The 57,671-nt window shown below is 52.9% G+C and carries 50 protein-coding genes (1 of these 50 running past the window's edge); 33 read left to right on the top strand and 17 right to left on the bottom strand.

Going from position 1 to position 57,671, the window contains the following annotated elements; all coding sequences use genetic code 11:
* Nucleotides 1–768, bottom strand: partial view of a glyceraldehyde-3-phosphate dehydrogenase gene (gene gapA, locus GE278_11275; protein QLK61311.1) — the 5' portion only. The gene continues 240 nt to the left of window position 1, outside the view; 768 of the gene's 1,008 nt are visible here — the first part of the coding sequence; it begins with the start codon at nucleotides 766–768; its stop codon lies beyond the left edge, outside the window.
* Nucleotides 769–1,108: 340 nt separating this feature from the next.
* Between gapA and msrB the strand changes: the two genes are divergently transcribed.
* Both msrB and GE278_11265 read left to right on the top strand, forming a co-directional pair.
* On the top strand, nucleotides 1,109–1,522 hold the full coding sequence (gene msrB, locus GE278_11270) for a peptide-methionine (R)-S-oxide reductase MsrB (protein ID QLK61310.1): 414 nt from the start codon (nucleotides 1,109–1,111) through the stop codon (nucleotides 1,520–1,522).
* A 95-nt stretch (nucleotides 1,523–1,617) separates the two neighbouring features.
* On the top strand, nucleotides 1,618–1,890 hold the full coding sequence (locus GE278_11265) for a DUF1315 family protein (protein QLK61309.1): 273 nt from the start codon (nucleotides 1,618–1,620) through the stop codon (nucleotides 1,888–1,890).
* 156 nt (nucleotides 1,891–2,046) lie between these two features.
* On the opposite strand, the gene GE278_11260 is transcribed toward GE278_11265, so the two are convergent.
* From GE278_11260 to sppA, 4 genes are all read right to left on the bottom strand, one after another.
* The gene (locus GE278_11260) at nucleotides 2,047–2,334 is read right to left on the bottom strand and encodes an antibiotic biosynthesis monooxygenase (protein QLK61308.1); all 288 of its coding nucleotides are present in this window, start codon (nucleotides 2,332–2,334) and stop codon (nucleotides 2,047–2,049) included.
* A 45-nt stretch (nucleotides 2,335–2,379) separates the two neighbouring features.
* The gene (pncA, locus tag GE278_11255; protein ID QLK61307.1) at nucleotides 2,380–3,009 is read right to left on the bottom strand and encodes a bifunctional nicotinamidase/pyrazinamidase; all 630 of its coding nucleotides are present in this window, start codon (nucleotides 3,007–3,009) and stop codon (nucleotides 2,380–2,382) included.
* Nucleotides 3,010–3,017: 8 nt separating this feature from the next.
* Nucleotides 3,018–4,031 carry an asparaginase gene (ansA, locus tag GE278_11250; GenBank protein QLK61306.1) on the bottom strand — a complete coding sequence of 338 codons (1,014 nt, stop codon included), beginning with the start codon at nucleotides 4,029–4,031 and terminating at the stop codon, nucleotides 3,018–3,020.
* Nucleotides 4,032–4,165: 134 nt separating this feature from the next.
* Nucleotides 4,166–6,019: a signal peptide peptidase SppA gene (gene sppA / locus GE278_11245; GenBank protein QLK61305.1), complete on the bottom strand. Its 1,854-nt coding sequence runs from the start codon at nucleotides 6,017–6,019 to the stop codon at nucleotides 4,166–4,168.
* Nucleotides 6,020–6,209: 190 nt separating this feature from the next.
* Between sppA and GE278_11240 the strand changes: the two genes are divergently transcribed.
* The 3 genes from GE278_11240 to GE278_11230 all read left to right on the top strand — a co-directional run bounded on the left by GE278_11240 (nucleotide 6,210) and on the right by GE278_11230 (nucleotide 9,250).
* Nucleotides 6,210–6,761, top strand: coding sequence for an NAD(P)H nitroreductase (locus GE278_11240; GenBank protein QLK61304.1), 552 nt, complete (start codon nucleotides 6,210–6,212; stop codon nucleotides 6,759–6,761).
* Nucleotides 6,762–6,999: 238 nt separating this feature from the next.
* Nucleotides 7,000–8,949: a DNA topoisomerase III gene (topB, locus tag GE278_11235; protein QLK61303.1), complete on the top strand. Its 1,950-nt coding sequence runs from the start codon at nucleotides 7,000–7,002 to the stop codon at nucleotides 8,947–8,949.
* Nucleotides 8,942–9,250 (top strand): DUF1496 domain-containing protein, encoded by a 309-nt coding sequence (locus GE278_11230; protein QLK61302.1) that lies wholly within the window; start codon nucleotides 8,942–8,944, stop codon nucleotides 9,248–9,250. Before topB ends, GE278_11230 begins: the two co-directional genes overlap by 8 nt.
* 70 nt (nucleotides 9,251–9,320) lie before the next feature.
* Here GE278_11230 and GE278_11225 read toward each other — a convergent pair whose 3' ends face one another.
* Entirely contained in the window at nucleotides 9,321–9,716 is a 396-nt protein-coding gene (locus GE278_11225; GenBank protein ID QLK61301.1) for a pyrimidine (deoxy)nucleoside triphosphate diphosphatase, read from the bottom strand.
* Nucleotides 9,717–9,721: 5 nt separating this feature from the next.
* Nucleotides 9,722–10,531: an exodeoxyribonuclease III gene (xthA, locus tag GE278_11220; GenBank protein QLK61300.1), complete on the bottom strand. Its 810-nt coding sequence runs from the start codon at nucleotides 10,529–10,531 to the stop codon at nucleotides 9,722–9,724.
* A gap of 258 nt (nucleotides 10,532–10,789) precedes the next feature.
* Between xthA and tyrR the strand changes: the two genes are divergently transcribed.
* Nucleotides 10,790–12,364, top strand: a complete 1,575-nt coding sequence (gene tyrR, locus GE278_11215) for a transcriptional regulator TyrR (protein QLK61299.1) — start codon at nucleotides 10,790–10,792, stop codon at nucleotides 12,362–12,364.
* A gap of 83 nt (nucleotides 12,365–12,447) precedes the next feature.
* Here the strand turns inward: tyrR and GE278_11210 are convergent, their stop codons facing one another.
* Nucleotides 12,448–12,951, bottom strand: coding sequence for a thiol peroxidase (locus tag GE278_11210; GenBank protein QLK61298.1), 504 nt, complete (start codon nucleotides 12,949–12,951; stop codon nucleotides 12,448–12,450).
* 137 nt (nucleotides 12,952–13,088) lie between these two features.
* Here GE278_11210 and GE278_11205 point away from each other — a divergent pair, with 137 nt between their 5' ends.
* Together GE278_11205 and GE278_11200 are read left to right on the top strand one after the other, a co-directional pair.
* On the top strand, nucleotides 13,089–14,066 hold the full coding sequence (locus tag GE278_11205; protein QLK61297.1) for an L-Ala-D/L-Glu epimerase: 978 nt from the start codon (nucleotides 13,089–13,091) through the stop codon (nucleotides 14,064–14,066).
* A 127-nt stretch (nucleotides 14,067–14,193) separates the two neighbouring features.
* Nucleotides 14,194–15,828: an oligopeptide ABC transporter substrate-binding protein OppA gene (locus tag GE278_11200; GenBank protein QLK61296.1), complete on the top strand. Its 1,635-nt coding sequence runs from the start codon at nucleotides 14,194–14,196 to the stop codon at nucleotides 15,826–15,828.
* 63 nt (nucleotides 15,829–15,891) lie between these two features.
* On the opposite strand, the gene GE278_11195 is transcribed toward GE278_11200, so the two are convergent.
* Nucleotides 15,892–17,097 (bottom strand): MFS transporter, encoded by a 1,206-nt coding sequence (locus GE278_11195; protein ID QLK61295.1) that lies wholly within the window; start codon nucleotides 17,095–17,097, stop codon nucleotides 15,892–15,894.
* Between the two features lie 101 nt (nucleotides 17,098–17,198).
* Here GE278_11195 and GE278_11190 point away from each other — a divergent pair, with 101 nt between their 5' ends.
* The 3 genes from GE278_11190 to GE278_11180 all read left to right on the top strand — a co-directional run bounded on the left by GE278_11190 (nucleotide 17,199) and on the right by GE278_11180 (nucleotide 20,224).
* Complete coding sequence (locus GE278_11190; GenBank protein QLK61294.1) at nucleotides 17,199–18,137, top strand: LysR family transcriptional regulator; 939 nt, start codon at nucleotides 17,199–17,201, stop codon at nucleotides 18,135–18,137.
* A 142-nt stretch (nucleotides 18,138–18,279) separates the two neighbouring features.
* Nucleotides 18,280–19,263, top strand: coding sequence for a zinc transporter ZntB (zntB, locus tag GE278_11185; protein ID QLK61293.1), 984 nt, complete (start codon nucleotides 18,280–18,282; stop codon nucleotides 19,261–19,263).
* A 283-nt stretch (nucleotides 19,264–19,546) separates the two neighbouring features.
* Entirely contained in the window at nucleotides 19,547–20,224 is a 678-nt protein-coding gene (locus GE278_11180) for a hypothetical protein (GenBank protein ID QLK63272.1), read from the top strand.
* 58 nt (nucleotides 20,225–20,282) lie between these two features.
* Here the strand turns inward: GE278_11180 and ttcA are convergent, their stop codons facing one another.
* Nucleotides 20,283–21,209, bottom strand: coding sequence for a tRNA 2-thiocytidine(32) synthetase TtcA (gene ttcA / locus GE278_11175; protein QLK61292.1), 927 nt, complete (start codon nucleotides 21,207–21,209; stop codon nucleotides 20,283–20,285).
* 229 nt (nucleotides 21,210–21,438) lie between these two features.
* Here ttcA and GE278_11170 point away from each other — a divergent pair, with 229 nt between their 5' ends.
* Together GE278_11170 and GE278_11165 are read left to right on the top strand one after the other, a co-directional pair.
* On the top strand, nucleotides 21,439–21,672 hold the full coding sequence (locus tag GE278_11170) for a YgdI/YgdR family lipoprotein (GenBank protein QLK61291.1): 234 nt from the start codon (nucleotides 21,439–21,441) through the stop codon (nucleotides 21,670–21,672).
* A 32-nt stretch (nucleotides 21,673–21,704) separates the two neighbouring features.
* Nucleotides 21,705–21,932, top strand: coding sequence for a YgdI/YgdR family lipoprotein (locus GE278_11165; GenBank protein ID QLK61290.1), 228 nt, complete (start codon nucleotides 21,705–21,707; stop codon nucleotides 21,930–21,932).
* 78 nt (nucleotides 21,933–22,010) lie between these two features.
* Here the strand turns inward: GE278_11165 and GE278_11160 are convergent, their stop codons facing one another.
* Nucleotides 22,011–22,592, bottom strand: a complete 582-nt coding sequence (locus tag GE278_11160) for a hypothetical protein (GenBank protein QLK61289.1) — start codon at nucleotides 22,590–22,592, stop codon at nucleotides 22,011–22,013.
* Nucleotides 22,593–22,803: 211 nt separating this feature from the next.
* Complete coding sequence (locus GE278_11155; GenBank protein QLK61288.1) at nucleotides 22,804–24,612, bottom strand: transporter; 1,809 nt, start codon at nucleotides 24,610–24,612, stop codon at nucleotides 22,804–22,806.
* 242 nt (nucleotides 24,613–24,854) lie between these two features.
* Here GE278_11155 and GE278_11150 point away from each other — a divergent pair, with 242 nt between their 5' ends.
* From GE278_11150 to GE278_11135, 4 genes are all read left to right on the top strand, one after another.
* Complete coding sequence (locus GE278_11150; protein ID QLK61287.1) at nucleotides 24,855–26,198, top strand: alginate lyase; 1,344 nt, start codon at nucleotides 24,855–24,857, stop codon at nucleotides 26,196–26,198.
* Nucleotides 26,195–28,327: a chondroitin lyase gene (locus GE278_11145; GenBank protein QLK61286.1), complete on the top strand. Its 2,133-nt coding sequence runs from the start codon at nucleotides 26,195–26,197 to the stop codon at nucleotides 28,325–28,327. Before GE278_11150 ends, GE278_11145 begins: the two co-directional genes overlap by 4 nt.
* Nucleotides 28,328–28,337: 10 nt before the next feature.
* Nucleotides 28,338–29,114, top strand: a complete 777-nt coding sequence (locus GE278_11140; protein QLK61285.1) for an SDR family oxidoreductase — start codon at nucleotides 28,338–28,340, stop codon at nucleotides 29,112–29,114.
* A 93-nt stretch (nucleotides 29,115–29,207) separates the two neighbouring features.
* Entirely contained in the window at nucleotides 29,208–29,921 is a 714-nt protein-coding gene (locus GE278_11135; GenBank protein QLK61284.1) for a GntR family transcriptional regulator, read from the top strand.
* A gap of 596 nt (nucleotides 29,922–30,517) precedes the next feature.
* On the opposite strand, the gene nifJ is transcribed toward GE278_11135, so the two are convergent.
* Nucleotides 30,518–34,039 (bottom strand): pyruvate:ferredoxin (flavodoxin) oxidoreductase, encoded by a 3,522-nt coding sequence (gene nifJ / locus GE278_11130; protein QLK61283.1) that lies wholly within the window; start codon nucleotides 34,037–34,039, stop codon nucleotides 30,518–30,520.
* Nucleotides 34,040–34,348: 309 nt separating this feature from the next.
* Between nifJ and GE278_11125 the strand changes: the two genes are divergently transcribed.
* Complete coding sequence (locus tag GE278_11125; GenBank protein ID QLK61282.1) at nucleotides 34,349–34,633, top strand: DUF333 domain-containing protein; 285 nt, start codon at nucleotides 34,349–34,351, stop codon at nucleotides 34,631–34,633.
* A gap of 42 nt (nucleotides 34,634–34,675) precedes the next feature.
* Here the strand turns inward: GE278_11125 and hslJ are convergent, their stop codons facing one another.
* The gene (gene hslJ / locus GE278_11120; GenBank protein ID QLK61281.1) at nucleotides 34,676–35,098 is read right to left on the bottom strand and encodes a heat shock protein HslJ; all 423 of its coding nucleotides are present in this window, start codon (nucleotides 35,096–35,098) and stop codon (nucleotides 34,676–34,678) included.
* 352 nt (nucleotides 35,099–35,450) lie between these two features.
* Between hslJ and GE278_11115 the strand changes: the two genes are divergently transcribed.
* From GE278_11115 to GE278_11080, 8 genes are all read left to right on the top strand, one after another.
* On the top strand, nucleotides 35,451–36,305 hold the full coding sequence (locus GE278_11115) for a helix-turn-helix domain-containing protein (protein ID QLK61280.1): 855 nt from the start codon (nucleotides 35,451–35,453) through the stop codon (nucleotides 36,303–36,305).
* Between the two features lie 83 nt (nucleotides 36,306–36,388).
* Nucleotides 36,389–37,687, top strand: a complete 1,299-nt coding sequence (locus GE278_11110; protein ID QLK61279.1) for an MFS transporter — start codon at nucleotides 36,389–36,391, stop codon at nucleotides 37,685–37,687.
* Between the two features lie 53 nt (nucleotides 37,688–37,740).
* Entirely contained in the window at nucleotides 37,741–40,410 is a 2,670-nt protein-coding gene (locus tag GE278_11105; protein QLK61278.1) for a Bacterial alpha-L-rhamnosidase, read from the top strand.
* A 155-nt stretch (nucleotides 40,411–40,565) separates the two neighbouring features.
* Nucleotides 40,566–41,669: an ATP-binding cassette domain-containing protein gene (locus GE278_11100; protein QLK61277.1), complete on the top strand. Its 1,104-nt coding sequence runs from the start codon at nucleotides 40,566–40,568 to the stop codon at nucleotides 41,667–41,669.
* Nucleotides 41,670–41,732: 63 nt separating this feature from the next.
* Nucleotides 41,733–43,013, top strand: coding sequence for an extracellular solute-binding protein (locus GE278_11095; protein QLK61276.1), 1,281 nt, complete (start codon nucleotides 41,733–41,735; stop codon nucleotides 43,011–43,013).
* 8 nt (nucleotides 43,014–43,021) lie between these two features.
* Complete coding sequence (locus GE278_11090; protein ID QLK61275.1) at nucleotides 43,022–43,933, top strand: ABC transporter permease subunit; 912 nt, start codon at nucleotides 43,022–43,024, stop codon at nucleotides 43,931–43,933.
* Nucleotides 43,930–44,745, top strand: coding sequence for an ABC transporter permease subunit (locus GE278_11085; protein QLK61274.1), 816 nt, complete (start codon nucleotides 43,930–43,932; stop codon nucleotides 44,743–44,745). The genes GE278_11090 and GE278_11085 overlap by 4 nt, the downstream gene beginning before the upstream one ends.
* A gap of 21 nt (nucleotides 44,746–44,766) precedes the next feature.
* Nucleotides 44,767–45,696, top strand: coding sequence for a hypothetical protein (locus tag GE278_11080; GenBank protein ID QLK61273.1), 930 nt, complete (start codon nucleotides 44,767–44,769; stop codon nucleotides 45,694–45,696).
* Nucleotides 45,697–45,751: 55 nt separating this feature from the next.
* On the opposite strand, the gene GE278_11075 is transcribed toward GE278_11080, so the two are convergent.
* Nucleotides 45,752–46,744, bottom strand: a complete 993-nt coding sequence (locus GE278_11075) for a 2-hydroxyacid dehydrogenase (protein QLK61272.1) — start codon at nucleotides 46,742–46,744, stop codon at nucleotides 45,752–45,754.
* Nucleotides 46,745–46,985: 241 nt separating this feature from the next.
* Between GE278_11075 and GE278_11070 the strand changes: the two genes are divergently transcribed.
* The 6 genes from GE278_11070 to GE278_11045 all read left to right on the top strand — a co-directional run bounded on the left by GE278_11070 (nucleotide 46,986) and on the right by GE278_11045 (nucleotide 51,766).
* A complete protein-coding gene (locus tag GE278_11070; GenBank protein ID QLK61271.1) occupies nucleotides 46,986–49,715 on the top strand; it encodes a YdbH family protein in 2,730 nt (909 codons plus the stop codon).
* A complete protein-coding gene (locus GE278_11065; protein ID QLK61270.1) occupies nucleotides 49,712–49,906 on the top strand; it encodes a YnbE family lipoprotein in 195 nt (64 codons plus the stop codon). Before GE278_11070 ends, GE278_11065 begins: the two co-directional genes overlap by 4 nt.
* A 23-nt stretch (nucleotides 49,907–49,929) precedes the next feature.
* The gene (locus GE278_11060; protein ID QLK61269.1) at nucleotides 49,930–50,253 is read left to right on the top strand and encodes a DUF1318 domain-containing protein; all 324 of its coding nucleotides are present in this window, start codon (nucleotides 49,930–49,932) and stop codon (nucleotides 50,251–50,253) included.
* Nucleotides 50,254–50,413: 160 nt separating this feature from the next.
* The gene (locus GE278_11055) at nucleotides 50,414–50,890 is read left to right on the top strand and encodes a type IV secretion protein Rhs (protein QLK61268.1); all 477 of its coding nucleotides are present in this window, start codon (nucleotides 50,414–50,416) and stop codon (nucleotides 50,888–50,890) included.
* An 11-nt stretch (nucleotides 50,891–50,901) separates the two neighbouring features.
* Entirely contained in the window at nucleotides 50,902–51,318 is a 417-nt protein-coding gene (locus GE278_11050; protein QLK61267.1) for a hypothetical protein, read from the top strand.
* A 31-nt stretch (nucleotides 51,319–51,349) separates the two neighbouring features.
* Nucleotides 51,350–51,766, top strand: coding sequence for a hypothetical protein (locus tag GE278_11045; protein QLK61266.1), 417 nt, complete (start codon nucleotides 51,350–51,352; stop codon nucleotides 51,764–51,766).
* A 101-nt stretch (nucleotides 51,767–51,867) separates the two neighbouring features.
* Here the strand turns inward: GE278_11045 and GE278_11040 are convergent, their stop codons facing one another.
* The gene (locus GE278_11040; GenBank protein ID QLK61265.1) at nucleotides 51,868–52,485 is read right to left on the bottom strand and encodes an FMN-dependent NADH-azoreductase; all 618 of its coding nucleotides are present in this window, start codon (nucleotides 52,483–52,485) and stop codon (nucleotides 51,868–51,870) included.
* A gap of 301 nt (nucleotides 52,486–52,786) precedes the next feature.
* Here GE278_11040 and hrpA point away from each other — a divergent pair, with 301 nt between their 5' ends.
* On the top strand, nucleotides 52,787–56,662 hold the full coding sequence (hrpA, locus tag GE278_11035) for an ATP-dependent RNA helicase HrpA (GenBank protein ID QLK61264.1): 3,876 nt from the start codon (nucleotides 52,787–52,789) through the stop codon (nucleotides 56,660–56,662).
* A gap of 116 nt (nucleotides 56,663–56,778) precedes the next feature.
* Here hrpA and GE278_11030 read toward each other — a convergent pair whose 3' ends face one another.
* Nucleotides 56,779–57,660: a trypsin-like serine protease gene (locus tag GE278_11030; protein QLK61263.1), complete on the bottom strand. Its 882-nt coding sequence runs from the start codon at nucleotides 57,658–57,660 to the stop codon at nucleotides 56,779–56,781.
* Between the last annotated feature and the right edge of the window lie 11 nt (nucleotides 57,661–57,671).

The raw sequence follows: 57,671 nt of genomic DNA, 5'->3' as shown, positions 1-57,671 counted from the left end.
GTAGGTTGCTGGTTTTTCCAGACGTGCAGTCAGGTCAACAACGGAAACGTTAGGGGTAGGAACGCGGAACGCCATACCAGTCAGTTTACCGTTCAGAGCTGGGATTACTTTACCTACTGCTTTAGCAGCACCGGTAGAAGAAGGGATGATGTTCTGGGATGCGCCGCGGCCGCCGCGCCAGTCTTTGTGAGACGGGCCATCGACAGTTTTCTGAGTAGCGGTAGTTGCATGAACAGTGGTCATCAGCGCTTCAACGATACCGAAGTTGTCGTTGATCACTTTAGCCAGTGGTGCCAGGCAGTTAGTGGTGCAAGAAGCGTTAGAAACGATTTCCTGGCCAGCGTATTCTTTATGGTTTACGCCCATAACGAACATAGGGGTGTCATCTTTAGATGGACCAGTCAGAACAACTTTCTTAGCGCCAGCAGTGATGTGCTTACGGGCAGTCGCGTCGTCCAGGAACAGGCCAGTTGCTTCAGCAACAACATCAACGTTAACTTCATTCCATTTCAGGTTAGCTGGATCACGCTCAGCGGTAACACGGATGGTTTTGCCGTTAACAACCAGGTGACCGTCTTTCACTTCTACGGTACCGTTGAAACGACCATGAGTTGAGTCGTACTTCAGCATGTATGCCATGTATTCTGCGTCTAACAGATCGTTGATTGCTACGATCTCGATGTCAGAACGTTCCTGAGCAGCACGGAAAACAATGCGACCGATACGGCCAAAACCGTTGATACCTACTTTGATAGTCATATATTCCACCAGCTATTTTTTTAGTGAATAAAAGGTTGGTTGTAAAATTACAAAAACCTTGCTGAGCGTCAAGCGGAATCGTGTCAATTATTGCTGTAAGTCAAAGCGAGGACCTACTTTTGCTCGCTAATTGCACGTTCCGTTTTTTTAATCGGCTCACAACCAGATGGGGGCGAAAAACAGAATATAAAGTGTCGGAACATCAGGAGTGTGATCGCCATCACAAGTTGGAGCTGGCTAACGCTGATGCCCTACAGTTTAGGACAAAACACGCAGACCTGTTGTTAATTTTTTGTTATTATAAACTGTTATTTTAGTTGATTTTTCTATTCGTCAGAGAACGATTATTATGAGCAATGAATCCAAATCATCTTCTTCACTCGAACAACTTACTGAAATTCAACGTTATGTGACGCAGGAACACGGGACCGAACGCCCTTACACCGGCAAACTGCTGCATAACAAACGCGACGGCATCTACCATTGCCTGGTCTGCAACGCGCCGCTATTCTACTCCGACACTAAATATGACTCCGGTTGCGGCTGGCCAAGCTTCTATCAACCCGTGCATCATGATGCAATCAAATACCTGACGGATAACACCCACGGTATGGAGCGTGTGGAAATCCGCTGTTCCAATTGCGATGCGCATTTAGGGCACGTTTTCCCTGACGGCCCTCAGCCGACCGGCGAGCGTTACTGCGTGAATTCCGCATCGATGAGTTTTATTGATGGTGAAAACGGCGATAAAACCGCAGGCTAAACGCAGCGAACGAAAACGCGTAATTTTACCGACAAAATCGATTCAGCAATTATTCAAACTGTTGTGAATAATTGCTGTGAGCAGGGGGGTAACAGATGGAAATTAACCAACTCATTGACGTGATGACGCCGGAAATTTATGCGCGTCTGGCACAGGCGGTAGAACTGGGCAAATGGCCCGATGGCGTCGCGCTGACCCCGGAACAAAAAGATCACAGTTTGCAGGCAGTGATGCTGTATCAGTCGCGTCACAACGTGGACGCGCAGCACATGAGTATCGGTACAGACGGGCAGATTGTCACCAAAAGCAAACAGGAACTTAAGCAGCAGTTTGCACAAGATACGTTGATTCGGCTAAGACCGGAGTGAGAGTAAAGTATTTCTGATAAACATCTTCTGCTGCCAGAGTTTGTGGAGAAATTTACCTCTGACAAATCTGCACCAGCAAAAGGCAACAAGCCCCTATTTGCGGGGCTTGAGTTTTCTGATTTCACTGACTTTTATTCTCTGCCAACGTTGGCGGCGTTAGAACGCACATTTCATCAGAATATAGGTGGCGTCTTTACGTTTGTGTTGGTCTATCAGCGGGACAAGTTGTTTGAAATGCTCACTGGCACAATGTGCCTCAAGCGCTGCATGGTCTGGCCACTCTTCAATAAAAATGAAATGTCCCGGATCCTTTTCATCAATGAAAAGATCATAAGCATGGCATAAGGGTTCCTGTTTGGTTGCCTCAACCAACTCAGAATAAAATGGCATGACTGTGCCGACCGATTCCGGCTTAATAAAATCTTCAGCAATCACTTTTAACATGTTTTACTCCAAAGACAGGATCCCTGCCGACGCCTCGAACCGGACTTACCTCAGCACTGCCGCTGAGGTACTCACTTTCGCGCCCGCCAGCTGCATCGACTTAATGGCCTCATCGCTGTCCTGCGGTTGCAGGTTTACGCCGCGACAGCCGTCGGCCAGCAGGGTGACTTTATATCCCTGCGCCAGCGCGTCCAGCACGGTGAATTTGACGCAGTAGTCTGTGGCCAGCCCCATGACATAAAGATGGGTGATCTTTGCCGCTTTCAGCCAGTCGTTGAGCATAGTGGCTGAAAGATGCCCGTTGTCATAAAACGCGCTGTAGCTGTCAATATCCATATTTGTGCCTTTCTGCACCACGAAATCCAGACGTTTGATTTCCAGTGCCGGATGAAACTCGGCGCCAGGTTCATTCTGCATACAATGCACCGGCCACCATACCTGCGGCAGGCCGTTCAGCTCGCCGACGGTCCAGGCTTCAGTATGCGAATTCGCCGCAAAGCTGCGATGTTTGGCGGGATGCCAGTCTTGTGATGCCACCACGGCAACATCATTTTTCTTACACCACGCCATCATCTGATTGGCGATCGCAATGGTGGCGTCACCTTCAGCGACGGCTAACGCGCCGCCCTGACAAAAATCATTTTGCAGATCCACCAGCAACAATGCAGATTTCATATCGACCCTTATTCGGTGAGCTCGCCGCGCAGATTTTGCTGCATCAGTTCGCGAATTTCTTCCGGCGTGTGTGTCTGGCTGAGCAGATAATGCAGCTTAGTCAGTGCTGCCTCGACGGTCATATCAAAGCCGCTGATGACCCCTGAATGCGCCAGCGCGTTGCCGGTGGCGTATCCACCCATGTTTACGCGCCCCGAAATACATTGCGTAAGGTTCACCACGACAATGCCACGCTCAGAGGCGTCTTTCAGCACTTTCAGCAGATCGCCTTTTTGCGGTGCATTGCCGACACCGTAAGAGCGCAGGATCAGCGCTTTGACCGGCTGCATCAGGAAGTTCTGCACCACTTCGGCAGAAATTCCCGGATAAATCGTCACCACGCCAATCGGCTGGGGAGTGATGTTGTGTACGATCAGTCTGGCGGCAGGGTCCACCGGCAATGACGGTGTGGAGAGGCGACGGATGTGGATCCCGGCTTCCAGCAGCGGCGTCAGGTTCGGCGAGGCAAATGCGTCGAAACCGTCGGCGTGGGCTTTGGTGCTGCGGTTGCCGCGATAAAGACGATTGTTGAAGAACAGGGTGACTTCGTTGACCGGATGGTTAGCTGCGATGTACAGCGAATTGAGCAGGTTAATCTGACCATCCGAACGCAGCGCTTCAAGTGGAATTTGTGACCCTGTCACAATTACCGGTTTGCTCAAATTTTCCAGCATGAACGACAGCGCGGACGCGGTGAAAGCCATAGTGTCGGTGCCGTGCAGGATCACGAAACCGTCGTAATCGTCGTAATGCGCCTGAATATCGTCGGCAATATGTTGCCAGTCTTCCGGCGTCATGTCGGAGGAGTCCATCAGCGGTGCGTATTCCTGAATGGTGAATTCAGGCATTTCCGGGCGGTGAAATTCTGGCATCAGTGCCAGCTGGCGCTGCAGGTGGCCTGAAACCGGAATGTAACCCTGTTCGGAACGCTGCATGCCGATGGTGCCGCCCGTGTAGGCCACGTAAATAGATTTTTTAGTCATCAAGGAAGTTCTTATTCTGAAAGATGAAAGCAACTGCGCTGAGTATAAAGATTTCGCCGCCGGTGTCCCACCATAAAAAAGCCCGGAGTCTCTCTGTGAGGCTCCGGGCGGGTTGTTAGCGGTTTAAATGAACGTTATTTCACATCACCGCAGGTCAGGCAAAGCGCATAACGGTTTTGCGGATCGTTCATGTTGTTGAACAGATCTGCCTGAGATTTCAGTTCCATCGCCATTTTGCTCACCGGTGCAGGCAGATAAGCCTGCACGACAGCGGGCAGCATGGCGTGAACGGAGGCGCTCACCTGCGAGAACACCATATCGCTCAGGCTTGGTTCGCTGACGTACCAGTTGAGCTGCCATTTTGGCAGTTTCGCCAGTTCAGCGGCTTTCTTCACGGCGTCATCGAAATCACCTAACTCATCCACCAGCCCGTTGGCTTTGGCGTCCGAACCAATCCACACATGACCCTGTGCGATCTGGTCTATCTGCTCAGGCGTTTTATGGCGCGAATCAGCCACCAGACCGAGGAAGGTTTTATACCCGTTCTCGATGTTCAGCTGCATCATCTGTGAAAACTCCGGCGGTAATGCTTTGGTAGAGGCAATATCCGCCAGCGGGGAGGTTGCCACGCCGTCGGTATGCACACCGGCGTAATCCAGCGTGTTTTGGTAAGTGTTGATCACCCCAAAGATACCGATCGAACCGGTCAGGGTGCTCGGGCTGGCGATGATGTAGTTCGCGGGCGTAGATATCCAGTAACCGCCTGACGCCGCCATGCCACCCATGGAAACCACCACCGGCTTACCGGCAGCTTTTGCAGCGGCAAGTTCAGAGCGGATCACTTCGGAGGCGCTGACGCTGCCGCCAGGGCTGTTTACGCGGAACACAATGGCTTTCACTTTCGGATCCAGACGGGCATCGCGAATTTGCTGCGCAGTGGTGTCGCCGCCGACCGCACCTGGCTGTTCTTCACCGTCGTTGATCGCACCGGTCGCGAAGATCACTGCGATTTGCGGATCGTTATTATCCGGTTTTGGTTTCGGTGAATAATCGTAGATGCTGGTGTAGTTAAAGTCTTTGGTGGTTTTATTCCAGCCAAATGCCTTCACCATGTCGTTTTCAGCTTCGGTGCGGGATGCCAGCGAATCCACCAGTTTGGCTTTCAGCGCGTACTGCGCCATATCGCCGCCAGTGGCCTGCATACCGGCCAGAACGCCCGCCGTGCCGGGGAACAACTGTTCAGGCGTTATCTGACGGTTCGCGGAAACGGTATTGAGATAGTGGGTCCACAGCCCGCCGACCCAGCGGCTGTCTGCTTCGCGGGCCGCAGGGGACATATCGTCACGAATCAACGGTTCCACGGCGGATTTGTACGTCCCGACGCGGAAGATATTGGTGGTGACTTTCAGCTTATCCAGCAATGTTTTGTAGTACAGATTGTTGGTGGCAAAACCGTGCAGATCGACCGCGCCCTGCGGCGACAGGTAGATTTTGTTAGCGTAGCTTGCCAGATAGTATTGCGACTGGTTATAGCTGTCATCGATGGCATAGATCGGTTTGCCCGCGTCACGGAATTCCCGCAGTGCCTTGCCTATGTATTGCATCGACGCTTGATCGGTGCCGGTAAAGTCAGTCAGCTGCAACACCATACCGGTGATGTTTTTGTCGTCTTTAGCGGCACGAAGGGTATCGACCAGATCAAACAGAGCATTTTCCTGCAAACGGCTGCTTGAGGTACCCAGCAGTTCGCGGCCCCACTGGCGCACTTTATTATTAACCGAAGGCTTATCGACTACCGAACCGCTGAGGTCCACCAGCAGCGCGCCTTTGGTCGTGTCGACAGGTTTATCCTGCACGGCGTACCAGATGCCAACACCTGCCAAAATGATCACAATAAGAAATACGTTGAGAATAAATTCTCGGACGAAATTAAGAAGACGCCAGGTCCACTTAAAAAAACCGGCGATAATTCGCCACAATGTGCGCATGGTCTCTCCAACAAGACGGGAAAAGTATCGCTATCCTAATGACCCGCCGATGAAAAGTCAGCTTTAAATCATTTCAGAATTTGGCGGTGGGTCATTCTCTGAAACCCTAAAGGCAGTTGGAAAATGGCAGGGCGGCTATGTTAACGTACGGTTAATAGCAATTATTCTCAGTTCTGCTCAGGAGATTTCAATGGATGCTTTAGATTTATTACTCAACCGTCGTTCCGCTTCCCGTCTGGCCGCGCCCGCGCCGTCAGGGCAGGCGTTACAAAACATCATCAACGCAGGTCTGCGTGCGCCGGATCACGGTGCCTTACAGCCATGGCGTTTTGTGATCGCAGAAAACGACGGTCTGGTAAGGTTCAGTGAGCTGTTGCGCGCAGCAGCCATCAAAGAAGGTGCGGACGAAAAAGCTATCGAGAAAGCCACACAGGCACCTCTTCGCGCTCCGCAAATTATTACGGTGATTGCCGCCTGCAAAGAGAGCGCGAAAGTCCCGCAGTGGGAACAACTGCTGTCGGCCGGTTGCGCGGTACAAGCGATGCAGATGGCCGCGCTGGCACAGGGGTTCAACGGTATCTGGCGCAGCGGGGCATGGACCGATCACCCGGACGTGCGCAACGCATTCAAATGCGGCGAGAACGATAAAATTGTCGGCTTCCTCTACCTCGGGACGCCCCAGCTAAAAGCGAGTCTGCAAATTATCCCGGTCGACAGTACGCCATTCGTGTCACATTTTTAAAAGTACAGGTTTACTCAATGACCGGTTTTACTCAGCGTTTTCTGATTAAACCGGTTTTTTGCTGTCTAAATGAGCGACCGTGTTCTCAGATGTCTCTATCCGTCTTACTAATTCTGCCGCCAGCGGCTAACATAGCCACCCTCTTTATGATGAGGACGTAGTAAATGAAGGATGGGACGATGAAAAGGGTAGTGGCGATCACACTGACCGGCGCTCCGGCGCTGACGGGTGCAGTTTAATGCGTCTGTTCATTGCCGAAAAACCCAGCCTTGCCCGTGCGATTGCGGACGTACTGCCGAAACCTCACCGTCGCGGCGACGGCTACATAGCCTGCGGTAACGACCAGGTGGTGACCTGGTGCGTCGGCCACTTACTCGAACAGGCTCAGCCGGACGCCTATGACAGCCGTTATGCGCGCTGGTCACTGGCCGATCTTCCGATCATTCCTGAAAAATGGCAGCTACAGCCGCGTTCCTCCGTCGCCAAACAGCTCAATGTCATCAAACGTTTGTTACAGGAAGCCTCGCAGGTGGTACATGCCGGTGACCCGGATCGCGAAGGACAACTGCTGGTGGATGAAGTACTGGATTATCTTGAACTCACGCCGGAGAAGCGCCAAGCCACCCAACGTTGCCTGATAAACGATCTCAACCCGCAGGCGGTGGAGCGGGCAATCGACCGGCTGCGTGATAATCGCGATTTCATTCCGCTGTGCGTTTCGGCATTAGCCCGCGCGCGCGCCGACTGGCTGTATGGCATCAACATGACCCGCGCTTACACCATTCTTGGCCGCAACGCCGGTTACAACGGCGTGCTTTCCGTTGGCCGCGTGCAGACGCCGGTGCTCGGGCTGGTGGTGCGTCGTGATGAAGATATTGAAAACTTCGTGCCGAAAGATTTCTTCGAAGTGAAAGCGCACATTGTGACGCCCGCTGACGAGCGTTTTGTGGCGCTGTGGCAGCCCAGCGAATCCTGCGAACCTTATCAGGATGAAGAAGGACGTTTGCTCCACCGCCCGCTGGCCGATCACGTAGTCGCGCGCATCGGCGGCCAGCCGGCTATCGTCACCGGCTATAATGACAAACGTGAAAATGACATTGCGCCGCTGCCTTTTTCGCTTTCTACCTTACAGATAGAAGGATCGAAAGCGTTCGGTTTGAGCGCGCAGCAAATTCTGGATATTTGCCAGAAATTGTATGAAACGCACAAATTGATTACGTATCCACGTTCCGATAGCCGATATCTTCCTGAAGAACACTTCGCCGGACGTCATGCCGTGCTCAACGCCATCGGTATACATCAGCCAGATCTGATGCCGCAGCCAGCGATGGACACGGATATTCGTAACCGCTGCTGGGACGATAAAAAGGTCGATGCCCACCACGCAATCATTCCGACTGCGCGCAGCAGCAAGGTGAATCTGACCGATAATGAACAAAAGATTTATGGACTGGTCGCGCGTCAGTATCTGATGCAGTTCTGCCCCGACGCCGTCTATCGCAAATGTGTGATCGATCTGGATATCGCCGGAGGCAAGTTTATTGCCAAGGCACGTTTCCTGGCTGAAGCGGGCTGGCGCACGCTGCTGGGCAGCAAAGAGCGGGATGAAGAGAACGAAGGAACGCCGTTGCCGGTGGTGGCGAAGGGTGATGAATTACTCTGTGAACGAGGTGAAGTGGTGGAGCGACAGACGCAGCCACCGCGGCCTTTTACCGATGCGACACTGCTCTCCGCCATGACCGGGATTGCGCGTTTTGTACAGGATAAAGCACTCAAGAAAATCCTGCGCGCGACCGACGGACTCGGCACGGAGGCGACACGTGCCGGAATTATCGAGCTGCTGTTCCGCCGTGAGTTTTTGTATAAGAAAGGGCGCTATATTCATTCCAGTGACACGGGCCGGGCGCTTATCCACTCGCTGCCGGACATCGCCGGGCGACCGGACATGACCGCCGACTGGGAATCAACCCTGACGCGCATCAGCGAAAAGAACTGCCGATATCAGGATTTCATGCAGCCGCTGGTCGCGACGTTGCAGAATCTTATCATGCAGGCCAAAACCAATCGGGTGTCTTCGGCATTCCGCAGTCTGCCTTCCAAACCGGCGGGCGCGGTGGCGAAAGGCAAAAGCGCCCCTAAACGCCGCAAAGCGAGCACCAAAGGTAAGGAAGCAAACAGTGATGAATAATATCAATAAAATGCTGATGGTTTTACTGGCAGGCTCCGCATTGCTGGCGACACCGGCGATGGCAAACCGTACCGGTTTCAACAACGGCGCGGACGTGGTAGTGCCGCTGCCGCCGCAAATCTGGGAGAACAGTGGCAATAATAACAACAGCGCGCCGACCTGCCACAACTGCTGCGTTTACAATAACCAGAGCTACAGTGAGGGCGCCGTCGTCACCGCCGACAGTGTGGTGCTGCAATGCGTGCGCGATCCCAACGTGGTTGGCACCAACGAACTGAAGTGGGAAGTACTGAAGAAGTAAGTTCTGCGCACACGCAAAAAAAATGGCGCGGCACTGAAATCAGTCCGCGCCTTTTTATTTGAATTATCCGTCAGACGGATAATCGTTTCAGATATGCCTCGATCAGCGGAACATCTGCCGGTGCGAGTTCAAATGTCATGACGTCAGCGGGCGATACCCAGCGGATTTCAGAGTGACACTGTAACGTAACCATCCCAATGAATCTGCTGACGCGCCAGCCATGCAAACGGATCAAACGCTGAGGTTGTTGCAGTTCGCTGGTGGCGACAAAATCTTCCACTGTCGCCGTAATCCCCATCTCTTCCTGCAACTCCCGCACCAGCGCGGCCTGCTGACTTTCCCCGGTTTCGACTTTCCCGCCGGGAAACTCCCACAGACCGGCCTGATCGCTTGAGGCATCGCGGCGGGCGAGCAGCAATTTTCCGTCCTGCTCAATCAGCGCGGCCACTACGTCGACCGTTTTCATTGACATTATTTCAGGTCGAACGTTGCCCAGATTGGCGCATGGTCAGACGGTTTTTCCATACCACGGATATCGTAATCGATACCGGTTTCGATGCAGCGCGTCGCCAGCGGCGTACTTGCCATGATCAAATCAATACGCAGACCGCGGTTTTCGTCAAAGCCGCGAGAGCGATAATCAAACCACGAATACTTATCGGCAGTGTCCGGATTTGCGGCGCGGAAGGTGTCTACCAACCCCCAGCCTTTGAGGCGCTCCATCCACTCACGTTCTTCCGGCAGGAAGGAGCATTTTCCGGTGCGCAGCCAGCGCTTGCGGCTGTCTTCGCCAATACCGATGTCCAGATCGGTCGGGCTGATATTCACGTCGCCCATGACAACAACCGGATTATTCACCGACAGGCTGGTATTCAGATAATCCTGCAAGTCACGGTAAAACTTCTCTTTGGCCGGGAATTTGGTCGGGTGGTCGCGACTTTCACCCTGCGGGAAGTAACCGTTGATGACGGTCAGAATTCCCTGCGGCGTTTCGATATCGGTCATGATGATGCGGCGCTGAGACTCTTCGTCATCGCCAGGGAAACCACGGCGTACAGCGACCGGTTCCTGCTTCGTCAGCATGGCAACGCCGTAATGGCCTTTTTGCCCGTGATAGAAAACGTGATAACCGTACTGGCTTACGTCTTCCAGCGGAAACATGTCATCGTGAACCTTGGTTTCCTGCAAACCAATGACGTCAGGCTGGTGCTGTTCGATAATTGCCGCGAGCTGATGCGGGCGGGCGCGCAATCCGTTGATATTAAAGGAGACAAACTTCATAGTCGGGAACCATTTGGCGATGAAATCAGAAGGGCGATAGTAGCAGATAAAGGCGCAGATGGCGAAACCGGCGCGTTGCCGATAAAGACAGCAATCGCGTTATTTGCGGCAAAAAAGCCTACCCAAACTTTGTGACAATCCGGATTGAGTTGTACAATTATTTTGTCAACTTTTCGTGACAGTCTCTTCTTACGCTGTACACGAAAGAGTATTATGCCACTCAGCGATTTCCGCACCGGCTAATAAAGGTCAACACTGATGCGTCTGGAAGTTTTTTGCGAAGACCGCCTGGGTCTTACCCGTGAACTCCTCGATTTACTGGTTTTACGCAGTATTGATTTGCGCGGTATCGAGATTGCCTCGATTGGCCGCATTTACCTGAATTTTTCTCAACTCGATTTCGATACTTTTCGCGCCCTGATGGCCGAAATCCGCCGTATTGATGGCGTAACCGACGTCCGCACCGTGCCATTCATGCCTTCCGAGCGTGAGCATCGCGCACTGCGTGCTTTACTGGTCTCCATGCCGGAACCGGTGTTCTCCATTGATATGAAAGGCAAAATCGAGCAGGCCAACCCGGCAGCGATGGCGCTGTTTGAACTCGATGAAGACAAAGTTCGCACCTATAACGCCGCTAACCTGATTACGGGTTACAACGTCACGCGCTGGCTGGAAAGCGAAAGCACTCAGCCGCACAGCGAACGCGTGGTGATACGCAGTCAGGATTTCCTGATGGACCTGACGCCAATTCACATGGATGACGAAGAGCAAAAAGGCGCAATGGCGGGTGCCGTCATCATGCTGAAATCTGCTGCGCGCATGGGGCGTCAGTTGCAGGATCTCACCGTCAATGACGACAGCGAATTCAATCACATTGTTGCAGTCAGCGGCAAAATGCGTCAGGTATTGGATCAGGCGCGTAAGCTGGCGATGCTGGATGCGCCGCTGCTGATTGTCGGTGATACCGGAACCGGTAAAGATTTGCTGGCGCATGCCTGCCATCTGCGCAGCGCCCGCGGTAAAAAACCTTTTCTCGGTCTGAACTGTGCCTCACTGCCGGATGACGTAGTGGAAAGCGAGCTCTTTGGCTATGCCGCCGGTGCTTATCCCAACGCGGTCGAAGGCAAAAAAGGCTTCTTCGAGCAGGCCAACGGCGGATCGGTGCTGCTGGATGAAATCGGTGAAATGTCACCGAGAATGCAGATCAAGCTGCTGCGCTTCCTTAACGACGGTACATTTCGCCGCGTGGGTGAAGAGCATGAGGTGAAGGTCGACGTGCGCGTGATGTGCGCCACACAGAAGAATTTGGTGGAGCTGGTTCAGCGCGGTGAATTCCGTGAAGACCTTTACTACCGTCTGAATGTCCTCAGCCTGACACTGCCGCCGCTGCGTGACCGACCGGCTGACGTCATGCCGCTTACTGAACTGTTTGTAGCGCGTTTCTCTGATGAACAAGGGATGCCTCGCCCGAAACTTTCTTCTCAGTTGGCGAATTACCTGACGCACTACGGTTGGCCGGGCAACGTCCGTCAGTTGAAAAATGCTATTTATCGTGCGCTTACGCAACTTGAAGGTGGCGAACTGCGCCCGCAGGATATCGTGTTGCCGGACTTTGATGCGGAAGTGACGATTGGCGAAGAAGCCCTGAACGGTTCGCTCGACGACATCAGCAAGCGCTTCGAACGCTCGGTGCTGACCCGACTTTACCGGACTTATCCAAGTACGCGAAAACTGGCAAAACGTCTGGGCGTCTCGCATACGGCCATTGCCAATAAACTGCGGGAATATGGCCTCAGCAGCCGTCGTGGTGAAACGGGCGAAAGCGAAGAGTAATTTTTCACTATGCTATCGCAGCTAATAAAAAAGCAACGGACTGAGCCGTTGCTTTTTTTTATCTGAAATCTGCTAAAAAGAAATTACTTAAGAACAGCCAGTGCAGACTCATAGTCTGGTTCGGTGGTGATTTCATTCACCAGTTGGCTGTACAGCACGTTATCCTGACCATCCAGAACAACCACTGCGCGGGCAGTCAGGCCAGACAAGGGGCCTTCAGCGATAGCCACACCGTATTCGGATTTGAAATCGCCGCCGCGCAGGGTAGAGAGCGTGACCACGTGGGTCAGGCCTTCCGCGCCACAGAAACGTGACTGTGCGAACGGCAGGTCAGCGGAAATACACAGTACCATTGTATTTTCGATTTCACCGGCCAGCTGATTGAATTTACGCACTGATGCAGCGCAAACGCCGGTATCGATGCTAGGGAAAATGTTCAGGACTTTACGCTTGCCCACGAAGCTGCTCAGGCTCACATCAGAAAGGTCTTTGGCGACCAGAGTGAAAGGCTTGGCGACGTCGCCTTTTTGTGGGATTTTGCCAGCTACAGTTACCGGGTTGCTCTGAAAGTGTACGGTTTGGGTCATAATGTTTTCCTGTGTCCATTGGAGTCAAACGGCTTTCAGTTTAGGGTAACAATTGTAGGTTGGATATAGATTATTTGCTAAATAGTTGTATACATTGAATGTATGCCGTCGGGCATTGATCAATTTAGGGAGCCGCTATGAGAAGTGTTCGCTTTTATCCGGAAGCCTGGCCATTGCACACGGCCTTTGTGATCTCTCGCGGCAGCCGCACCGAAGCGCGTGTGGTGGCGGTAGAAATTGAAGAGAATGGTATTCGCGGCGTGGGTGAATGCACGCCGTATGCGCGTTATGACGAAAGTGAAGCGTCGGTGATGGCGCAAATCGCCAGCGTGGTCACCGCTATCGAGCGGGGTGCGAGTCGCGAACAGTTGCAACATTTGCTGCCCGCAGGTGCCGCGCGTAATGCGCTGGATTGTGCGCTGTGGAATCTCGAAACCCAGACCAGCGGGCTGAACTTGTGGCAGCTCACGGGTACAGAACCATTAGCATCGATCAGCATGGCGCAGACGGTCAGCATCGGCACACCTGAAGAGATGGCCGAAGCGGCGCTGGCATTACAGAAAAAGGGCGCGACGCTGCTTAAAATCAAACTGGATGACCGGCTCATTGCCGAGCGTCTGGTGGCGGTTCGCGCCGCAGTGCCTAACGCGTCATTGATCGTCGATGCCAACGAGGCCTGGCAAAGCGACGGTCTGGCCGAGCGCTGTCAGTTACTGGCAGATCTCGACATTCTGATGCTCGAACAGCCGCTGCCTGCCGGGGAGGATTCCGCACTGGAGAACTTTATCCATCCGTTGCCGATCTGCGCCGATGAAAGCTGCCATACGGTTGAAGGTCTACCCGCGCTGAAAGGCCGCTACGAGATGGTTAACATCAAGCTGGATAAAACCGGCGGGTTGACCGGTGCGCTGCGACTGGCCCAGGAGGCGCGTGAGCAAGGATTCGGTATTATGCTCGGCTGCATGCTATGCACTTCGCGGGCTGTGCGTACCGCCTTGCCACTTGCTGCTGGTGCAAGGTTTATTGATCTCGATGGGCCGACCTGGCTTGCCCAGGATGTTGAACCAGCGATGAAGTTTCACTGTGGCGGGATCGACGTCGAAGGATCTGCCTGATTTTAAGGCGGATGTCGCAGTTTTGTGCGCGGAGGCAAATCTGGAGCGAATTCTTTTAGGGTATGAATTCAAGAAATGATACAACTCCTTCATTGCTCATCGTTTTTATGAATGACAGGAGAAATTCATGCCGCAGGGAAAATCGTTTCCGCTTCTCTCATACTCTGTCTGTGCTGCGCTGGTCGCACTGAGCCTCAGTCAGGCCAACGCTGCACAAGTTCCCGCTGGTACACAACTCGCCGCCAAACAGGAAATCGTCCGCCATATCAAGGACGAGCCTGCCTCTCTGGATCCGACAAAAGTCATCGGCCTGCCGGAAGCGCAGGTTGCGCGTGATTTGTTCGAAGGGCTGGTTAATCAGGATGCCCATGGTAAAAGCATCCCGGGCGTTGCCGAAAGCTGGCAGAACCAAAACAATCAGGTCTATCTTTTCACGCTGCGTAAAGATGCCAAATGGTCGAATGGCGACCCGGTAACCGCGCAAGATTTCGTTTACAGCTGGCAGCGGCTGGTGGATCCGAAAGGACTATCGAGCGGTGCGTGGTTCGCCGGACTTGCGGGGATCCGGAATGCAGATGCGATTATTGCCGGAAAAATGCCGGTGGATAAACTGGGTGTTACCGCCGTTAGCCCGACGCAGCTGCGCGTCACGCTCGACAAACCGGTGCCGTATTTTGTCAGCCTGCTGGCTAATTTCAGTCTTTTCCCGGTGCATAAAGCCACGGTGGAAAAATACGGCGAAGACTGGACCAAGCCCGGTAATCTCGTTGGCAATGGCGCGTATGTACTTAAAGAGCGCGTGGTGAATGAAAAACTGGTGCTGGAACCGAATCCGCATTACTGGGATCACGCCCATACGGTGCTGACCAAAGTGACGTTTGTGCCGATTAATAAAGAGTCCAATGCCACAAAACGCTATCTGGCAGATGACATCGACATCACCGAGTCTTTCCCGAAAGATCAGTATAAAAAGCTGATGCATGATATTCCGGGGCAGGTTTATACCCCGTATCAGCTCGGGACTTATTATTACGCCTTTAACACCCGCCGTGCGCCAACCGACGATGCCCGCGTGCGTCTGGCGCTGTCGATGAGTATTGACCGTGCGGTAATTAGCGATAAAGTGCTGGGCAGCGGCGAAAAACCAGCGTGGCATTTTACCCCTGACGTGACCAACGGCTGGAAGCCAGCCAAAAGTGAAATGCAGCAGTATTCGCAGGAAGAGCTGAATGCACAGGCGAAAGGCCTGCTGGCGGCGGCAGGTTATGGGCCGTCCAAACCCTTGCATCTGACGCTGTTATACAACACGTCCGAGAGCCACCAGAAAATTGCTATCGCCGTTGCTTCAATGTGGAAAAAGACGCTGGGCGCGGATGTGAAGCTGGTAAATCAGGAATGGAAAACCTATATCGACAGCCGTAACACCGGTAATTTCGACGTGATCCGCGCCTCGTGGGTTGGTGATTACAACGAAGCTTCAACCTTCCTGTCGCTGCTGACCTCAACGCACAACAGCAACATCAGCAAATTCAGCAACGCCGATTACGACAAAGCCATCGCTGACGCCAGCCGTGAAACCAACGACGCTCGTCGCAACGCGGACTATAACAAAGCCGAACAGATCATCGCCGAACAGGCTCCGATCGCGCCTGTCTATCAGTACACCAATGGACGGCTGATCAAACCGTGGGTGAAGGGCTACCCGATTGAAAATCCTGAAGACGTGGCGTATAGCCAGGAAATGTACATTATTAAGCACTGATTTCTGAGTCTGCAAAAATGCAAAAAGCGCCCAAAAAGGCGCTTTTTCTTTGTTCGATGGAGATTACTCGTTACGGCTGACCAGTCTCACCACCAGCGCGGCGGCGGCGGCCACCGTGGCGAGAAGTACTACTCCCGGCCAGCCACCTGATTCCAGCGCTTTACTGCCCAGTGCCGCTCCCGCCGACATACCGATAAACACCACGGTGAACAGCAGGGCATTCAGCCGCCCGCGAGCGGCTGGCTCAAGGCCATAAACCAGTGTCTGATGCGCCACCAGCGTGGCCTGAATGCCCAAGTCAAAACCGATAGCGCTAAGCACAATCAACGCGAGCTGGGCGTGGGGTGATAACAACGGCAGTATGAACATTGCGGCGAACGACACCATCACCAGCCCGGCTCCGATTTGGGTTACGTGCGCCGGTCCTTTTTTATCGGCCAACGCCCCGGCCATGGGGGCAGCCAGCGCACCGGCGGCTCCCGCCAGACCAAATGCCCCGGCAACGGCGCTACCAAGATGATAGGTATCGTTGAGCATGATCGCCAGCGTTGACCAGAACGCGCTGAACGCCACTGAGAGCAGACCCTGTGCCAGCGCCGCGCGCCGCAGCGTTTTATGATGCTTCCACAGGCCAAGCATCGAGTGCAACAGCGCCGCATAGCTGATGCGCGTTGCTGGCGTAAAGCGTGGCAGTACTCGCCACAGTGCAATACCAATCAGCGCAACGCTGACGGCGGCCAACTGATACATCACCCGCCAGCCAAAGTATTCCGCCACAAAACCGCTGACCACGCGGGACAGCAGGATCCCGACCAGTAATCCGGTCATCACCGTCCCCACGGTTTTACCCCGCTGGGCCACCGGAGCCAGATGTGCCGAGGCCGGAACGATATCCTGCGCCATGGTCGCGCCAATGCCGGTGATCAGGCTCGCCGCCAGCAGCCCGTGAATGCCGGGCACAAATCCGCACAGCAGCAGCGCCACCGCCAGCAGAATGCTTTTCAACAAGATGATAGTGCGTCGATCGTGACGGTCACCCAATGGGATCAGAAACAAGATCCCCAGCGCATAACCGGCCTGCGTTAGCGTCGGGATAAGCCCCACCGACGCGGTGCTGGCGTGCAGATGGCTGCCCATAATCCCCAGCATCGGCTGGCTGTAGTAGATCGACGCCACGCTCAGACCCGCGCCCGCCGCCAGAGTGAAAATAATTTTGCCGGAAATCGCCGCTTCGGGGCTTGCCGGTGAGTTTTGCGTAAGGTCTGACATGATGTATTCCTGAATGAATTAGATTGCGTGGAGAACATTCTTCACCTCAATGCTCATGAGTGGTAGCCTGCACAAAGGTAAAACTGTTATACGCAGGACGTATGAATACACCTCTCACCAGCGGTATAGACCGCATAGATCTGATGCAAACGTTCATTCGCATTGTTGAAAGTGGCAGCCTCTCAGCCGCTGCCGTGCAGCTCAGCACCAGCCAGCCCACCGTCAGCCGCCGCTTGCAGTCGCTCGAACGCTTACTGGGCGCGAAACTGATTCTGCGCACCACTCATGCGATGAAACTCACCGACGATGGTGAGCGTTGTTATCAGCAGGCGAAATTATTGCTTGAGCACTGGGCGGCGCTTGAAGATCAACTGCGCGGTGCGGGCGATGAGCCGGTCGGTACGTTGCGTGTTCGCGCTCCGCACGCCTTCGGGCAAGATCAAATGATCGAACCTCTTACGCGATATCTGCACCGCTACCCGAACGTAACCGTGGACTGGATGCTCAACGACCGCACGCCGGATTTTCTTTCGGAAGACATCGACTGCGCAATCCAGGTAGGAAACGTGGCGGATCCGTCAATGGTGGCGATCCTGCTGGCTGAAGTCCCGCGCATTGTGGTGGCGACGCCGGAACTGTTGCAGCAGTATCCGGTGACGCAGGTGAACGAACTGGGACAATTACCCTGGGTGGCGTTCAGCACTTATTATCGCAATGAAGTGGCACTCCGCCATGACAGTGATGACCGGACAGAAAGCTGCGCTATCTCGCCGCGTATGGCAACGGACAGTTTGTACGCCGTTCGCAAAGCTGCGCTTTCCGGACTGGGGGCGGGGATCGTGTCTGCGTGGGTGGTCAAAGATGACATAAAGGAAGGGCGGTTGCAGCGCGTATTGCCCGGCTGGAACGCCTTGCCGCTGCCGGTCTATCTGGTTTATCCCTACGCGACCTACTATCCTGCACGGCTGCGGAAATTCTTCGACGTTATGCGCAGCGTGATGCCTGAGCTGGCCGAAATGCAAAAACCCGCCACATCCTGATACTCAAAATTTTACCTCAAAAATAGAGCATCATCGCTCTGGCGTATTAAAGTGGGCAGATTGCCATCGGTTGAGTTTTTTGAACTTCAAACACTTAACGCTAAACTGAGAAGAATTAACGAATTATAAAGCGAGGAACGTCGTGGAAGTCATTAAGGGAAAAGAACTACAGGTAGCCGATGCTGTTTATGCCTTCCAGCTGGACGGTCAGGGCGGTGTGAGCGACATCAGCGTACAATGCGTCGCGACGGACGAAAAACCTTGCTGGCTGCATCTGGATTACACCCGTCCGGAAAGCGAAAACTGGATTAACAATACGCCAGTATTACCTGACACGGTTCGTGAAGCGCTGGCCGGAGACAGTGTGCGGCCTAAAGTTATCCGCATGGGCGAAGGCACGCTGATCACGCTGCGCAGCATCAATCTCAACGCCGATTCCCGTCCGGACCAGCTGGTCACCATCCGCGTGTACCTTACTGATAAAATGATTGTCTCCACGCGCCATCGCAAAGTCTTCTCAATGGAAGAGATGATAAGCGACATGCAGCAGGGCAGCGGGCCGAAGAACACGGGCAGCTGGCTGGTGGAAATGTGTGATGCGTTGACCGATCACACCAGCGATTTTATCGAAGATCTGCACGATAAAATCATCGATATCGAAGATGACCTGATGGAACAGCAGGTGCCGGAGCGCGGCCAGATGGCATTGCTGCGTAAACAGCTGATTGTCCTGCGCCGTTATATGGCACCGCAGCGCGACGTGTTTTCGCGACTTTCCAGCGAACGCCTGCCGTGGATGAACGACGATGAACGTCGCCTGATGCAGGAAATCTCGGATCGCTTAGGGCGCGGGCTGGACGATCTGGACGGCAGTATCGCCCGTACCGCCGTGCTTTCCGATGAAATCAGTTCACTGATGGCCGATTCCCTCAACCGCCGCACCTACACCATGTCGATGCTGGCGATGGTCTTCCTGCCGACGACGTTTCTGACGGGGCTGTTTGGGGTTAATCTCGGCGGCATCCCCGGTAACTCGTCACATTTGGGGTTTGGAATTTTCTGTGTGTCGCTGGTGGTGCTGGTGGGTGGCGTCGCGTGGTGGCTGAAGAAAAGCCGCTGGTTATAGGGGCAGAGATCCTGCGAAAAAAAAGCAAAAAAAAGCCGGTCAGAAGACCGGCGTCGTTCGAATCAAAAAGTGCTATGCATTAATTCTAAAAATTTGGAAATAAGACAATATGGAGCACAACGCCCATCGCTTGACGTTGCATTCACCTGCGGAATGGATAGTGCACCGATTCAGCGGTAGTAATGTTGATTTGGCTCAATCTTTTTGAGGTTTTTGTGCTGTCAGCCCGGTCGGCGTGGATTTGTGCCACGTGGATCTCAAAACTTACGATCAGGAGTCAGTTTTGCACACCGGAGAAATGATTCATCAGGCGTATGAAAATACGATCGAAAGGACGCTGAACTTATGGAATGCGCACGGAGAGACCGGTAAAGCCAGAACCGAACCTTTCTATCACCCGACCAAACTGGCTATTACCAGCGGCAACCGCGCTGGGGCAGCAATGGCCGGACTGTTGTCCGATTTAACCGCAGCCGCGCAGGGCGATAAACTGGCGGATATCGCACCGCCCGGGGGTATGCATTTCACATTTTTTGCGATCACTCAGGCACTGTACGACAGTCCGGAAGACGCTGAAGATCTCGCCGGGCTCGTGGAGACTTTTGAACAACACTGCGCCGGCCATGTCATGCAAATCAGCGAGTTGCAACTGATAGCACTGCCCAATCAGCTGCTGCTGGCGGGTATTCCCGACAGGGATAGCTTACGCGTCAGGCAGTCGCTGGCAGAGCATCTGCTGGCGACGAAATGGGCGGGAAAAATTAAAGACCGCTATCCCAATGCCGCTATTCCCCAAATTTTCTGGCACAGCACGCTGCTGCGTTACAGCGCTGAATTTATGCCTGAGCCGCTGCGGGCATTCTTCCATGAAAACCGGCACAGGAATTTCGGCGCGGTAAGCCTGCCGGTGAAACTGGTGATGACTAACTACAACTGGACCGATACCGTTCTTCTTTCCTGAAAAGCAAAAGCCCGCTTCAGCGGCGGGCTTTGATGACTAAAGGCTGGTTGGAGAAACGTTATTTAATTTCCAGTACGTTCAGGCGTTCAACCGGGGCAGTGATTTCATCGTCTTCCGGCTGCCAGCCGACCGGTTGCATAGGAATATCTTCGCGATCGAACGCCAGATCCCCACCGTCGACCACTTCACCACCGTGCTGGATCCCTTTAAAATCAAAAAGATTCATATCATTGAGATGTGAAGGCACCACATTTTGCATCGCACTGAACATGGTTTCGATACGGCCCGGATATTTTTTATCCCAGTCTTTCAGCATGTCGCCGATGACCTGGCGTTGCAGGTTTGGCTGTGAACCGCACAGGTTACAAGGGATGATCGGGTATTCGCGTGCAATCGCAAAACGCTCGATGTCTTTTTCGCGGCAGTACGCCAGCGGGCGGATCACGATGTGTTTGCCGTCGTCGCTCATTAGTTTCGGTGGCATACCTTTCAGTTTGCCGCCGTAGAACATATTGAGGAACAGCGTTTGCAGGATGTCATCGCGGTGATGGCCAAGTGCAATCTTAGTACAGCCCAGTTCGGTCGCAGTGCGGTACAAAATCCCGCGGCGCAGACGTGAACATAAGGAGCAGGTAGTTTTACCTTCCGGAATTTTATCTTTAACGATCGCATAAGTATCTTCGGTCACGATCTGGTATTCCACACCCAGCTCTTCCAGATACGCCGGCAAAATATGCGCCGGGAAACCCGGTTGTTTCTGGTCCAGATTGACGGCAATCAGTGAAAAGTTTACCGGCGCGCTTTTTTGCAGATTGCGCAAAATTTCCAGCATTGTGTAACTGTCTTTACCGCCCGACAGGCACACCATTATGCGGTCACCTTCCTCGATCATGCCAAAGTCAGCAATGGCTTTACCGACGTCACGACGCAGGCGTTTCTGAAGCTTATCGATGTTGTATTTTTCTTTCTGAATTGGACTGGTCACAAATTTCTCTTTCGCAAAATCGCGGCGCGCAGGCCGCCAGTGTCTATGCGCAGTAGGGTACGGATTTTGCTGCCTGCTGTCAGGTAGATTTTTGCGTAAATCAGGGTTTTTTATGGACAGAAAATCACCAAAAAACTTCCATTTGTCCGAATCTCAGATGAATGTGAAATTCCTGACTATAGTTAATAGACTCATTGTTAAGAAAAAACCCTAATTCAGGAGGGATGATATGAAAAGGAAAAACCTTATTGCCGCATCACTGGCCGCTGTCTCAATACTGTTTGTTGCAGGCTGTGCCTCAAATCAGGCAATAAAAACGACGGATGGAAAAACCATCGTAACGGACGGTAAACCTCAGGTAGATGACGATACCGGTCTGGTGTCGTACAAAAATGCAGAGACGGGTAAAACAGAGCAAATTAACCGCGATCAGGTTAAAAACATGAGCGAGTTGGATAACTAATTTATTCAATCACTGTGACAAAGGAGAGAACGATGAACAGGAAATTGATTCTGCCATTAGCCGCATTAATCAGTGTCGCAGCGTTGTCAGGCTGCACCCGTACCAGCTATGCCATTCAGACTAATGATGCGCGAACCATCATCAGCGACGGTAAACCAAAAGAAGCCGAAACCGGCCTGTTGGAATATACCGATGCTAATGGGGTAAAACAGCAAATCAGTAAAACTGAAGTCAAGCAGGTGACGGAGCTTCCCAACTAATATCGCTTTTTGTCTGTTTTTTCCAATATCTAAACCCGCTGAAAGCGGGTTTTTTATTGCCTTATCACGGTTCCATACTTAGGGTGCGGGGAGGGGGATGTCGATATTACCTTTCACGTAACGAAATCGTTCATCTGCTCGGGAAGGGTTACCTGCGGGGTTATCTCTGTGTCCACGGAATGTTGCCGTCTGATTCATATATTTCCGGGTTCCAGACAAGTAACCCACTTTTACACCCTTAATATTTAGTTCCGTTCTTAACTGAATAAGAAAGTCATCGCTGTCTCGTAAAATATTGCAGGCCTGTATTTTTAGAAAACCGACCTCTCTCAGCCCGTGGGAGACCAGTTCATACGCCAGCGCAAAAGCGTTGAGACGAGTCCCATCGAATTTGTTGACCTGTCCAGGATGCCCATGCCCCATAACGTCCAAACGATCATTCACTGTGATGCACGATAAGTTACGCGTGTTTTGCACGGAGGAAATTCCGTCTATCGCATCACCTATCCGCCGGTCAAACTCTGTATAAATTGGTGCTTTGCCTAACGTGAAAATATTATGACCGGGAATTTTCAGGACTTTATGCGCATATATCACCCCTGATTCCATTGGGCCATCATCGACTCTGTCAACAAATAAGTAATATCTCTTTTTCCACATTTATCTCAATTTCCCTATGATTGGTATGATTATAATATTTACACATCCTTTAATTCATATCACCTTATTATTAAGTTTTTATTTTTATTGTTTTGTATTAATAAGAAGGGTAAGTGAAATTATTGAATGTTTAATTTTTATCTCGTGAGTAGTAATAAAAATGCAGAACCCTGTCACGCAAAGCCCTGCATTGTCTTCTTAACTGCCGTGATTACCGCTGCGACGTCACGATTTTCACTTTATCCACCGCTGCGGCTTTTTCTGCCTTCGCTGCGGTCATGCCTTTTTCTGCGCTGCGGTGTAATACCCAGCCGAAGATGAGAATCGACAGGGCGCACAGCAGGAACAGGATCCGTCCCCAGAGCGGGTTAGGTACCAGCACCATCAGCAGTAAACCGGCACCCATGTACATCGAAATACGGCCAATTTTATCGCGTTGCAGCCGGTCGAACTCATCCTGTTCGTTGTCGGCATAGACCGGCGTTTCCATATCGATGAAGAACTGTTTGCGCTGTGCCTCGCGCGCGGTATTGGCTTCACGGTAGAACAGACTTGTCAGGCAGAAGAATCCACCGGTGAACACCATGTGCGAGAAGATGTTCCACATAATTGCTACGTCCAGTAACTCACGCGCAGTCAATGTGATACCGAGAAGGCGTGCCATGTCCGGTGCGGTAAAGACGTTAGCGACAACGTACGATACGCCCAGCCCGAACAGGACGGTGGCCCAACCCGCCCAGTCCGGCGTTTTACGGATAAACACGCCAAGGAACAGTGGCACGACAATCGGCGCCTGCATCAGCGTGCCGACTTTCATCATCAGATCGAAAAGACTCACGGTCTGCATTGTGTGCATGTACTGCGCGACCAGGATCACCAGCACACCGTTCACCACGCAGGCTATCTGCCCGACGCGCAACTGATACTTGTCGCTGCGCGCGCCGTTACGGTTGACGACCGGCGTCCAGAAGCTGCGCACAAAAATCCCCGAGTTACGGTTCAGCGCGCAATCCATGGAGGACATCGTTGCTGCAAACAGTCCTGCCATCAGCAGGCCGACGGTACCGAGTGGCATGGCGCGTTCGGCAAAAATCAGATATACCGCATCGGTAGCGTTTTTCCCCAGCTCAGGGTGCGCGGTGGCGGCGTCCGGATACAGAACGGCGACCGCCCACGGCGGGATGAACCAGATAAGCGTACCGACAAACATCAGCACCAGCGCGAACAGCGCCGCTTTTTTAGCGTTGAAACTGTCTTTGGCATTCAGAAAGCGGTAGGAATCCTGAAGGTTATTGATGCTTTGCACGTTCTTGATGAAGAAGAACAGGAAGCAGGCCACCAGAAGCGAAATGTAATGCGGTCCGACGTCTGGTCCGGTAAAGAAGCCAGAAGGGAACTCGGTCACCAGTTTGACCGGTCCGCCGACTTTAAACAGGGCAACCACCGCGCAGGCAATTGAAATAATCGCCACCACCAGCGTCTGAACAAAATCGCTCGCCACCACGCCCCATGCGCCGCTTAGCAATGAAATCACCAGCACTACCACGCCGGTCACCCACAAAGTAAGCGTAATGTCGTGTTTGAACACCGCGCTGGCAAACACTGCCAGACTGTTCAGCCACACCCCGGCGCTCAGGATGCTCAGAGGAATAATCATCCAGGTAAAAAACTGTTCATTGCCTTTGCCGAAGCGGTGGTTGATAGCCTCGGTGGCCGTATCCACCCGCAGCTGACGAAAACGCGTGGCGAACCACCACCAGGCGATGAGATAGCCGAACACGTTACCGGCGAACACGCTGACCACGTTGAAACCGTAGCGGTAGGCCTGACCGGCGGCACCGGTGAACGTCCACGCGCTGAACTGGATCATGAACGCGGTTGCGCCAACCATCCACCAGAGCATTCGCCCCCCACCGCGAAAATAGTGGCTCGAGGAGCCTGACGCCATCTTTTTGAAGGCATAACTGATAGCAATCATTAAGACGAAGTAACCGATCATGACCAGAACATTGATATCCATTGTCGTTACTCTCTCATTTGTAGGTGAGGTGTTTTTGGTTATGTATTGAGCAAGCGTAGAAGAGAGTAATGGAATTAAAAGTCCGACAAATAAGAAACGCTTAGTTTGTTATCGATTTGTGAAGTCGGTCACTTGATGGGCAATTTGTGGCTTTTTTCGGCTAATTCTGACTGGCGCTTATAAACATTCATTGCTTTATTAGTAGTACTAAAGCGAAAGAAAACGTTATAACCGGAGAATGCATGACGCTATTTAAGTGCCGTACCGTTGAGGTAAAACAGCTCGCCGCAGCCTTCATCATGATGTCTGGCAGCGCAGGCGTCTTCGCCGCTGAACCGGCATTTCTCAATACCGCGCAGATGGAAGTAGTCCGCCAGCAGTTGCACGACAACACCGCTGCGCCACAATCCTCTGACGCGTACCGTCACCTGCTGGCCGCTGCGGATTCCGCGCTTAACAAACCCAATCTCAGCGTGACCGACAAAGGCATGACGCCGCCGGGCGGCTCGAAGCACGATTACCTCAGCCTGAGCGCTTACTGGTGGCCGGACGACAGCAAACCCGACGGCCTTCCGTGGATCCGCAAGGACGGGCGCGTCAATCCGGCCAGTAAAAACGATCAAAGTGACGGCGTAAGGCTGGCTGATTTCACCGCGCGGGTGCAGAACCTGACGCTGGCCTGGTATTTCTCCGGTGAACAAAAATATGCCGACAAAGCCGCCAGCCTGCTGCGCGCCTGGTTTATCACGCCACAAACGCGCATGAACCCGAATCTGAATTTTGCGCAGGGCGTGCCGGGAATTTCGCCGGGACGCAACGCCGGTGTGCTGGATGGGCGCTATTTCTCCACGCGCATTGTGGATTCGCTGATTTTGCTGCGTGGCAATCCGGCGTGGAGCGACAACGACGAACAGCAACTCCACGCGTGGATGACGGAGTATCTGCACTGGCTTCAGGGCAGCAAAATCGCGAAGAAGGAAGGGCGCACCGAAAATAATCACGGTAACTGGTACGTGACGCAGGTGTCAGGCATCGCCTGGTATCTCGGTGATAAAGCGGTGATCGACGATATGGCAACGCTGATGAAAAGTAAGCTCGACGTACAACTCAAACCCGACGGCACGCAGCCCGCAGAACTGGCGCGCACCCGATCCTTTCATTACAGCTATTTCAATTTACAGGCGATCAGCATGATGGCGCTGCTGGCGCAGAAAAAGGGAATCGATCTTTGGCACTATAAAACGCCGCAAGGCGGTAACCTGCTGACCTCACTGGATTTCATGGCGCGGTTCACCGATCCGAACGTAGCGTGGCCTTATAAATCGATCGACCAGATCCGCGTGCGTCCGCTGCCGCTGCTTTCCTGGGCGGATAATTCCACCGGCCAGTCGCGCTACCAACAAAAGATCCGCAGCGCGACCTTCACCGTGCCGCCAGCGGATAAAAGTAAGAAAATGACCGGTGGCTATCATGAAGACGCGACGCGTGGCGCGGTAATGGAAGCCGAGCGGGAGACCTGGCTGATTTCGCTGCCCTCGTTCGCTACCGGCTATGTCGCGCCTCAGCCACAGGAGAGCGGAAAATGAGTCAGTGGCAACCGTTGTTGATTTCCATGCATGAGGCCGGGAAACTCCGCGAACATATTGCTGCGGATACTCTGACTGGCGCGGCGCTGCGCGAGCAAATCGTCTTGCTTGAGCGTTATATGGCGCAGCCGCATAGCATCCCCGGTCACGGTGAAGCGGGAGGGGCTGAGCATACGCGGCACAAACAAAACTACTTTTATGTCAATCTCGCCGGGCGTCTGTTCCTTATCACCGGTGAGGCGCGTTATCGTGATTTCGCGCTGGCGTTGCTGACCGGTTACGCCGACATTTACCCTTCGCTCGGCAACGCTACCAGCAAAGACAGCAATGCGCCGGGACGGCTTTTCCATCAGACGCTCAACGAAAACATGTTCTGGCTGTACGCCGTTGAAGGCTACCACTGCCTGATCCCCTCGCTGAGTCAGGAAGAGTGTGCATACATTGAAAAGAATTTGTTTAGCGTAATGGCTGACGACGCGCTGAACCGCCACAGCAAAGATTTCGATATCGTGCACAATCACGGCATCTGGTCAGTGGCGGCGGCAGCCATCAGCGGTTACGTACTTGGCGATTTATCACTGGTCGAAAAAGCGCTTTATGGCCTGAAGGGGGACAGCGAAAGCGGCGGTTTTTTTGCCCAGCTTAGCCAGCTGTTTTCACCAGACGGTTACTACATCGAAGGGCCTTATTATCACCGTTTTGCGCTTCGACCTTTACTGCTGCTGAGCGAGGCGATTGAACGCCGTCAGCCGGAATTACAGATTTATCAGTTCCGTGATCAGATCATTCGTAAAACCTGCGAAGCCCTGATGCAGACCGCATTCCCCGACGGGACCTGGCCTGCGCTCAATGACTCCTCCAAAACCATCAATATCCGCGATGACGGCGCAGTCATCGCCGCCAGCGTTTGCTATCACCGCTATCCGCATAATCCGCAGTGGGTTGCTGTCGCGCAACAACAGCACACCCTGTGGGTCAGCGCAGCGGCGCTGGAATTATCCGCAGCATTGCAAAGCGCACCACCGCTAAAAGTCAGTTGGGGGAGCGTCGAACTGCATGACGGACCGGAGGGTTCACACGGCGGCCTCGGAATTTTGCGCAGTGCCGAACTAGATATGGCGCTGATGTGGTACGGCCAGCACGGTAGCATTCCCCGCCTACATTCTGCGCTCAACCACGGGCATTTTGACGGCCTGCACCTCAGCCTGTTCAACCGAGGCCGTGAGTTTTTACGCGATTACGGGTTTGGCCGCTGGGTGAATATCGAACCCAAGTTCGGCGGGCGCTATATTCCAGAAAACAACAGCTACTGCAAGCAGAGCGTCGCGCACAACACCGTAGTGGTGGACGAAAAAAGTCAGCACGGCGGACTCAGTCTGGAGGCGGAAAAACGCTGGGGCGAACCGCACTTCTTCGTCACGGACAATCCGGCAGAACAGGGTATGAGTGCCCGGCTGAGCGATTATTATCCCGGCGTAAAACAGCAGCGCACCGTGCTGATGCTGGATTTACCGGAGCTTGGCTCGCCGCTTATCGTCGATGTGTTCCGCCTGACCAGCCAGCAGACGCACTGTTACGATTATTGCCTGCATCATCTCGGCCAGTTTGTACGCAGCAACGTCACGCTTGATGTGGCGAAAGTGCTGAAACCTCTGGGTGAAAGTCACGGATATCAGCACCTGTGGGACTGCGCCCGCAGCACGATTGCGGGCGGCGATTGCGCGTTATTCAGCTGGCTTGATGGCGACGGTTACCGGACTCTGGTCAGCGCTTTTCCCGACGGCGGCGAGTTAATCGTAGCCCGCACCGGTGCCAGCGATCCGCATTTCAACCTGCGCAACGAACCGGCGCTGCTGCTACGTACTCACGGCAAAAATGCCATTTTCGCCAGCGTATTTGAAACGCACGGTTATTTCGATGAGGCTACCGAAACTTCACTCGATGCGCGCGGCGAAGTCATAAGTATCTGCGTAGTGAGCCACGATGATCAGCAATCTGAAATCAACATCCTCTTTACAGAAAACCGGACGCTGAATGTCCGCATCAATAACCGCGCCGCGCCGACAGCGGAAAACGCTTTCAGCGTGGCGTGGCAATCCGTTTCACCTCTGACTATCTCTGAAAAATGAAGGAGCACGTATGTTTAACGATTTAAACGGTCAGCGAGTTTTGATTACCGGTTCAACCAAAGGTATTGGTCTGGCGGCGGCAAAAGCTTTTGCCGCGGCGGGCGCGAAGGTCGGCATTAACGGTCATCGTCACGATGCGAGCCTTGAACAACTGGCGGCGGAAATCGCCAAAAACGGCGGTGAAGTCGCGTACTTTGGCGCGGACGTCACGAAATCTGCCGAATGTGAAGCGCTGGTGGCAAACTTCGTTGAACGCTTTGGTGGTATCGATGTGCTGATCAACAACGCTGGCGGCCTGGGCGGGCGTCAGGGACTGGAGAGCATCGACGACGATTTTTACGATCACGTAATGGATCTCAACGCCCGTTCGGCGCTGATGGTCACTAAATTTGCTATCCCGCATTTGCGCCATTCGGCTAAACAAAGCGGCAAAACGACTTCGGTGATCAGTACCGGGTCCATTGCCGGACGTGAAGGCGGGGGGCCAGGCGCGAGTTTGTACGCGGCCTCGAAGGCCTGGTTGCACAACGTGCACCGCAACTGGGTGAAGGAATTTACCAAAGATAATATCCGCTTCAATGTGGTTTCTCCGGGCACTATCGACACGGTTTTTCACGCCGATAAAAGCCCGGAAGTGCGCGAGAAAATCGCAGGATCTATCGCCATGGGCCGTTTTGGCACCAGCGAAGAACTGGCACCAAGCTTCCTGTTTTTCGCCTCCCACGCGTGCAGCGGTTACATCACCGGTCAGATATTAGACGTTAACGGCGGCCAGATGGCGCCATAGCGCACAGTTCGTGAGTTTCATCGCGGCGGACGCATGCAGCGTTTCGCCGCCTGAACTATGCTGTCGGCAATCTGCACAGTAAAAGGGAATAGCATGACGATGCAGTTTGAAACCGCCGCAGGTATGACACGCGGTCTGAACACCCATATTGCCCGCGATATCGCCCGTAAAATTCTCTCCGGCGAGCTGGCCTGCGGTGCCATTTTGCCGAGTGAAATTGAGCTCGGCGAACAGTTCGGCGTCAGCCGCACGGCCTTACGCGAAGCGCTGAAACTGCTCACGTCAAAAGGTCTGCTGGAATCACGCCCGAAAATCGGCACGCGTGTTAAAGAGCGTCCGCAATGGAATATGCTCGACCCGCAACTGCTGGAGTGGATGCAGGGCATGGAAGCGACCGAAGAGATTTATCATCAGTTTCTTGAATTTCGTAAAGCCATCGAACCGCACGCCACCGCGCTTGCTGCCGTGAACGCCAGCAAAGAACAGCGGATCGAGCTCTCGCGGATCTATCGCCAGATGTGTCACGTGGCGGAGAATTTCGACGCGCAGGCGTGGGTGGACATCGATACCCAGTTTCACCGGATGATTTTCATCTCCTCCGGTAATTGTTTTTACGTCCCGTTCGGCAATGTGCTGACCACCATTTTCAAATGGTTTTTCGAATACTCCTCAAAGGAAGGCGGAATGTGTCTGAACGAGCATAAACGGATTTATGAGGCGATTATGGCGGGGGACGAGGGAGAAGCTTATTCCGCGTCATTGAGTTTGATGAAGGGGCATAAGCATCGACTTGGATCAGGGGGGTAATTCAACTTCAACACCGTGGGTTGCCACCCACACCGGCCCAAAGGACGCGTAAACGCGCGCCCTCTGGACTCCCGCGTTTTTAAAAACACGTGCCATGCATCCTGGCTATGTTTCAGGTATTACCGCTATTGCCGCAAAATCACGCCGCTCCGCGGTGCCCTTCGCTCGGGTTACAACCCGCGCACAAAGACGCACGGTTTTTCACCTCTCGCTACGGCGCGATTTTCGAACGCGGCCATACACTTTTTAGGTCACAACCTCACCGACTCAGGACGAAAATAGGAAACAGCCAAGTAAAAATTGAAAATGACTAGGTTTTATCTTGTCTAGTTTGTCTTTAAAAATGGTGAGATGGCGCGGTCAAAAAATCCTGCTGAACGGAGCGGGCTGGAGACCTTAGGCTCCAGCACCGAGAGAAGGTACCGCGCAGCGGCAGGGTTTTGCGCCACCCTCCTTAGCCGCAGAACAAGTCCATCATTCCCGCGATAGCGCTTTTTAAAATAAACGCAGGATTGTTAAGGGGCGCGTTTACGCCCCTTAACCCGGTGTGGGCCGGCGCCCAGACTTTGACCTTGAGGTTGATTTAAAAGCTGACCTTAGTCAGCACTTTTCCCCGCCAGCATGACCAAAAACTCATACTTCTGTTTCAGCTCTTTCTCCGCCGCCGCATACAACGCGGTAGCGACTTCCGGTTGCTGAGCATTGAGCCTGCGGAAACGCTGTTCGTTATTGAGCGTATCCGTCAGTCCTGCGCCTGGCGGACGGGAATCCAGCGCCAGTGCCGGTTTGCCCTCATCCACCCGACGCGGGTCAAATCGGTACAGCGGCCAGAATCCGGTAGTGGTCAGCTGTTTCATCTGATCATGGCTGAGTGCAAGGTCGTAACCGTGCTCCTCGCACGGGCTGTACGCGATAATCAGCGACGGCCCCGGATAGGCTTCGGCTTCCTGAATGGCTTTCACTGTCTGGTTCAGCTGCGCGCCGAGCGAGATTTGTGCGACGTAAACATGACCATACATCATCATGCTGACACCCAGATCTTTGCGCGATTTACGTTTGCCCTGTTCGGCGAATTTGGTAACTGCGCCGAGCGGGGTGGCCTTCGATTGCTGGCCGCCCGTGTTGGAATAACACTGAGTATCGAGTACCAGCACGTTGACGTTTTCGGTCAGGCTGAGAACGTGATCCAGACCACCGAAGCCAATGTCGTATGCCCAGCCGTCGCCGCCAATCAGCCAGATGGATTTATCCACCAGATAATCCGCGTCGGTTGCCAGCTGGCGCGCGTCAGGTGTGTCGATCTCCGCCAGAATTTTGCGCAGCGCGATAATATGCCCGCGTTTTATTTCCGGCGTGACGGTGTCATCGCGCAGGCCGTCCAGCACTTCAGCCGGAATATGTTCTTCCAGCGACGCCACCAGTCGCAGCACGCGGCGTCGGTGCTGATCGACCGTCAGACGAAAGCCCAGACCGAACTCGGCGTTGTCCTCAAACAGCGAGTTTGCCCATGCCGGGCCGCGGCCTTCGGCGTTAGTGGTGTAAGGCGTTGACGGCAAATTACCGCCGTATATCGAGGAGCAGCCGGTGGCATTGGCAATCAGCAAACGGTCGCCGTAAAGCTGGGTGATAAGCTTAATATAAGGCGTTTCGCCACAGCCGGAGCAGGCACCGGAATACTCGAACAGCGGGGTGATCAGCTGCGAGGTGCGGATATCGATGCGTTCCAGCGTGGTTTTATCAATTTCAGGCAGTTTGAGGAAGAAATCATAGTTGGCGCGTTCCTCTTCCAGATGCTCAATGCGGTCGGCCATATTAATGGCTTTGATCGACGGATCCTGACGGTCTTTCGCCGGACAGACTTCGACACACAGATTACAGCCGGTACAGTCTTCCGGTGCGACCTGCAGCACGTATTTCTGGCCGCGCATATCGCGGGATTTCACGTCCAGCGATTGCAAGCCTGACGGCGCATTCTCCATTTCCTGTGGCTGAACCACTTTGGCGCGGATCGCGGAATGCGGGCAGGCGGCGACACAGTGGTTGCACTGAGTACACAAATCCGGCTTCCAGATCGGCACTTCTTCGGCAATGTTGCGTTTTTCCCACTGCGTGGTTCCGGTCGGCCAGGTACCGTCCGGCGGGAAGGCGGAAACAGGCAACGCATCACCAAGCCCTGCCAGCATCGCGGCAGTCACGGTTTTGACGAAATCCGGTGCGGCATCGGAAACAATCGGCGGACGTTTATGGGGATTTTCCGGGATCGGCTGCAACGGTACGGCAACCAGCTGTTCCAGCGTCGCGCCGAGCGCCATCCAGTTGCGGGTGACCACGTCTTCGCCTTTACTGCTGTAGCTGCGGGCAATCGCGCCCTGCAACTCTTTCAGTGCTTCATCACCTGGCAGAATCTTAGTCAGGTGGAAAAAGGCCATCTGCATGACGGTATTGATACGCGCGCCAAGGCGGCATTCGCGGGCAATTTTCGCAGCGTTGATGACATAGAAACGAGCCTCGCGTTGATGCAGCGTAGCCTGAACCTCCAGCGGCAGTCTCGCCCAGACCTCATCGGCGCTGAACGGCGTATTGAGCAGGAAAATTCCGCCATGGCGCAGGCGTTCCGCCATCTGATACAAGTCGATAAACTGCCACTGATGGCAGGCGACGAAATGAGCCTGTGTTACCAGATAGGCGGATTTGATTGGGTTTTCGCTGACGCGCAGGTGCGATACCGTCAGGCCACCGGCCTTTTTGGAGTCGTAGACGAAATATCCCTGCGCATACATCGGCGTGCTGTTGCCGATAATCTTGATATTATTCTTGGTCGCCGAGACGGAACCGTCGCTGCCCAGCCCGTAAAACAAGGCTTCCAGCGAAGCGCGTTCAGGCAACTCTTCTTCCACTACCGGCAATGAAAGGCCGGTCACGTCGTCATAAATGCCAACGGTAAAGCGCGGGCGCGGCTGGCTGCGTGCCAGTTCGTGAAATACTGAGAGCACGCAGTCGGGCCCGAATTCTTTCGAAGATAACCCGTAGCGACCGCCGATCACTTTTGGCAGGGAATCGCGTTCGCCGCGGGAATACGCTTCCGCCAGCGCGGTCATCACGTCGAGATACAGCGGTTCCGCTAGTGCGCCGGGTTCTTTGGTGCGATCGAGCACCGCGATGCTTTTTACACTTTGCGGCAGCACCGACAGCAGATGTCCGGCACTGAAGGGACGGTACAGACGCACTTTCAGCACGCCGACTTTTTCGCCGCGCGCGTTCAGGGTTTCAATGACTTCTTCGGCGGTGCCGATGCCCGATCCCATCAGCACGATCACGCGTTCGGCCTGCGGATCGCCGACGTATTCGAATGGCTTATATTCGCGGCCGGTGAGGGCGGCGAAGGCATTCATGGCATCAATGACGTGCTGGCAGGTGGCGTTGTAATACGGATTGGTGGCTTCGCGGGACTGGAAATAAGTATCCGGATTAGCGGACGTGCCGCGAATGACAGGGTGATCCGGCGAAAGTGCGCGGGCGCGATGGGCATCAATTTGCGCCTGTGGCAGCATTTGCCGGAGCGTATCGTCACTCAGCGGTGCGATTTTATTGATCTCGTGCGAGGTGCGGAAACCGTCGAAGAAATGGATAAAAGGCACGCGGCTGTTAAGGCTGGCGACCTGAGAAATCAGCGCGAAATCTTGCGCTTCCTGCACGCTGGCGGCAGAGAGCAGGGCACAGCCTGTCTGACGAACGGCCATGACGTCGGAGTGATCGCCAAAAATTGACAGCGCGTGGGTCGCCACCGTCCGGGCGGCAACGTGCAGAACAAACGGCGTTAGCTGGCCGGCCAGTTTGTACAGCACCGGGATCATCAGCAGCAAACCCTGCGACGAAGTAAAAGAGGTCGACAGCGCGCCGGTTTGCAACGCGCCGTGGACGGTGGAAATCGCACCGGCCTCCGACTGCATTTCCATTACCGTCGGGACGTCGCCCCATAAGTTTTTCTTTCCTTCGCCTGACCATGCGCCTGCAATTTCGGCCATGGTAGAACTCGGAGTGATCGGGTAGATAGCAATCACTTCGTTAGTGCGATAAGCCACGGAAGCGACTGCGTTATTACCGTCAGTGGTGATCATGGAATACCCTTTGCTTGCTCACAAAAACAGGCCAGCAAACTTTTGGTTATGCTGGCAAGAATGATAAAAGCTTAGCAGAGGGCGGAATAATCAATTTATCCTGATTGTGTGCATGGGTTTTTATTAGTCAGGTGAATGATTTGGGGAGCGCCGGAAAGAAAAGTGTTTCGGTTTATGAACAAAAGCCCATTTTTTAGGAAAAAGTTGATGTTCTTTCGCGGGAGTACTCGACGCAGACGAAAAACGTCGGATATGATGACCGTTCTAAAATATTCCCCGCTACAACCCTATATTTCAGGAGCAGGACAGATGATCACTGCGTTTCGCGTGTTACTGGCCACCGGCGTGCTGGTATTAGCCGCATGCAGCAGCCATGAAGAGTCGGCTGACGTTCCACAAAAAGGCAACAGCGTGAATGTCGGCGCGCGTACCGTCAATATGGACAGCCCGGCGTATGCGGCATGTTCGATGGCGGGCGGACAATTGCGACTGGCGCCGCAGCTTGATGGTAGCCGCGTCGGGATGTGCTCCATGTCGAACGGCCGCCAGTGTTCCGAAACTGCATTGATGCAAGGCCGCTGTACTGCGGGATAAACGCCAAACTCAGGTTTGGCGTTTATGCATTTTACTTCGTGATTACATACGGTCTTTCAGGCGGTATACCAGCGTATGTTTGCCCTGGGTCAGGGTCAGTTTATGATCCTGCAAGTTCACCGTCGCGCCATTGTTGAGCACTTCACCGATCACTTGATCCCATTTATTGAGATTTTCATCACTGCACAGCATGCGGGTCGAGGCCATGCCTTTCACGGTCAGCACGCTGTTTTGCAGTTGGCCCTGGCCAAAGAAGTTATTACACATCTTGCCGGAAACGTGCATTTTCTCTCCGAACTCAATCTCCGGAATGCGCCCCTGCGCCGCCGGAACCGTCTGACCGTCAACGCTCAGCAGTTCAAAACGGTGATGCTGTAAGTCGGTTTGTTTAACCGCGGTATTCTGATTCATGCTGCAAGCGCTCAGAGTTATGGCCGTAGCCAGAATAAACAGTGCCTTTTTCATCTTCTCTCCTGAGAAATATTCCATCCGCATTCTTGATGTCGATAGATTCATCTGACTAATGCGTCATTCGCCTGCCTATTATAGCGTGAATGGGTTATAGCGTGAATAGGTTGAGGCGTTAACCCTTCCCTGTGTCCGATTTGTCATTGCCGGTGACACCCGTCTCCGGGCCTGAACCCATGGCGATTGTCGGAAATGAAACTTATATCACTGTCGTTTACGTCTCAGTGCCAGCACGCTATATAGACTTGTCATCATTATTACGGTCTAATCATCACATCAGAAATTATTGTTTATAATATGCGTGAGGCTATAAAGGAATACGCCATTTTCACAATTAACCGGTGAAGAAATGAAAATATTACGCGTCGATGATTTCTTTCTTTCAGACGATCATGCGTTCAGCTTATTTGATATGCATCATCAGATGATGGAGGACGTCCACGGTCACGAATTTGATGAACTGGTCATTGTCCGGCACGGCAGCGGATTTCATATTATTAACGATCAGGTGCAGTTTATCTGTCAGGGTGATTTCTTTTTGGTATCTTCCCGCGACATTCACTGTTATGAATCGGCGAACGAATTATCTGTTATTAATATACTATTGCACCGCACACGATCTTTTTATTTCATTCAAAATATAGATATTCTAAAAGACGGCATTAGACAGCGCACGTTGCCGCCCAAAAACAAACGATTTTCCCTGAATGAAAGTGAATTAGAAAAAATCATCCGGCTGGCGGGGGAGGTCAATAATAAAAACTCTCCGGACTACGGTGCGGATTATTTTTCTTCTACTGAGTCAGCGCTGCTTGCCATTATCAGTTTACTTTACCGCTGCGCGACTAAAAAAGAAGAAAAGACAGGCAGGGTTGAAAGCGGCAAGCGTTTCCTGATAAATCATCTCATTGAAAATTATCACTGCGCTATCAATTGGCAGGAATTATGCGAAACAAGCGGTATTACTAAACGAACCATGTTTCGATTTATTAAACAGACCACCGGATATACACCTGAGAAATTCCAGTTGCGCTACCGGTTGCTCAAAACACAGGAGTTACTGCGCACCACCGATTATTCCATTGGTAAAATTGCGCTGATGTGCGGATTTACACATCACGCCAGGCTGACCGAAGCCTATAAAAAACAATTCTCTCGAACGCCCTCTCAGGAACGCGCACGAGTGAGTAATAGCGTGATCTGATTGCAATAAAATAGGTTTAGATAAGTCACAGGGATTAAAAAGATGAAGTGTTAATCTTCACAATAACTTCTAAAGGAATCACTATGTCTATAATCAAACATCCTAACCCCTGGTATGTCGGTGTGGTATCAGGAATGGCGTCTTATATTGATTCAGCCGCCATAGTTTCGAACGGTACCGCACTGGTAATATATCAAAAAGCGATCGGCACCACGTCTTTTGAAATAGGCGTTCTCTCCGGGATATTAACCTTATGTATTGCGCTAGGCGCATTATTCGGTGGCAGGCTGGGGGATTGCTACGGGCGGCGCACCGTTTTTATTGCGACCATGGTCATGATTATTATGGGCACGCTACTGTTAGCGTTCGGTCATCAATTTCCGGTACTTTTAACCGGCACTGTTTTGGTCGGCCTGGCCACGGGTGCAGATTTACCGGTGTCGCTGGCGACCATTTCTGAAGCCGCCTCGGATAAGAACCGCGGGAAGATTATAGGTCTTTCTAATTTACTGTGGTTTCTCGGTATCGTTATGACTATGGCTGTCTCCTCTGTGGTCGGCGGCTGGGGGCACATTGGCGGACAGGTGATGTATCTTCATGTCTGCATCGTGGCGGTGATTTTGCTGGCATTGCGCTGCACTATTGCGGAATCACCGATGTGGCTCACCGCCCGAAATGAATATAAGAAAGGGCTGACCACCGTTCGTGCGCAAAAAGTAGCGTACCGGGATTTGGTCAAAGGAAAATATCTGCTGCCCTTTGTCTCGTTGTGCATCTTCTATATGTTTACCAACCTGGCTGCCAATACCGGCGGGCAGTTCGGCACCTACGTCGCCGTCAACGTGGTCGGCATCAGCGTTGAGAAAAACTCCCTGTGGAATCTGCTGACCTTACCGGTCGGAGTGATTGCCGGGATACTGTTCATGCGCTTCGTTGATACGCCTAAGCGGATCCCGACCTTCATTGCTGGTGCATTCTGCTTTGCCGGTGGTTTTTTCCTGCCGGTTATTTTCAACTTCTCGCCGCTTTCCTGGTTCTGCTGCCTGTTCTTTACCGCATTGGGCAGCGGGCTGGCTTTTGAAGGCATCATGAAGGTCTGGTCGCAGGAATCCTTCCCTACCATGCTGAGATCTACTGCGCAGGGCGTCATTGTGGCGATTTCCAGGTTGTCCTGCGGGCTGTTGGCCTTTGTGACGCCATTACTACTCGATGCCGGGCCTGTCGCGCTGTATTCAATTTTATCCACTATTGTCGCGCTGGGTTTATTTGTCGGATGGTTATGTTTCCACGGTAAACAGCGAAATGAATTTAAAAGCGAATCTGAAAATTATATTGAAGAAAGTCGTTATATTTCTCCAGGTATATCCGCAGAAAAAATCTAATCACTATACACCTTACCCTTTAATAATTTGACGTAATTAAGGAGTGCCAAATTATGCTGTCCATAGCAAAATTAACCCTGGATCTGGAGCCGGTATTACAAGGTGTGGATCGCATGCCGGTTATTGGCTGGGAAATTGAAAGTCATAACAGGAATGTGAAGCAGATCTCTTATTGGTTGCAAATTGCGCAGGATGAATATTTCAACACCATTATTTTTGACAGTGGAAAAGTCATTAGTGAAATATCGAGCAATCTGGATGTCGGGGAAATAGCATTGCAGCCTTCAATGCGTTACTTCGTCCGCGTGCAGGTTCAGGATAATTACGGTGAAACCAGCAACTGGAGTCATGCCGCAACGTTCATCACGGGTTTACTGAACGGCGGCTGGCAGGCAGAATTTATCTCTGCTGAAACTCCCGCAGACAAGAACAGTTCGGCCAGCACATCGCTGAGAAAAAGTTTCGCAATCGACAATGCCGCAAATATCGCCTTTGCCGTATTACATGTCAGTGCGTTGGGGTTATATGAATTTTATTTAAACGGGAACAAAGTCGGCAATGATGAACTGACACCGGGATGGACCAGTTATCATCATCATTTACTTTACCAGACCTATGATCTGACCGGTTTGCTACAAACCGGTGAGAATGTCATGGGTGCCGTTCTTGGTGCGGGCTGGTTCAAAGGTGATATGGGATTTACCCGTCACCGTAATTACTATGGCGAACAAACTGCGCTGATATGCCAGTTAGTGATTCACTACAACGACGGTACAAAAAAGAGTATTCATTCCGACCAGGACTGGACAGGTGAACGCTCACCCATTATTTTTTCCGAGATTTATGACGGCGAAATTTATGATGCCAGAAAAGAACTGACGGGCTGGAATAATAAGCACTATCCGGCAACATCATGGTGGCCGGTGAATATTGTTCAGTACGATAAAAAAACACTGACCGCGCAAGCAAGTTGTAAAGTCCGCCAGATAGAATTGCTGACTCCGCAAGAAATAATCATTACTCCACAAGGCGACCGGGTGATTGATTTCGGACAAAATTTAAGCGGCTGGGTAGAGTTTACAGTATCCGGGCGCGCAGGTGATAAAGTGATATTACGTCACTTTGAAGTGTTCGATGCCGCAGGGAATGTCTATCTGGATAATTTACGTTCGGCCAAACAGCGTGTCGAATACACGCTGAAAGGCGAGAGCGAGGAAATTTATCATCCGCATTTCACCTGGCAGGGTTTTCGCTATGTGAAAATTGAAGAATATCCGGGAGAGGTGAGTTTACATAATTTCACCGCCATCGTGCTGCATTCCGCCATGGAGCCGACCGGCCATTTCAGTTGTTCTCATCAGGATCTTAACCAGCTGCACCACAATATTCTCTGGGGGCTAAAAGGTAACTTTATCGATGTGCCGACAGACTGCCCGCAGCGCGACGAGCGCCTCGGCTGGACGGGCGATGCGCAGATCTTCTGCCGGACCGCCAGTTACCTGATGCAGACGCGTAATTTCTTCGCCAAATGGCTGACAGATTTGCGCTGTGACCAGACACCGGAGGGCGGCGTTCCGCATGTGATCCCGGATATTCTCGACGGCCACTGCGGGAATGATCGCCTGCTGTCCGGTGGGGGGACGCATTCCGCATCGGCGTGGGCGGATGCGGCGGTGATCAATCCGTGGACAATGTATCTGATGTACGGCGACACGCGGGTACTGGAAAATCAATATGAAAGCATGAAAGGCTGGATCGATTTCATGCAGTCCCATGCAGAAAATAATATCTGGCGCTACCGGTTACAGTTCGGCGACTGGGTGGCGCTGGATGCCAAAGAGGGCAGCTACTTTGGCGCGACGCCCAATGATCTGACCTGCACGGCCTACTATGCCTGGTCCACGCTGTTGTTCGCCAAAGCGGCTAAAGTACTAAACCGTCACGACGATCACGAAAGGTATCTCGCGCTGCATCACGCTATTGTCCGCAGTTTTCAGGAGGAGTTTTTCACACCGACCGGACGGCTGGCGGCGAGAACGCAAACCGCCCATATTCTGGCGCTGTATTTTAATCTGGTACCCGACGCATTCCGCCAGAGAACGACGGACACGCTGGTCGAGCTGTTAGAAGAACAGGGCGGTCATCTGGTCACTGGATTCGTCGGAACGCCGTATTTCTGTCATGCGCTGAGTCAGAACGGACGGGCGAAGGAAGCCTGGGAACTGTTGCTGAAAGACGATTTCCCCTCCTGGCTGTATCAGGTCAAAGCGGGCGCGACCACCATCTGGGAACACTGGGACGGCATCAAACCGGATGGTTCGATGTGGAGCGCTGATATGAATTCATTCAACCATTATGCCTATGGCGCGGTGGGGGAATGGCTTTACCGGGTCGTGGCCGGGATTGAAGCGGATGAAGAACGGCCGGGCTTCAAACACGCGCTCATACGCCCGCTTATCGGCGGTGATGTGACGTGGGTCAGAGCCGGTTACCACTCGGTATACGGTGAAATCGGCGTGCAATGGCAAATCACCGGCCAGGATGTGCAGGGCAAAACTGTGAGGCTGGATGTGACGATCCCGCCGAATGCGACAGCCACTATTTCGTTGCTGGCAGCAGAAAGCGTATCCGAACCCGACGGGGTAGATTTTATCCGCAGCGCGGAGGGATTTGCTGCAGAAATCGGTTCTGGCCGTTATCAGATAACGTATGTCATCAGATAATGATTAACCTTTAGCTTGCGGCCGGAAAGCGTAACACAGGGCGCTTTCGGGCTGCAAAATCTGCCTGTCTTCCTGCCGTCATCTCCTCATCATAAAACCGTCATTTTGCCCCGTTAGGTTATGCCCATCACCGGTCAGAGAGAATCATCACGGGCATGAGCTATTTATCACTGCGTCACATCCGGAAATCCTGGGGAAATAAGGCCGCGCTCGACGACATCAGTTTTGATGTGGAAGAGGGAGAGTTTATCGCGTTGCTGGGGCCTTCTGGTTGCGGTAAATCCACCATGTTGCGCACCATCGCCGGGCTCGAATCTGCCGACAGCGGCGCGATATTATTTCGTCAGGAAGATGTCACCGCGCGCTCGCCGTCAGAACGCAAACTGTCAATGGTCTTTCAGTCTTACGCACTCTTTCCGCACATGAGCGTGCGCGAAAATCTGCTGTTCGGGCTGCGGGCGCGGGGTGAAGATAAACGTCAGTTCGCTACGCGGTTAGCAGAAGTCAGTAATCTGATGGAGCTGGAACAGCTGCTTGACCGGCTGCCTGCGCAACTTTCCGGCGGCCAGCAACAGCGTGTGGCTCTGGGGCGCGCGGTGATCGCCAATAACAAGCTGTGTCTGATGGATGAGCCGCTGTCTAACCTCGACGCTAAACTGCGCCAGAGCATGCGCCGCGAAATCCGCGCGATTCAGAAGAAACTCGGCCTGACGATGGTCTACGTCACCCATGATCAGACCGAAGCCATGAGCATGGCCGATAAGATCATTCTGCTTAACGATGGTCGCATCGAACAGCACGACACGCCGGACAACCTCTACAACAACCCGACCAGCATTTTCGCCGCGCAATTTTTAGGTGCGCCGCCGATGAATATCTTGCCGCTGGTGCCTCGCGGTACACATCATTATCTCGCCAATATGCCGGTGCCGGTGGTGGAAAATCTCGATGAAGAGGCCATCAGCCTCGGGCTTCGTGCAGAAGATATTCAGCTGACGGACGCCGCACATGCCGGTCTTACCGCCCAGGTCATTAGTCATGAATATATGGGCGCGGATACGCTGGTGGTCTGCGCATTAACCGGATATCCCGAACCGCTCACCGTAAAAGTGCCGGGGATGAAACGCTTTGCCGAAGGTCAGATTGTCGGGCTGCAATGGGCGACTGGCGCACAATATTTTTTCTTCAGTGCGGACGGCAAACGCTGTTATCGCGCTGAGCATGTCTGCTTACCTGCAGAAAACCGGGTTGCCGTCTGATTTTATATTTTGATTTTATTCACTTTTATGACCTCACACACAATAAATGCCAAAGGGAAAATCATGTCACCTGTTCATCGCTTCTCTCGTCTTGCTACTGCTTTGCTGTTGATTACCGGCACCTCAGCGTTTGCAGCCGCTCCGGTCAAACTGCAAATGTATTACCCGATTGCCGTCGGCGGAAAAATCAGCCACACGGTGGATACGCTGGTGGAAGATTTCCAGAAAACGCATCCGGATATCAGCATTCAGCCGGTTTACACCGGTGATTACGCCACCACCGTCACCAAAGCGCTGACCGCCTTTCGCGGCGGCAATGCCCCGCAGATCGCGGTGATCGGCGATATCGAAGCCTATTCACTCATTGACGCGGGGGCGATCCTGCCGGTGAGCGATTTGGCCAACGACGCAGATGGAAAAAAATGGATCGACAGCTTCTATCCGGCGTTTATCCGCCACATTCAGGACAAGGTGTGGAGCATCCCGTTCCAGCGTTCCACGGTGGTGCTGTACTGGAACAAACAGGCGTTTGAGAAAGCGGGTCTGAATGGTGACACGCCGCCCGCCAACTGGCAGCAGGTCGTGGATTTTGGCAAGAAGCTGGTGGTACGCGACGGCAGCGATGTGAAACAGTGGGGCATCGAGATCCCGTCCACGCCAAACGGTTACTGGAACTTCCAGGGGATCGCCGCCACCAATGGCAGCCATCTCGATAATGGCAAAGGCACGGCGGTGACGTTCGATACGCCCGCTAACGTCGAAGCTTTGCAGTGGTTGACCGATCTGGCACAGAAAGAAGCCGTATCGCCAAAAGGCGCGATTGCCTGGGGCACCACGCCACAGGATTTCATCGACGGTAAAACCGCCATGATGGTCACCACTACCGGTAACCTGACCACCGTGCGCGACAACGCTAAATTCCCGTTCGGCGTCGCAATGCTGCCTGAGAAAACTCAGCGCGGCAGCCCGACCGGCGGCGGCAACCTGTACGTCTTCAAAAACACCACGCCGGAACAACAGAAAGCGGCGATGGAGTTTATCCGCTGGGTGTCTGCGCCTGAGCAGGCGGCGCGTTGGAGTATCGCGACCGGTTACGTCGCGACATCGCCCGCCGCCTGGGAAACTCCGGTCATGCAGGATTATGTGAAAAAAGTGCCACAGGCGCTGGTCGCCCGCGAGCAGCTGAAATATTCCCAGCCTGAATTGTCGACGTACAACAGCGTGCAGATTCAGGAACTGATGAACCACGCGATCGAAGCCGCCGTGACGCAGGCTAAAACGCCGGCTGAGGCGCTGAATTCTGCACAGAAACAGGCTGACCGCCTGCTGAAACCTTATCAGTAAGGAACGACATGAGCACGTTGCACTCTGTCGCACCGGCACCCCGCACACGCGGGTTGTCTTTGCAGCTATATGGTTATCTGTTGCTGTTACCAGCGCTCTGTTTTTTGCTGCTGTTCACCCATTACCCGGCGCTGGCGACGATTTGGGAAAGCGTATTCAGCGCCGCGCGCAACGGGCATCCGGCGCAGTTCGTCGGGCTGGATAACTACCGCGCCTTACTCGACGACGATACCTTTTTACTCTCGCTGCGCAACAACCTGTTGTACGCCGCGATAACCATTCCGCTCTCGGTGGTGTTGGCGTTGCTGATGGCGCTGGCAGTCAACCGGCGTCTGCGCGGTAACGCTATTACCCGCGCGGCTTTTTTTATCCCTTCTTTGTTGCCGATGGTGGCTATCGCCAATCTGTGGCTGTTTTTCTATACGCCGCAGTTGGGATTACTGAACAAACTACTGGCGCTGTTTTCTCTGCCCGCCGTTAACTGGCTGGGGCAGCCCGATACCGCGCTATACAGCCTGATGGCGGTGTCGGTATGGCGCGAAGCCGGGTTCTTTATGATCTTTTATCTCGCGGCGTTACAGCAGATAGACCCGCGGCTGTCCGAGGCTGCCGAAATCGAAGGCGCATCGCGTCGCTTTTTCTTCCGCCGTGTGCAGTGGCCGCTGCTGATGCCGACCACGTTGTTTATTTTGATCAACGCCTCGATGAATGCGTTTCGTATTGTCGATCAGGTGATCGCTATGACCAACGGCGGGCCGAACAACAGCACCAGCCTGCTGCTGTTTTATATCTATCGCACTGCGTTTAGTTACTGGGATTTGCCGTATGCGTCGGCGATGACCGTGGTGCTGCTGGCGATTCTGGCGTCAGTCGCGCTGATTAAATTTAATCTGATGGATAAAAGGGCGCACTATCAGTGAAGCAGAACACTTTAACGAAAAGGTGCCTGAACCTGGTCACCTGGCTGGCAGCATTACTGTGGTTTTTACCCATTTTGGTCGCCATCTGGGTGGCGATTCATCCTGCCTCTGAACAGGGCAGTTTTTCGCTGTTTGCGCCGCTGACGGTGCAGAACTTCATTAACGCCTGGCATGCCGCGCCGTTCGGGCGGTATTTTCTCAATACAACCTTGCTGGTGCTGATGATCGTCGTCTGCCAGATGGTGCTGGCGACGCTGGCGGCCTACGCGCTGGTACGTTTCAAAATGAGAGGCGGCGGGGTTATTTTCGCGCTGATTTTACTGCAACTGATGATTAGCCCCGACGTGCTGATCCTCAATAACTACAAAACCATCGGCGCGCTGGGTTTACGTGACAGCCTGCTGGGGATCGCGTTGCCGTATTTCGCCTCGGCGTTTGCAATTTTCATGCTGCGTCAGACGTTCAAAAGTATTCCGCTGGTACTGGAAGAAGCGGCGATCATTGAGGGCGCCAGCCGCTTTTACATTTTGCGCAAAATCTATATTCCGCTGGCGAAGCCGATTTACGTCGCGTTTGCGCTGGTGTCGATAAGCTTCCACTGGAACGATTTCCTCTGGCCGCTGGTCATCACAGACTCGGTGAAAGTGCGGCCGATTACGGTCGGGCTTCAGCTGTTTTCTGCACCTGAACAGGGTGTGCAGTGGGCGCTTATCAGCGCCGCAACCCTGATGACTGTACTGCCGCTGCTGTTGTTATTTCTGGTGTTTCAGCGTCAGTTTGTTCAATCCTTTATGCGGGCAGGCATTCGTTAATCCGCCCGACAGGAGCATGTTATGACCGTTATTCCGACTTCTCCGGTCTTGTCTGAAGAGCAGAAAAAGGCGCTCGGAAAAGTGAGCGCGTTCTACCAGCCGCCCGACGTTTTTAATGAAATGATTTCCGGTCAGCGGCTGCGTTTCGGGCTGATTGCTGATCCCCAGTATGCGGACGCCGATGCTGAGAAAATACGTTTCTACCGCAACAGCCTGAATAAGCTTGCCACCGCCATCACTGAGCTTAATGATGTAAAACTCGATTTCGTGGTGACGCTGGGCGATTTGGTGGATCGCGACTGGCATAGCTTTGATCCGGTTATTAATAGCTACGATGCGCTGCGCCATCCTCATGCGGTGCTGATCGGCAACCACGATGCGCAGGTGATTTCACACCACCTGGCGGCACAGACTCCGGCGCTCGGTTTGCCGAAAAGTTATTATCAATTTGGCCTGCCGGGCTACCGTTTTCTGGTGATCGACGGCAACGACGTCAGCCTGTACTGCAATCACGCCAACGGCGACGACCGTCAGCTGGCGGAATTTATGCTCGATGAACTCACCGAATGTCAGCAGTCGCAGGCGCAGCCGTGGAATGGCGCGGTAGGGCGCAGGCAACTGGAGTGGATTGAGCAGCATCTGAAACTGGCGAAAGCGCAGGGCGAAACGGTGCTGGTCTTTGGCCATTATCCGCTGACGCCGGTCAACAGCCACAATCTGTGGAATTGCGAAACGCTGGTGGAATTGCTGTGCCGTTATCAGGTGCGCGCCTATTTTGCCGGACACGATCACCGGGGGGGGTACGATCGCGTGGAAAACACCGACTTTATTACCCTGAAAGGCATGGTGGATGGCGAAAACAGTCTGCCGTTTGCTACGGTCACGCTTGAAGGGGATGTGTTGACAATTAACGGCTACGGGACGGAGATCAGCAGGGTGCTGAGCCTCTAGATTTTTATAATCTAAAGGCTCACCGAAGTGAGCCTTTAGACTTGCATGACACTGCTTACGCTGTCAGTAGATTCGGGCAAGCCACGCCTTTTGACAGCTGATCGATATTCATCAGCGTGGTCTCAGAAATGCTGGTCAGCGCGTCGCTGGTCAGGAAGGCCTGATGGCCGGTGAACAGAACGTTGTGGCAGGAAGACAGACGGCGGAAGACGTCATCAAGGATCACTTCGTTGGAATTGTCTTCGAAGAACAGATCGCGTTCGTTCTCGTATACATCCATCCCCAGTGCGCCGATTTTCTGCTTTTTCAGCGCGTCGATGGCTGCGGTGGCATCCAGCAGTGCGCCACGGCTGGTGTTAACAATCATCACCCCGTCTTTCATTTTGGCGAAAGATTGCGCATTCAGCAGATGATGGTTTTCCGGCGTCAGCGGGCAGTGCAGGGAGATGACGTCAGATTCGGCATAAAGCGTGTCGAGATCGACATATTCTGCACCGAGCTCAAGTGCCAGCGGGCTTGGGTACGGATCATACGCCAGAATTCGCATACCAAACCCTTTCAGGATCCGCATCGTGGCCACGCCAATTTTACCGGTGCCGATAATCCCGGCGGTGCGCTGGTACATGTTAAATCCGATCAGCCCTTCCAGTGAGAAATTGGCCTCACGGGTGCGCTGATAGGCGCGGTGAATGTGGCGGTTCAGGCACAACATCATGCCGACGGCGTGCTCGGCGACGGCTTCCGGTGAATATGCCGGTACGCGCACCACTGAAATGCCCAGTGATTTTGCGGCTTCCAGATCAACGTTGTTAAAGCCCGCACAGCGCAGTGCCAGCGTTTTTACGCCCAGAGCAGCCAGCTCCTGCAACACTTCGCGGGAGCCCTCATCATTAACGAAAATGCATACGGCATCCGCGCCGATCGCGGTTTTCGCCGTTTGCGGCGTCAGCAGAAAATCGAAGAACTCCAGCTCATAGCCATAATGCTCATTCACCAGTTCCAGATATTTCCGGTCGTAATTTTTAGTACTGTAGACAGCCACTTTCATGGTGTTTCTCCGCAGTGAGTTTGAATCTCTGGCGACACTGTTTCCTGATGTTTTCTAAGGAATAAACCGTTTCAGAAACAATTCGCAATATGCCACCAAACTAGCAGAGCGCGGGGTGGCAGACAATTTATCCTGTGCTATTTGGGTTTTGAATACTGGCTTTTCAACCATCAGTTGTTACGCTAATTATGATATCTTGCGGGCAGTTAGACACTTAGCGAAGAATAAGACAAGGCACGTCATGAGGAACGGACTTAAGAAAAGCGTACAGGTGATCCTGAGTATAGTGGTGATTCTGGTACTGCTGATGTGGGTGTTATGGAAAACTGTGCCGCGCTGGTTACCGTTTGTCGCCAGCCACTGGCTGCCAGAAGGTACACAGCTTTCGCTGAAAGGTTCTCCGCACTGGTCCAACGGCGCGCTGCAACTGCCGGGGCTGCGCTATGTCGCCGGTGACTGCACGCTGGCGGATGCGAAAGATGCCCGTCTGAGCAACACTTCCGGCCGCTGGGCGTTAGATCTCGACACCCTGACCCTCGATACCGCCTGTCTCTCTAAGCTGCCGTCGGGCGAGAGCCAGACCGCTGCGCGCGCTCTGGCCGATATTCAGAAGATGATCCCTGCTGGTCGCGTCAATATCGCCCATTTTTCCGTTACGCCGTGGCAGCGATACGCCGGTAAATTACAGCTGGATAACACCAATGGCGTACAGCACCTTTCCTTTACCGGTGAATCTCTGACGCTCGATGCCATCCTCGATGGCGACCGCACGCTGGCGATTCATACCTTTAGCCTTACGCCGCCGGGCAGTGAACAGCCCATCACTCTGAGTGGCAAATTAGTACTTCCCGCGACGTTCGACCGTCTGCCTGAATCCGGCGAACTGCATGCCGAAATGCAAACTGCGCAGGTACCCAATCCACTGGATATACAGCTGAGCTGGCAGGCGACGGAAGGTGTGCTGACCCTGACCGAAAAGGGCAGCGCACAGCCGCTGGCCATGTTGCCGTGGAAGCTTAATGGCGAATCGTTGCAGATTGCACAAGGCCAGTGGCAATGGCCTTATGCCGCACAACCGCTGGCGGGCGGCGTGAATATCACGCTCAGCGACTGGACGAAGACTTTTGATCAAACCAACATCATCGCGCGCCTCAACGTGCTTACCCGGGGCCATAATGGCAAAGCCAACGTCGTTCTGACGATGGGGCCGGGGCGCATCGGGCTGCTTGACAGCAATCTCGGTTTCCGGCTGACCGGTCAGGCAAATTTGCAGGCAACATCCCTGAGTGCGTCGCTGCCCGGCGTACTGAGCGGCTCGGTGCTCAATCCGACGCTGGCGCTGCAAAGCGGTTCCCTGCTTCGCGCCTGGGGCAAACCGATGCCGGAGCTGACCATTACCGACGCACGCTGGCCGCTGGCGGGAGTGAAAGTTTCTGCGCAGGGCGTCAGCGGGCCGTTGCAGGCGATCCTCAAAGCTCAGCATAGCTACTGGGGTAAATTTGATTTACATCTTAACGGCAAGTCGCAGGAGTTCTGGCCGGATGCCGGGCGGTGGGATTTCAACTACTGGGGCAATGGCCATCTGCCGCCGCTCAGTGGCCGCTGGGATATGTCCGGCAAGGGCCAATGGCATGATAACGTGATAAGCGTAAACAGCCTTTCCACCGGATTCGCCCGCCTTCATTACGGCATCGTCGATGTGGATGCGCCACGCCTGACGCTTGAACACCCCTTTGTCTGGCAGCGTCCGATTCCAGAACGTTTCAAAAAGCAGTATCCGGATCTGCCCACGGTATTTAAAGGCGACATCAAACTGGTTGCCAAAAAAATCGCCTTTGATAACGGCGGTTATCTGCCGCCTGCGACCCTGACGTTGCAGCTTAGCGGCGATACGCCATCACATTTCAATATGCGCGGATCGCTGGATGCCAAACCGGTCGGCCCGATCCGGCTTACCGGCCGCTGGGACGGCGAGCGTTTACGAGGCGAGGGCTGGTGGCCGAAACAGCAACTGACCGCCTTCCAGACGCTGCTGACGCCGGATTTCAACATCAAATTACGTGAAGGGTCTTTCTACGCACAGTCGGCATTTTCAGCCGCGCGGGGTCAGGGCTTTATCGCCGGTGGTCATTGGGTGGTGAAAAACGGCGGCATGTGGCTGAAAGACGGCGATCTCAGCGGGCTGGATTTCAGTTTGCCTTATCGCCTGAAAGACGCTGTCTGGCAGCTTGGCGTCAAACAGCCTGTGATGCTGCGTATTGGCGAAGTGAATAATCTCATCACTATGAACAATATTACCGCGGATTTGCAGGGGAATTATCCGTGGAGTGAGGCGCAGCCATTAACGCTGAGCAATCTGGGCGTGGACGCGCTGCGCGGGCACCTCAGTCTTTCGGCGTTGCGAATGCCGCAGCATGATGCCGCAGTGCTTAAGCTGGAGAGAATCAATCTCAGCGAATTGTTCACCGCGCTGAAACCGAAGCAACTGGCGATGTCCGGCCTGATCTACGGCGAACTGCCGCTGTATGTGGACAATCCTAAATGGATTATTCATGACGGGTGGATCAAAAACGACGGTGGCCTGACGTTACGCCTTGACCAGCAATTCGCCGATGCGATGGCCAGCGGTAATTTTGCCAACGGGCTGGTGATTGGTCTGCTGCGCTATCTGGAAATCAGCCGTTCGCAGGCGCAGATAAGCCTTGATAATCTCGGCGAACTGACCATGGCGGCGAAGGTTGATGGCGTGAATTACACCGATACCACCCGCGGTGGAGAGAAAGAAAAGCGCGAGATTGTGCTCAACTACACCCATCAGGAAAATATCTATCAGCTGTGGCGCAGTTTGCGCTTTGGCGACAATCTTCAGGAGTGGTTGCAACAGCAGATCGCCTTGCCGGCCAGTTCGCTATCAAAAAGCCCCAAAGCAACCGGGCAGAAAGAGGAAAAAACCTTGAGGAAGGAACAATGAAACTGCGACTTATCGGCCCGAGTCTGGCGCTGAGCATCATGATGCTCAGCGGCTGCGTGCCGCGTATCGAACTGGCTGCGCCGAAAGAGCCGATCACCATCAACATGAACGTCAAAATCGAGCACGAGATCCATATCAAAGTGGATAAAGACGTCGAGAATCTGCTGAAAAACCAGAACGACCTGTTCTAGGAGCGCATATGTCCAGAGCCTTTATGAAACGAATCAGCCTCACGTTGCTGACCACAAGCTTGCTGCTGTGTGGTCAGGCGTTCGCGCTGACGCTCGGCGAAGCGAAACAGCAGGGGCTGGTCGGCGAAACGCTGTCCGGCTATCTGGCACCGGTAAAGCAGGATGCAGAAAGCATCGCATTTGCCACGCGCATCAACGATGCACGCAAACAGCAGTATCAGCAGGTCGCGCAGGATAATCAGGTCACCACCGATGATGTCGCCAGACTCGCCGGGCAAAAACTGCTCGCCAGAGCAGGAAAGGGCGAATGGGTGCGCGGGATTAACGGAAAGTGGTTGCAGAAGTAAGTGATATAAATAAGTGAAGAGTGTTTAACTGGCTGACGGAGAGTGATTCATTCTCCGTTGATATTTTTAATTAGCATTGTTAAGTGCCGGTCCCTTTCTGATTCCTTTTTGATTGTTGCATCTCATTAATTGTATATGCGAATAAGACGGAAAATTTTTAATTAATCTATTCCGGTCGGTGTTTGGTAGCTATATTGACTATTCAAGAGTGTGGATCCATTTAGGCAGTTATTTGCCTTTTGGGTTGCAAAATATGAACACAGGAATGACGCCCAGTGGCGAGCTTTATTTTCGAGGGGAGAATTATGTCGATGATTATTCAACAGCGAGCAATCCACATAAACACCTGTTTATCCATGAGATGACGCATGTCTGGCAGTACCAAAATGGCATGTGGGTAAAGCTGAGAGGGAGTATGAGTTGGGCTGTCGATTATCATTATAATTTTGAAGGAAAAACAAGGATTAATGAATATTCAATGGAGCAACAGGCTTCAATTGTGGCTGATTATTTTTTTCTTGTGAATTTTGGAGAGTCTGAATGGTATAAGAATCAGTATCGAAACTATAAGGGTGATAAATTAGATAGCGCATTATCATATTACAAATTGATATTAACCAATTTCCCAACTTATTGAAGGGTTCAATAATGATAAAAAAAACCGTTGTTTTTTCTTTGGCTCTATCTCTTTCCGGATGTTTTTTAGGGGACCATTTTACCCCTTCAGCTTATGCGCATGCATTTTTTGTAGGCGGAAACTTTTGCCTGACGACGCCAGGACGAACAGAAAAACAAAAATTAACCGGTATATCTATTCAGAAGGTGGGTGAATCACCCGGTTTCTCAACGTTTTTTAAAAATGAAGGTGAATATCTCACTATAAAGAAAGATAGCTGCATGCCTTTGCTTGGATATAAATTTGAAGTTGGCAGTGCTTATCATGTGTCTATCTTTTTAACTAAAGATCCAGAACGGAAAGAAACTCATTTTTATACTGATTTTTATACCGCATCTTTTGTTATCTGGCAGACGAGCAAGAAAGAGAAGCAGGTAGAGTATCTGTAAATTTTTAAATCATTGATCAAAGGAGCTGATAATGTTCAAAAAATTCACACTGGTAGTGCTGTCTCTCTCTCTGTCAGGATGTGTTTCAGGTTATACACCAACCGTTCCTTCTGAAACACACGCCTATTTTACCGGAGATACGCTTTGTCTGCTGACACCAGGGCGAACGGAAAAACAAAAACTTAAAAAAATTCATATTGAACAGTGGGGCGAATCGCCGGGTTTTATAAGGCAATTTAATAACGCAGCTGATTATAAATTTTTAAAAAAAGACACCTGCTTGCCATTGTTCGGTTATAAATTTGAAGCAGGTTATGCTTATCATATTACTCTGAATTTCACTGAGGATAGTGACAGAATCAAAAGCGATTATAATTCGAATTATTATTCGGCATCCTTTATCGTTTGGGAGAATAGCGATAAAGTTAAGCACATTAGTTATCAATAAAAAAGCGCGCCTCTCGGCGCGCAATAGTTTTATCACAACAACATCTGAGCGGAACGGACAGATTCTTAAGTGAATGGTGACTCAGATTGTGATCACTGCAATTATGCGGCAGCCAGTTCTTTGATAGCGGCGTCGATGGCGGCTTTCGCATCAGTCTGTGCTTTAGTCGCCACTTCAGGACCGTATGCGATGCCTTCAGCGTAAACGAATTCTACGTCGCTCATCCCCAGGAAGCCCAGGAACAGAGACAGGTAAGGGGCAACCAGATCGCTTGGGGTGTCTTTATGGATACCACCACGGCTGGTCAGAACGATAACGCGTTTGCCTTTCACCAGACCTTCAGGGCCTTTCTCGGTGTATTTGAACGTCACGCCAGCACGGGCAACCAGGTCGAAATAGGTTTTCAGCTGAGTCGGGATGTTGAAGTTGTACATAGGTGCCGCGATAACGATCACGTCATGCGCCTGCAGTTCGTCGATCAGGGTGTTAGACAGCGCCAGCGCTTCTTCCTGACGTGGTGACAGCGGAGCATCGGAAGGACGCAGCGCGCCAACCAGCTCACCATCTAATACAGGAATGGGGTTAGCCGCCAGATCACGAACAGTTACGGTAGAACCGCTGTTTGCGGACTGATACTGTGCAACCAGGTAATCGGCCAGTTGGTTAGACTGAGAGAAGTTAGCCAGAATGCTTGATTTCAGAACAAGTACTTTGCTCATTAGTGAGTTCCTTAACTGTGTGATACATAGGGTGTTGGTTTTTATAACCAGAACGTTCCCCGAATGGAACTTACTTTATTCAGAAAGCTTATGCAGTGATAGCGCAATATTTAGAGACCTATCATCGATTTTTTTGAACAACTTGAAATTCAGCGGGACAACCCCCACTTTTCAGCATGTTCAATACCTTGTGTTAACATAGATGCAAGCAGGCAAGGCGTGACCTTCCTCATCCCCCATTCAGATTCAGCTGGCGCATATGATTTGCTCTCCGGCTGACATGCAACAAGGAATTCCGACCGTGAAATCACCGCTCGCGGCATTATCAGCGCAGTTAGACGGGCTGATGCTACGTGACCGGCAACGCCTGCAACGCCGTTTGCAGGGTGCCAGAAAGATTGATAAACCCGAAGCACTCGACGCATTAAGTGCTGAAATCCAGACCGCGATTAACGAGAGCCTGAAGAAAGTCAGCGCCCGTGAAGCGTCGCGGCCTAAAATCAGCTATCCGGAAAACCTGCCGGTCAGCCAGAAGAAAGACGACATTTATAACGCCATCCGCGACCATCAGGTGGTGATTGTGGCGGGTGAAACCGGCTCCGGTAAAACCACGCAGATCCCGAAAATCTGTATGGAACTCGGGCGCGGGATCAAAGGCGTGATTGGTCATACCCAGCCGCGTCGTCTGGCGGCGCGTACCGTCGCCAACCGTATTGCCGATGAGCTGGACACCACGCTCGGTAACACGGTCGGTTATAAAGTCCGTTTTAACGATCAGGTCAGTGAAAACACCCTCGTTAAACTGATGACCGACGGTATTTTGCTGGCAGAGATCCAGCAGGATCGCATGCTGATGCAGTACGACACGCTGATCATCGATGAAGCGCACGAACGCAGCCTGAACATCGACTTTATCCTCGGCTATCTGCGCCAGTTGCTGCCAAAGCGCCCGGATCTGAAAGTCATTATTACCTCGGCGACCATCGATCCGCAGCGTTTCTCACGTCATTTTAATAATGCGCCGATCATTGAAGTGTCTGGCCGGACGTATCCCGTTGACGTGCGTTATCGCCCGATTGTGGATGACGCCGACGATGTGGATCGTGACCAGTTGCAGGCAATTTTCGATGCGGTCGATGAACTCGGTCGCGAAAGCATGGGCGATATCCTGATTTTCATGAGCGGTGAGCGTGAAATCCGTGATACCGCCGATGCGCTTAACCGTCTGGATCTGCCGCATACAGAGATTTTGCCGCTGTATGCGCGCCTGTCGAACAGCGAGCAGAACCGCGTGTTCCAGTCGCATTCAGGACGCCGTATCGTGCTGGCGACCAACGTGGCAGAAACTTCATTGACCGTGCCGGGCATCAAATACGTCATCGATCCCGGCACGGCGCGCATCAGCCGGTACAGTTTTCGCACCAAAGTGCAGCGTCTGCCGATTGAGCCGGTATCACAGGCTTCCGCCAACCAGCGTAAAGGCCGCTGCGGACGTGTTTCTGAGGGCATCTGTATCCGTCTTTATTCGGAGATGGATTTCCTCTCGCGCCCTGAATTTACCGATCCGGAAATTCTGCGCACCAATCTGGCGTCCGTTATTCTGCAAATGACGTCGCTGGGACTCGGCGATATCGCCGCGTTCCCGTTCGTCGAAGCGCCTGACAAACGCAATATTCAGGACGGCGTGCGTTTGCTCGAAGAGCTGAATGCCATCAATAACGCCGTCGATGGCCGTTATTCTCTGACACCGCTCGGCCGCCAGCTGGCTCAGTTGCCTGTGGATCCACGTCTGGCACGTATGGTTCTGGAAGCGCAGAAAAACGGCTGCGTGCGCGAAGTCATGATCATTACTTCGGCGCTGTCGATTCAGGATCCGCGCGAGCGTCCAATGGACAAACAGCAGGCGTCAGACGAGAAGCATCGCCGATTTGCTGACAAAGATTCTGACTTCCAGGCGTTCGTGAATTTGTGGGACTACCTGAAAGAACAGCAAAAAGAGCTGAGCGCCGCGCAGTTCCGTAAATTATGCCGCAGCGATTTCCTCAACTATCTGCGCGTGCGCGAATGGCAGGATATTTACACCCAGCTGCGTCAGGTGGTGAAAGAACTCGGCCTGCGAATCAACAGCGAACCGGCGGATTATCGCAGCATTCACTGCGCACTGCTGACCGGTTTGCTGTCGCATATTGGTCAAAAAGATGCTGATAAACAGGAGTATACCGGCGCACGCAACGCCCGCTTTGCGGTGTTCCCTGGCTCCGGTTTATTCAAGAAACCGCCAAAATGGGTGATGGTCGCCGAACTGGTGGAAACCAGCCGCCTCTGGGGGCGGATCGCTGCGCGTATCGAACCGGAATGGATCGAACCGCTGGCGCAGCATCTGGCGAAAAGCAGCTACAGCGAACCGCACTGGGAAAAAGCGCAGGGCGCAGTGATGGCGACCGAAAAAGTCACGCTGTACGGCCTGCCGATTGTGGCGGCGCGTAGCGTTAACTACGGCAATATCGATCCGGTGGTGTCGCGCGAATTGTTTATCCGTCACGCACTGGTGGAAGGTGACTGGCAAACGCGTCACGCGTTCTTCCGCGCCAATCTGCGTTTACGTACCGAAGTCGAGGAGCTGGAACACAAATCCCGCCGCCGCGATATTCTGGTGGATGAAGAAACGCTGTTCCTGTTCTACGAACAGCGCGTGGGCATGGAAGTCGTTTCTGGCCGCCATTTCGATACCTGGTGGAAAACGCAGCCACAGGACAGCCTGAACTTCGGAAAAAGTATGCTGATCAAAGAGGGTGCGGGCAATATCAGCGCGCACGATTACCCGAACTTCTGGCATCAGGGCAACATCAAGCTGCGCGTCACATACCAGTTCGAGCCGGGTACTGACGCCGACGGTGTAACCGTACATATTCCGCTGCCGCTGCTCAATCAGGTGAGCGAAGAAGGGTTCGACTGGCAGATCCCAGGGATTCGCCGCGAGCTGATTATGGCGCTGATTAAATCATTGCCTAAGCCGTTACGCCGTAACTTTGTTCCTGCTCCAAACTACGCGGATGCGCTGATGGGGCGCATCAAGCCGTTCGAAATGCCATTGCTGGATTCGATGGAAAGAGAATTGCGTAAGATGAGCGGTGTGACGTTGTCACGCGAAGACTGGCAGCTGGATCAGGTGCCCGATCATCTTAAAATGACGTTCCGAATTGTTGATGACAAAAACAAAACGCTGCGTGAAAGCAAAGATCTGACGGCGCTTAAATCCGGCCTGAAAGAGCAGGTGCAGCAGACACTTTCCGCCGTTGCTGACGACGGTATTGAACAGCGCGACCTGCACGTCTGGAGTTTTGGTACGTTACCAGAGCGCTATGAACAAAAGCGCGGTGGGTACGAAGTGAAAGCCTATCCGGCTATTGTCGATGAAAAAGACAGTATTGCCATCCGCTTGTTTAACAGCGAACTGGAACAGCAACAGGCGATGTGGGGCGGGATGCGCCGTTTACTGCTGCTGAACATTCCGTCGCCGATTAAATATCTGCACGATAAACTGCCAAACAAAGCCAAGCTCGGTTTGTATTTTAACCCCTACGGCAAAGTGCTGGATTTGATTGATGACTGCATCTCTTGCGGTATCGACAAACTCATTGCGCAATCCGGCGGCTTAGTCTGGCGCGAAGAGGATTTCGCAAAACTGCATGAGCACGTCCGCGCCAATCTCAATGAGGCCGTAGTGCAAATCGCCATTCAGGTCGAGCAGATCCTGACCACGGTTTTCAATATCAACAAACGGCTGAAAGGGCGGATTGATATCACCATGGCGCTGGCGCTTTCTGATATAAAATCGCAAATGTCGGGTCTGATTTACCGCGGGTTCGTTACGCAAAATGGCTGGAAACGTCTGCCGGATACATTACGATACCTTAACGCGATTGAGCGCCGGATGGATAAGCTGGCGATGGACCCACACCGTGACCGTGCGCAGATGTTGAAAGTCGAAAGCATTCAGAAACAGTGGCAGCAATGGCTGAATAAACTGCCGCCAGTGCGTCAGCAAAGTGAAGACGTGAAGGAAGTGCGCTGGATGATTGAAGAGCTTCGCGTGAGCTATTTCGCCCAGCAACTGGGGACGCCATATCCGATCTCGGATAAAAGGATTTTGCAGACCATGGAACAACTGGTGTAGTAAAACATAAAAAAACCGCTGAAATGAACTGCACCCTAAAAGTTGGATACCCAAATGAGTAAGGTGCAGTTCAGAAAGGCGGTTTTTTGTCTCTGATATCGGGTAAACCGTAAGGATTACTGAGCGGCAGGCGTTGTCGGCACACCGGCACTGACTGCGCCGGAAGAGAGTGTGTTCAGTGCATCGCGGATAGCAGGGACGGCCAGCGCGCGGTTGTCGGCCAGATATCTGTCCTGGGCAGCGGGTGCTGAACTTTGGATCGCCACCAGCGACCAGCCGTCAGCATTTTTGAGCAATAACGGTGAACCGCTGTCGCCGGGCAGCGTGTCACAACGGTGCGATAGCACCCCCGGTTGCGCCCAGCCGGTGACCAGACAATCCTGATGTACATACAAATCATCCAGATGATCTTCCGGATATCCCGCCTGGGTTACTTTCCGACCTTCCTTTTTGAGCACTGCGGTGAGGTCGTCGCGCGACCCTTCCCACAAAGGCAGCGGCTTAATCGGTAATGCCAGTTTTTCGTCAGTCAGACGGATCAGCGCAAAATCATAAGATGCCGCTTTTGGTGGCACAATCCACCCGTCGCCATCGGCTTTCAGTTTTTTACCTAACGCAGGGTCAACCAGCGTTTGCAGCGCAGTAATCTGATAACGCCACTTCTGATTATGAGAAATAAAGCGCAGGGCAATAACTTTATCGATATTACCTGGCGGCGCGAGCACACAGTGGCCGGCGGTTAAGGCCAGATGTTTGGAAATGAGGGTGGCGGTACATAAATTTCCGCTGGCGGTTTCAATTTGCCCGATAGCCTGCCACGGCCAGTGCGATGTATTCGCAACAGGCTGGCGCTGATCGTGACCAAAAAACAGGGCAGTTTTTTCTTTTACAGAGATGGAAGGTGCGTCGTCTTCTGCATCATCCGGGGAATCAGCATGGGCAAGTGAACTGGCGGTGAAACAGAAAAAGCACAAAAACAAAGGTAATGCGATGCGCATATCATTCTGAC

Source organism: Enterobacteriaceae bacterium Kacie_13 (genome assembly GCA_013457415.1).
In the GTDB taxonomy this organism is placed as follows: domain Bacteria; phylum Pseudomonadota; class Gammaproteobacteria; order Enterobacterales; family Enterobacteriaceae; genus Rahnella.
Note: the sequence above shows the minus strand (reverse complement) of the source record. Positions and strands in the feature narration are given on the sequence as shown.

Excerpts from the sequence above, each read along its gene's own strand:
- GE278_11105 (QLK61278.1), top strand. The coding sequence starts at position 37,741 with ATGCTGTCCATAGCAAAATTAACCCTGGATCTGGAGCCGGTATTACAA.
- GE278_11265 (QLK61309.1), top strand. The coding sequence starts at position 1,618 with ATGGAAATTAACCAACTCATTGACGTGATGACGCCGGAAATTTATGCG.
- hslJ (QLK61281.1), bottom strand. The coding sequence starts at position 35,098 with ATGAAAAAGGCACTGTTTATTCTGGCTACGGCCATAACTCTGAGCGCT.
- GE278_11030 (QLK61263.1), bottom strand. The coding sequence starts at position 57,660 with ATGCGCATCGCATTACCTTTGTTTTTGTGCTTTTTCTGTTTCACCGCC.
- GE278_11165 (QLK61290.1), top strand. The coding sequence starts at position 21,705 with ATGAACAGGAAATTGATTCTGCCATTAGCCGCATTAATCAGTGTCGCA.
- GE278_11190 (QLK61294.1), top strand. The coding sequence starts at position 17,199 with ATGAATACACCTCTCACCAGCGGTATAGACCGCATAGATCTGATGCAA.
- GE278_11040 (QLK61265.1), bottom strand. The coding sequence starts at position 52,485 with ATGAGCAAAGTACTTGTTCTGAAATCAAGCATTCTGGCTAACTTCTCT.
- GE278_11140 (QLK61285.1), top strand. The coding sequence starts at position 28,338 with ATGTTTAACGATTTAAACGGTCAGCGAGTTTTGATTACCGGTTCAACC.
- GE278_11160 (QLK61289.1), bottom strand. The coding sequence starts at position 22,592 with ATGTGGAAAAAGAGATATTACTTATTTGTTGACAGAGTCGATGATGGC.
- nifJ (QLK61283.1), bottom strand. The coding sequence starts at position 34,039 with ATGATCACCACTGACGGTAATAACGCAGTCGCTTCCGTGGCTTATCGC.
- GE278_11115 (QLK61280.1), top strand. The coding sequence starts at position 35,451 with ATGAAAATATTACGCGTCGATGATTTCTTTCTTTCAGACGATCATGCG.
- GE278_11065 (QLK61270.1), top strand. The coding sequence starts at position 49,712 with ATGAAACTGCGACTTATCGGCCCGAGTCTGGCGCTGAGCATCATGATG.
- GE278_11080 (QLK61273.1), top strand. The coding sequence starts at position 44,767 with ATGACCGTTATTCCGACTTCTCCGGTCTTGTCTGAAGAGCAGAAAAAG.
- GE278_11170 (QLK61291.1), top strand. The coding sequence starts at position 21,439 with ATGAAAAGGAAAAACCTTATTGCCGCATCACTGGCCGCTGTCTCAATA.
- GE278_11135 (QLK61284.1), top strand. The coding sequence starts at position 29,208 with ATGACGATGCAGTTTGAAACCGCCGCAGGTATGACACGCGGTCTGAAC.
- GE278_11260 (QLK61308.1), bottom strand. The coding sequence starts at position 2,334 with ATGTTAAAAGTGATTGCTGAAGATTTTATTAAGCCGGAATCGGTCGGC.
- pncA (QLK61307.1), bottom strand. The coding sequence starts at position 3,009 with ATGAAATCTGCATTGTTGCTGGTGGATCTGCAAAATGATTTTTGTCAG.
- msrB (QLK61310.1), top strand. The coding sequence starts at position 1,109 with ATGAGCAATGAATCCAAATCATCTTCTTCACTCGAACAACTTACTGAA.
- GE278_11145 (QLK61286.1), top strand. The coding sequence starts at position 26,195 with ATGAGTCAGTGGCAACCGTTGTTGATTTCCATGCATGAGGCCGGGAAA.
- GE278_11070 (QLK61271.1), top strand. The coding sequence starts at position 46,986 with ATGAGGAACGGACTTAAGAAAAGCGTACAGGTGATCCTGAGTATAGTG.
- GE278_11095 (QLK61276.1), top strand. The coding sequence starts at position 41,733 with ATGTCACCTGTTCATCGCTTCTCTCGTCTTGCTACTGCTTTGCTGTTG.
- GE278_11200 (QLK61296.1), top strand. The coding sequence starts at position 14,194 with ATGCCGCAGGGAAAATCGTTTCCGCTTCTCTCATACTCTGTCTGTGCT.
- GE278_11225 (QLK61301.1), bottom strand. The coding sequence starts at position 9,716 with ATGAAAACGGTCGACGTAGTGGCCGCGCTGATTGAGCAGGACGGAAAA.
- GE278_11195 (QLK61295.1), bottom strand. The coding sequence starts at position 17,097 with ATGTCAGACCTTACGCAAAACTCACCGGCAAGCCCCGAAGCGGCGATT.
- tyrR (QLK61299.1), top strand. The coding sequence starts at position 10,790 with ATGCGTCTGGAAGTTTTTTGCGAAGACCGCCTGGGTCTTACCCGTGAA.
- GE278_11125 (QLK61282.1), top strand. The coding sequence starts at position 34,349 with ATGATCACTGCGTTTCGCGTGTTACTGGCCACCGGCGTGCTGGTATTA.
- GE278_11075 (QLK61272.1), bottom strand. The coding sequence starts at position 46,744 with ATGAAAGTGGCTGTCTACAGTACTAAAAATTACGACCGGAAATATCTG.
- GE278_11050 (QLK61267.1), top strand. The coding sequence starts at position 50,902 with ATGATAAAAAAAACCGTTGTTTTTTCTTTGGCTCTATCTCTTTCCGGA.
- GE278_11210 (QLK61298.1), bottom strand. The coding sequence starts at position 12,951 with ATGACCCAAACCGTACACTTTCAGAGCAACCCGGTAACTGTAGCTGGC.
- GE278_11110 (QLK61279.1), top strand. The coding sequence starts at position 36,389 with ATGTCTATAATCAAACATCCTAACCCCTGGTATGTCGGTGTGGTATCA.
- GE278_11155 (QLK61288.1), bottom strand. The coding sequence starts at position 24,612 with ATGGATATCAATGTTCTGGTCATGATCGGTTACTTCGTCTTAATGATT.
- GE278_11240 (QLK61304.1), top strand. The coding sequence starts at position 6,210 with ATGGATGCTTTAGATTTATTACTCAACCGTCGTTCCGCTTCCCGTCTG.
- GE278_11060 (QLK61269.1), top strand. The coding sequence starts at position 49,930 with ATGAAACGAATCAGCCTCACGTTGCTGACCACAAGCTTGCTGCTGTGT.
- GE278_11045 (QLK61266.1), top strand. The coding sequence starts at position 51,350 with ATGTTCAAAAAATTCACACTGGTAGTGCTGTCTCTCTCTCTGTCAGGA.
- topB (QLK61303.1), top strand. The coding sequence starts at position 7,000 with ATGCGTCTGTTCATTGCCGAAAAACCCAGCCTTGCCCGTGCGATTGCG.
- ansA (QLK61306.1), bottom strand. The coding sequence starts at position 4,031 with ATGACTAAAAAATCTATTTACGTGGCCTACACGGGCGGCACCATCGGC.
- GE278_11100 (QLK61277.1), top strand. The coding sequence starts at position 40,566 with ATGAGCTATTTATCACTGCGTCACATCCGGAAATCCTGGGGAAATAAG.
- GE278_11230 (QLK61302.1), top strand. The coding sequence starts at position 8,942 with ATGAATAATATCAATAAAATGCTGATGGTTTTACTGGCAGGCTCCGCA.
- GE278_11205 (QLK61297.1), top strand. The coding sequence starts at position 13,089 with ATGAGAAGTGTTCGCTTTTATCCGGAAGCCTGGCCATTGCACACGGCC.
- GE278_11150 (QLK61287.1), top strand. The coding sequence starts at position 24,855 with ATGACGCTATTTAAGTGCCGTACCGTTGAGGTAAAACAGCTCGCCGCA.
- GE278_11090 (QLK61275.1), top strand. The coding sequence starts at position 43,022 with ATGAGCACGTTGCACTCTGTCGCACCGGCACCCCGCACACGCGGGTTG.
- xthA (QLK61300.1), bottom strand. The coding sequence starts at position 10,531 with ATGAAGTTTGTCTCCTTTAATATCAACGGATTGCGCGCCCGCCCGCAT.
- sppA (QLK61305.1), bottom strand. The coding sequence starts at position 6,019 with ATGCGCACATTGTGGCGAATTATCGCCGGTTTTTTTAAGTGGACCTGG.